This is a genomic window from Phenylobacterium sp. SCN 70-31, from assembly GCF_001724605.1.
GTDB lineage: Bacteria > Pseudomonadota > Alphaproteobacteria > Caulobacterales > Caulobacteraceae > Phenylobacterium.
The window spans coordinates 1-56661 of record NZ_MEEX01000030.1; the positions used below are offsets into that span (position 1 = coordinate 1).

Genomic DNA, 56661 nt, shown 5'->3' on the forward strand with positions numbered 1-56661 from the left:
GCGAGGTTTGGCCGGGTGAGTTGGGACGGGCGGTTTCGGCGTTAGGGGCGGCATGGGCAGGCGCTGAATTGACACCCCCACCCCAACCCCTCCCCGCAAGGGGGAGGGGCTTCAGCTCGAGTTGAAGGGGTGGTCTGGGGTGATGCGCCTGGGCCAGTTCGCGAAGGGGTCGGGGCTGGGCGGTGAGACCGGGGCCGGCGGGTCGTGGGTGGGGATGTCCCAGCGGTGGCCGGATGGGGGTTCGGGCGACGGCTCTGGAGGCGGCGCCGGTTCGGAGACGGCTTCCGGCGCCGCGGCGAACCCGTCCGGGACCTGAGCGTCTGGGGCCTGCGCCTCTGGGTCGCCGGGACAGGCCCGGCGATGACGAGGTGATTGTTCGGGCACAGGGCGGAAGACCTCTCGGGCTTTGCCCTCGATGAGGTCGCCGTCCTCGGGATCGTTCCCCTCGTCCTCGTCGTCGAGGTCCATGAGGGTGCGGGCGCGGTGGATGAGGGCGTCCAGGTCCTCGGTGAGGAAGTCGGGTCGTTCGGTCCAGTCCCAGGCTTCGGCGTGAAAGCGTTCGGCGAGGTCTTCGCGCTCGGCGGGATCGCAGCCGGCGTCCTCGGCGGCCTCGCGGACGGCCTCGGCCAGGATGTCGAAGCGGCCGGCTCTGGCCAGGCGGTCGGGATCGGGACGGGATGAGGCCCGCTCGGCGCGCTGGCGTCTCAGGCGGTCCTTCAGCGCCAGGGTCTGGCGGAGGGAGCGGGCGAGGCCGCGGTAGGCCCTGGAGAGTTCGGGGATGTCCTTGGGATCCTCGGCGGCCATCAGCGCGCCGTGGGCCTTCTCCGCGGCGGAGAGGTCCAGCGCGGCCAGCCGGTCCAGCGTGGCTAGCGAAACCGTGTCGATGTCGGGTCCCTCGGACATGAGGGACATCCAACCACCCCGCTACGTCAGAAGCGGACGTAGGCGGGCGGCGTCACCGCGACTTCCCGCTTCGCTTGTCCTGGAGATGGCGTCGGTTCGCGGTTGTCTCGTTTGACAGTTGAATTGCGCTCGCGTCCGGCGCGAGCCGGGTTGTCCTCCAAGGAAGGCTTTTGTTAAGGATGCTCTCGACACGCATATACTCGAGGGGGCTTTTCTACGATGGGTAGAATGAAGCAGCTCGTGGCGGCGTGCGCCGTCATGGTTCTGGTTTCGACGGCGGGATCCGCGGCTCAGGCGGCTTGCGTCGGCGTGACGATCGATGCGGCCTTCGCCGCCGACTACACCTGCAACGATCTGGGCGCGGCGCCCGGCGTCCCCGCGAACTATGGCGGGGTCACTTTCCTCAACAACAACACCCTGCTGCTGGGCGGCGCGGCGAACGGCGCAGCCGGCGCCATCTATTCGATGGACGTGACGCGCGACGTCGACGGCCACATCACCGGCCTGGGGGCCGCGACGCTGTTCGCGAGCGCGCCCTACATCGACGGCGGCCTGGCGTTCGGCCCGGACGGCGTGCTGTTCTCGACCGGCTACCCCACCAACACCCTCGTCCAGATCGCGCCCGGCGCGGATTCGCCCGGCAAGGTCATCGCGCTGTCGTCGCTGGGGATCGCCTCGTCGGTCGGGACGCTGCAATTCGTGCCCGACGGGTTCGACGGCGCCGGCGGGCTGAAGCTGGCCAGCTACAACGCCGGCATCTTCTACGACGTCTCCCTGACGCCGGACGGGAGCGGCTTCTTCGACCTCGCCGTGAACAGCTCGGTGTTCATCGGCGGCGGCCCGGAGGGCCTGGTCTATGTCTCGGGTTCCAACCTGGGCTTCGGCGCCGACAGCCTGATGGTCTCGGAATACAGCACCGGCCAGGTGGGCGTCTGGGACATCGACGCCAACGGCAATCCCGTCCTGGGCACGCGCCGGACGTTCCTGTCGGGCCTGAGCGGCGCCGAGGGGGCGGTGATCGATCCGGTCACCGGCGATTTCATCTTCTCCACCTTCGGCGGCGGCAATCGCCTGCTGGTGGTGAGCGGGTTCGAGGCGCCGACCCAGCCGCCGACGGGCGCGATCCCCGAGCCGTCCACCTGGGCCATGCTGATCCTGGGCTTCGGCGCGGCGGGAACGGTGCTTCGCTCGCGCCGGCGGGCGATGGCGGCCTGATTTGCGGCCCGGCGGCGAGAGCCGCCGGGTTTCCCTCGAGAGTGAAGATGGGGCGCCGGGTCGCGGTCGGGGGCCTGCGCCGCTTCAGACGTCCAGGTCGGCGGCGGCGAACTCGGCGTTTTCCTGGATGAACTGGAAGCGCGCCTCGGGCTTGCGGCCCATCAGGCGCTCGACCAGGTCCTCGACCTGCTCTTCGGCCCGGGGCAGGGTGACCCGCGCGAGCGTGCGGGTCTTCGGGTCCATCGTGGTTTCCTTGAGCTGGCCGGGCATCATCTCGCCCAGGCCCTTGAAGCGGCTGATCTCGGGCTTCTTGCCCTTGAAGTCGGACGCCAGGAGCTGGTCGCGGTGCTCGTTGTCGCGGGCGTAGACCGCCTTGCCGCCGTGACTCAGCCGGTAGAGCGGCGGCAGCGCCAGGTAGAGCCGCCCCGAGCGGATCAGGTCGGGCATGGTGCGCCAGAAGAAGGTGATCAGCAGGCTGGCGATGTGCGCCCCGTCCACGTCGGCGTCGGTCATGATGACGATGCGGTCGTAGCGGAGGTCTTCCTCGCGGAACTTCGAACCCGCCTGGGCGCCCAGGGCGAGCAGCAGGTCGGACAGTTCCTTGTTGCCGCCGAACTTGTCGGTCGAGGCCGAGGCGACGTTCAGGATCTTGCCGCGCAGGGGCAGGATCGCCTGGGTCCTGCGGTCGCGCGCCTGCTTGGCCGAGCCGCCGGCCGAGTCGCCCTCGACCAGGAAAAGCTCGGTGCCCTCGGTGGACGATCCCGCGCAGTCGGCGAGCTTGCCGGGCAGGCGCAGCTTGCGGGTGGCCGAGGCGCGGGCCACCTCCTTGTCCTTGCGGCGCTTCAGGCGCTCCTCGGCGCGCTCGACCACGAACTGGAGCAGGGCGCTGGCGGCCTTGGGCTGGGCGGTCAGCCAGTGGTCGAAAGGATCGGCCAACGCCTTCTCGACCAGCCGCTGAGCCTCGGTCGAGGACAGCTTCTCCTTGGTCTGGCCCTGGAACTCGGGGTCGCGGATGAAGACGCTGACCAGGGCTCCCGCCTGGGCCACGACGTCGTCGGCGGTGATGATGCCGCCGCGCTTTTCGCCCACCAGTTCGGCGTACTGCTTCAGGCCGCGGGTCAGGGCCGCCCGCAGGCCGCTCTCGTGCGTGCCGCCCTCGGGGGTCGGCACGGTGTTGCAGTACGACTGCATGAAGCTGTCGGCTTCGCCGAAGCCGGCGGGGGTCCAGGCGACCGCCCATTCCACCTTGCCCGCCTCGCCGGGACGTTCGTAGCGGCCGCTGAAGGCCTCGGGGGTGACGGTCTCCAGCCCCTGGATGCGTTCGCCCAGGAAGTCGGCCAGGCCGTTGGGAAAGCGGAAGACCGCCTCGGCCGGGGTCTGGTCCTGGATGCGGGACGGGTCGCATTTCCAGCGGATCTCGACGCCGCCGAACAGGTAGGCCTTGGACCGCGCCATCCGGTACAGGCGGGCAGGGCGGAAGGACGCCCCCTCGCCGAAGATGACCGGATCGGGCGTAAAGCTGATCTGGGTGCCCTTCTTGCGCGTGGGGCCCAGCTTCTCGATGCCGCCGAGCGGCTTGCCGCGCGTGAAGGCCTGCCGCCACTCGAAGCCGTCCTTCCAGACGGTGACCTCGACCCGTTCGGAGAGGGCGTTCACCACTGACACGCCCACGCCGTGCAGGCCGCCCGAGGTCTCGTAGGCCTTGCCCGAGAACTTACCGCCCGAGTGCAGGACGGTCATGATGACCTCCAGCGCGGACTTGCCGGGATGCTTGGGGTGCGGATCGACCGGGATGCCGCGGCCGTCGTCGGTGACGGTGAGCGCCCCGTCCGCGCCCAGCGAGACGGTGATGGCCTTGGCGTGGCCGGCGACCGCCTCGTCCATCGCGTTGTCCAGCACCTCGGCGAAGAGATGGTGCAGGGCGCGCTCGTCGGTGCCGCCGATGTACATGCCCGGCCGCTTGCGGACCGGCTCCAGCCCTTCCAGGACCTCGATGTCCTTGGCCGAATAGCCGCCCTTCGCCGGAGGGATGTCCGCGCGCGGCTCATGGCTCTCGGCCAGCGGCGCGGCGGGCGCGGGATTCAGCGCGTCGTCGAAGAGGTCTTGGACGGGACGTGGGGAAGCGTTGGACATCACGAGAACATTGCGGCGATTCGACCAGTCCCTCCCTATGGGCGCAGGGCGTGCGCGGCGCAATGTGCGGCGAAGCCGCGGGCGCGTGGTGTGCAGACCCTGATTCTGCCGCACCATGTTCGCCGGGCTGCAGGGAGGGTGGCGTGGCGAACTGGAAAGATCCCGAGATTGCGGGGGTTCGGGCGATCCTGGCGGCGCGCCAGCCCGAGCCCGGCGCGCCGACGCCCGGGTTCCCCGAGCGCCGGGCGGCGATGGACGCCCTGGGCGAGAAGGGCGCGCTGCCCGTCGGCTGCTATCATGAGCCCGTGACGCTGGGGGGCGTCCGCGGCGAGCGGGTGGTCCCGCAGGGCGCGGCGCCGGGGCGCACGATGCTCTACCTCCACGGCGGGGCCTATACGATGGGCAGTCCGCGCAGCCACCGGCCGCTCGTGGCGCGGCTGGCCGAGGCGGCGCGGACCGTGGCGGTGGCGGTGGACTATCGCCTCGGACCCGAGCACCGGTTTCCGGCGGCGGTCGACGACGCGCTGGCGGCCTATCGGGCCCTGCTGGACGGCGGCGCCGAGCCGGAGCGGCTGGTGGTGGCGGGGGACTCCGCCGGCGGCGGCCTGGCGATGGCCCTGGCCCTGGCGCTGAAGCGGGACGGGCTGCCCCAGCCCGCGGGCTGGTTCGTCATGAGCCCCTGGGCCGACCTGACCCAGTCGGGCGCCAGTTACGCCAGCAAGACGGCCACCGATCCCACCATCAACAAGCCGCGCCTGGACGAGAACGCCCGCGCGTACCTGGGCGGGCTGGACCCCCGCGATCCGCTGGCCTCGCCGGTGTTCGGCGACTTCGAGGGGGTGTCTCCCGTCCTGATCCAGGTGGGGTCGGAGGAGGCGCTGCTGAGCGACAGCGTCACCCTGGCCGACGTGCTGGCCCACGCGCGGGTGGCCGTGCGCCTGGAGGTGTGGCCCGAGATGATCCACGTCTTCCACGCCTGGGGACCGGTGCTCCAGGCGGCCCGGCGGGCGGTCGCCGACGCCGGGGCCTGGATGGACGCGCGGCTCGGCTGAGGCGGTGAGGCGTCGTGGCGTCGTCGGCGTGCTCGCCAGCCTCGGGCTCGCGCTGACTGTCGGGTGCGCGCCGCGGGCCGCGTCGACGAGGGCGTCGACGCTGGTGGTCTGGGCGTGGGAGCGGCCCGAGGACCTGCGGTTCCTGCCCCCGGGGGTCGAGATCGCGGCGCTGACCGGGTTCATCGAGATCTCGGGGCCGCGCACGGTCATACGGGGTCGGCTTCACCCGTTGCGGGCGCAGGCGGGCCAGGTGACGACCGCCGTCGTCCACGTGGAGATCGACCCCCGCCGGCCGTTCGAATGGTCGGAGGCCCGCGAGGCCGAGGTGGCCGCCGCCATCCTGGACCTGGGGGGCGCGGCGTGGGCGCGTCGGCTCCAGGTCGATTTCGAGGTGAGGGCCTCGCAGCGTCCGATCCTCCTGGGCGTCCTGCGCCGGGTCCGGGATGGCCTGAAGCCGGGCGTCGTGCTCTCGATGACCGCCCTGGCCTCGTGGTGCGAGACCGAGGGATGGCTGGCCGAGGCCCCGGTGGACGAGATCGCGCCGATGCTGTTCAGGATGGGGCGCGGCGGCGTCCCGATCCGCGAGAAGCTGGGCGCCGGGGGCGACTTCCGGAACGCGCGATGCCGCGACGCCCTGGCGATCTCGACCGACGCCCCGCTGCCGGGTGCGCCGGCGGGGCGGCGGGTCTATCTGTTCAATCCGCGAAGCTGGTCGGCGGCCGATTTCGCGGCGATCGAGGAGAGGGTTCGGGCATGGCGGGCCGTGCGGTGAGGTTTGGGCTCGGGCTAGCGGTCGCGGGCCTGCTGGCCGCCGTCGGGGGCGCCGCGGGCGCCTCGGGCGTGGCCGGCGGCGTGCCCTGGTACGTCGACCGCTTCGGGGGCGAGCCTGCGGACCTCGACGCCCTGTATCGCGGGCGTGTCGGGGTGGTGATGGCGCGTGCGCCGCGTCCCCAGCTCTACATGGCCTGGCGGCTGCTGCATGGTCAGGCCGTGGGGCCGGCGGCGGGGGCGGCGCTCTCGGTCCCCTGCTGCGACGGCCCGCTGAAGAACGTCTACGACGACCCCGGGGGCGAGACCGGCTCCAGCCAGTGGCTCGCCGCGCGCCGGCTGGTCAAGGACGCGCCGCGCAAGGCCTATACGCCGACGGGGCGGGAGCAGCCCTACTACATGTGGTCGGCCCAGTGCTTCGACGACGCCTTCCGCAACGCCGCCCAGACCTTGAAGGCGCGGGTGGCCGCGCATGGGGGCGCCTCGCCCTGGTGATCGCGTGGCTGGACGCCCAGGACGCGGTGTTCGCCACCTGCCAGGAAGAGGTCGCCCTGCCGCCGCTTCCCGCGGGCGCGCCGGCCTGGCTGAAGGCCGACCGCGCCTATCAGGCGGCCGCCCACGCCCTCTACGCCGGGCGGACGACCGAGGCGGCGGCGGGCTTCGGCGCGATCTCGCTGGACGACGGGTCGCCCTGGCGCGGGATGGGGCCCTACCTGAAGGCGCGCGCGCTGCGCCGCGCGGCGCTGGCCGAGCCGTCGCCCGAGCGTTTCACCCTGGCGCGGGTGGCCATCGCCGACCTGTCGCGCCGGCCGGCCGGGACCTTCGGCCGCGACGAGGTGCGGCCGATGCTGCGCAGCCTGGACTTCCGCGACCGCCCGCGCGACCTCATGGCCGAGCTTTCCGGCGAACTCGCCGCGCCGGCCGCGCCGGCCGATCTGGCGGTGGTGTTCCGCGACGCCGTCAGCCTCGCGCGGCTAGGCCAGCCGCCGCCCGAGCCGCTGGACTGGATCGCGACCCTGCGGCCCGAGGCGGACGCGGCGGCGGGCCAGGCGGCGAACTGGGAGCCCCAGGCGATGGCCCGGCTTCGGCGCGAGGCGCGGCTGGCGTCGCAGGCGCATGCGGTGCGGCGCTGGCGGGCCGGCGGCTCGTCCGCGTGGCTGGTCGCGGCCCTGGCCCTGGGCGAGCCCGGCGACGGGACCGCCGCCGCCCTGGTCGTCGCGGCGCGTGCGGTGGATGGCGGGGACCCGGCCTGGCTCACCGTCCAGTATCACCTGGGCCGGCTGACCCTCGCGACCGATCCGCCGGCGACGAGCCGTGCGCGCCTGGACGCCATCCTGGCCCGCCGCGACCTGTCGACCAGCGATCGCAACCTGTTCGCCGCCCAGCGGGCGCAGGTGGCCGCCGACCTGGGCGACTTCGCCCGCTTCGCGCTGCGGCGCCGGATCTGCCCGGTGGCGGCCTATGTGGACGGCGTGGCCTCGCCGGACAACGGCTGCAAGCGCGAGGTGTGGCTGCCGGCCCACGTGGCGGACAGCGGGGTGTACGACGGCGTGGGCGAGACGGGGACCGTGGGCTTCGGCGAGGACGCCCGGGCGATCATCGACCGCATGCCGCTGGCCCAGCGCATCGCCCTCTCGCGGCATCCCGCCGTCCCCGGCCAGCTCAGGCTGGACCTGGCGATCACCAGCTATGCGCGCGCCGTGCTGCTCCAGGACCATGCCGCGGTCGACGGGCTGGCGGCCGATCTTGCGAAGCTGCTGCCGCAACTGGCGCCGGAATGGCGGCGCATCCGCGAGACGCCCGTGGGGCCGGCGAAGCGGTTCGCCGAGTTCTTCGTCCTGGCCAAGGTTCCGGGCGTCCGCACCGACCTAGTGGACTACACGCGGCCGGAAGGGACGGTGGCGCAGTTCCAGTACTACTGGATCCCGTGGGTGCTGGTGAGCCGGCCGGTGATGCCCGCGCCGCCGCCGCTGGCCCTCTATCAGGCGGACGGCAGCGGGGTGGAGGCCGACGACCCCGATTCGGTCACCGACCTGACGTGCCTCGGGGAGTGCGGGGTCGCCGCCACGCCGCTCCGGCTGCCGGACTTCGTCGTGGACGGGCAGCGGCAGGCGCTGGACGAGCGGAGCCGCTTCGTCCGCCGGGAGGCCGCGGGCTGGGCCGAGCCGCCGCCGCCGATGCCGGCGGGCGGCGTGTCGGTGTGGGACGAGATGCTGGCCTTCGCCCGGGCCAACCCCACGCATCCCCAGGTTCCCGAGGCGCTCTACTGGATCAACCGGGCCGGCCGGTGGGGCGGCAGCCATGCGCAGTCGGGCAAGCGGGCGTTCCAGCTCCTCCATGCCCGCTACCCGAAGTCGACCTGGGCGAAGCGCTCGCCCTACTACTACGACTGAAGGCGGGCGGGCGGCCTACTTGGGGCTGTAGATCGCCGTCAGCAGGTCGGGGGTTCCGGGGGTGCGCTCGAGCCGCGGGTAGCGGAGGCCGCCGCGGTAGTCGATCGACACCTCGCCGAAGTGTTCGCCGTTGCGCACGGTGAGCCGGATCGGCGCGCCGGCCTTGCCGGCCGTGACCGCGGCCTTCAGCCGGTCGGGGGTGTAGGCGAACCCGTCGACCGCGAGGATTCGGGTCGAGACCGTGAGGCCGGCGTCGAAGGCGGGGCTGTCCCAGAGCACGCCGGTCACCTCGCCCTCGCGGCCGACCACGAGGCCGAGCGAGTACGACAGGTCGGTCCGCTTGTAGAAGGTTTCCACGCTGCGGAAGTAGTCGGTGGGCGCCTCGGCGTAGACCAGTTTCCAGCCGCCGCGGGTCAGGCCGTCCAGCGGAGGACGGGGGGCCACGTCCTGGAGCCGGGCCTTGAGGAACCCGGCCCAGTCGTAGGGCTCGACCGCGTTCAGGGCGGCGACCACGTCGTCGAAGGTGAAGGCCCGGGGCGTGCGGTCGCCGTCCTTGCCGCCGAAGAAGGCGCGGGCGAAGTCGTCCAGCGAGCGACGGCCGCGCGAGCGCTCGCGGATCAGGGTGTCGGCGTCGAGCCAGACGAGCTGGCCCTCGGAGTAGTAGTCCTCGCTGCGCTGCCAGCTCAGCCAGGGCTGGGGGCGGCGATCGTTGATCACGGGGTCCTGGGTGGTGTCCTCCACCGCCCGCCAGCGACGGCCCGCGCGGGTCTCGTAGACGGCCGCGGTCGAGGCCAGCGCCTCAAGGCTCTGGGCGACCGAGAGGAAGCCCGAGCGGCCGCCCAGGACATAGCCCCAGTACTGGTCCTGCCCCTCGTAGACCCACAGGAGCTGACCGCGCATGGGCACGTTGAAGTCGGGCGTCCAGAGGTCGGCCGGGCGACGATACTTGCCGACCCAGGCGTGCGCGTACTCGTGCGGCAGCAGGTTGCGGTCGGCCTGGGCGCTGTTCCAGTCGATGAAGTAGCCCGGCTCCACCTGGTTCTCGCTGGACCGGTGGTGCTCCAGGCCGATGGAGCCCAGGCGGTCGGTGATCGCCAGCAGGAACTCGTAGCGGTCGAACGGCCGCGAGCCGAACAGCCGGTCGGCCTGGCGCACGAGATTGCGGTGGATCTCGACGATGGCGGGGGTGGCGGCCAGCTCCTCGGGCCGGTCTGCGACAACGTGCAGGCGCACGGGGATCTTCCCACCCGGGTCGAGATCGTAGAGGCGGGCGTAGCGGCCGGCGAAGAGCGGCGAATCCACCAGCGTCTCGAAGTCGACGGGCTGGAAGCGGATCAGGTTTTCCTGAGCCTGCGCGGCGTCGAGCGCCGCCGCGTAGCTCCAGCCCGGCGGCAGCTTCAGGGTGGTCTCGAACGCGATGCGCCGCGTGAACCAGCCGGCCGGATAGAGGGCGAGGGCGTTCCACTGGAGATTCATCATCTCGGGCGTCACCACCACCCGGCCCTGGTTCGGGGCGGTGGGCGACAGGAACTGGAACTCCACCTCCAGCTGGCGCGCGCCGGCCGGCGGATCGACGTGGAAAGCGTAGACATCGACGGTGTCGCGCCTCCAGGCGACGGGGCGTCCGTCCGCCTTGACGCTGAGCCCGGCCACCTTCTCGATCGGGCCGCGCGGCGCATGGTTCCCCGGCAGCCAGGCGGGGTAGAGCAGGGTGACGCGGCCGGGCTCGGCGATGGGGATCACCTGCTTCACCCGCACGATGCGGCGGACCGTGTCCGTGGCGTCCACCTCCAGCTTGATCACGCCCGGATAGGGGATGTCGCGCGGCGCCGGGATCGGCGCGGGCAGGGGCGTGGGCTGAGGTCCGGGGGAAGGCTGGGCGAAAGCTGGCGCGCCGAGGACGAGCGCCGCGGCGGCGGCGAGCAGGGAGAACTTCAAGTCAGGCGAACCCGATGCTGTGGCATGATCGGGCGACACTAGGCCGTCCCACGCCGACGTCACAACCCCGGGGCGTCGCGGAGCGGTAACGCTTGTTATGGAACCACGAAAGACACGAAAGGACACGAAGGGGGCGTGCTGATCGGCCGCGAAGCGGCGCCTTCCAAATTCAAGGAACCGCGGAAGACGCGGATAAGCGCGGAAGGCGAAGCTGCGATTTCTGCGTCCTTCCGCGTTTTCCGCGGTTCCCATGTCGGAGCCTCGGCTCGCGCCGAGGCTCGGGAGTCGGCCGCGCTTTTCGTGTCTTTCGTGGTTCCAAAGACGCCGGCGCGAAAAGGGCCGCGGATGGCTCCGCGGCCCTTCGGATCGCTTCAGGAAAGCGCGACTAGCACTTGAAGTACATGTCGAATTCCACCGGATGGGGGTGGAGTTGGAGGCGCATGACCTCTTCCATCTTCAGCTCGATGTAGCTGTCGATGAAGTCGTCGTCCATGACGCCGCCCTTCTTGAGGAAGGCGCGGTCCTTGTCGAGGCTCTCGAGGGCCTCGCGCAGCGAGCCGCAGACTTCCGGGATCTTCTTCTGCTCGCGCGGCGGCAGGTCGTAGAGATTCTTGTCCGCCGGGGCGCCGGGATCGATCTTGTTCTCGATGCCGTCGAGGCCCGCCATGAGCAGCGCCGTGAAGGTCAGGTAGGGGTTGCCCATCGGGTCGGGGAAGCGGGCTTCGATCCGCTTGCCCTTGGGGCTGTCCACGTGCGGGATGCGGATCGAGGCCGAGCGGTTGCGGGCCGAGTAGGCCAGCTTCACCGGGGCTTCGTAGCCGGGCACCAGGCGCTTGTACGAGTTCGTCGTGGAGTTCGAGAACGCGTTGATCGCCTTGGCGTGCTTGATGATGCCGCCGATGTACCACAGGCAGAGGTCGGACAGGCCGGCGTACTTGTCGCCCGCGAACAGCGGCTTGCCGTTGGCCCAGATCGACTGGTGGACGTGCATGCCCGAGCCGTTGTCGGCGAACATCGGCTTGGCCATGAAGGTCGCCGTCTTGCCGTAGGCGTGGGCCACGTTGTGGATCACGTACTTATAGAGCTGAAGGCGGTCGGCCATGGTGATCATGGTGTCGAACTTCAGGCCCAGCTCGTGCTGCGCCGGCGCCACCTCGTGGTGGTGCTTCTCGGGCTTCATGCCCAGCTCGCCCATGACCGCCAGCATCTCGCCGCGCAGGTCCTGGCCGGAGTCGACCGGGTTCACGGGGAAGTAGCCGCCCTTGGGGCCCGGACGATGGCCCATGTTGCCTTCCGGGTACGCCTTGCCCGAGCTGACCGGCAGTTCGGTGGAGTCGTAGGCGTAGAAGGTGTTGTGCGGGGCGGTGTCCCAACGCACGTCGTCGAACACGAAGAACTCGGCCTCGGGACCGAAGAACACCGTGTCGCCGATGCCCGCCGACTTGACATAGGTCAGCGCCGACTTGGCGATCGAGCGCGGGTCGCGATTGTAGGGCGTGTTGGTGTCGGGGTTCACGATGTCGCAGAACAGCGCCAGCGTGGTCTGCTGGTAGAACGGGTCGATGATCGCCGAGTCCAGGTCGGGACGCAGCTTCATGTCGGACTCGTTGATCGCCTTCCAGCCGGCGATGGACGAGCCGTCGAACATGGTGCCGTCGGTGAGGAATTCCTCGTCGACCAGATCGATGTCGAAGGTCACGTGCTGCATCTTGCCGCGCACGTCGGTGAAACGGACGTCGACGTATTTGACGTCCTTTTCCTTGATCTGGTCCAGGATGTCTTTGGCGGAAGCCATGGCGGTTATCCCCTTCTTGAAATCGACAGTTCGGTGATCAGACGGCGACCGAGCCGGTCTCGCCGGTGCGGATGCGCACGACGTCCAGGACGTCGGAAACGAAGATCTTGCCGTCGCCGATGCGGCCCGTGCGGGCGGCTGTGGCGATGGCTTCGAGCGCCCGATCGACCTGATCGTCGGCGACGACGACCTCGATCTTGATCTTGGGCAGGAAGTCCACGACGTACTCGGCGCCGCGGTAGAGTTCGGTCTGGCCCTTCTGGCGACCGTAGCCCTTGGCCTCGATCACCGTCATGCCCTGGACGCCCAGGTCCTGCAGGGCCTCCTTCACCTCGTCGAGCTTGAACGGCTTGATGATGGCTTCGATCTTTTTCATGCGCCCGTCTTCACACTCGCGTCTTCGTACTTGGGTCTTCGTACTTGGGTCTTCGTCCTCGGGGCCGGCCTTCGTCCAACGGGGACGCGCCCGGCGGTCGGCGGCGAACCAGCACGCGCCGGGCCGCGGCCACAAGCGGGGTTTGGTTGCCTGCCGCTGCGGCCGGCTGGGAAACTGAACAGGCGCCTGAAAATTAGGCGTCGATAGATCAAAAATCGATCATGTCGGAAAACGACCCGCCGCGGCGGGTTCACCGGCCCTGATCGCGGCCAAAGGCGTTTGGGAGGCGACTGGACGATGGATGAACGGACCCCTGTGCTCATCGGGGCGGGCCAATTCACGTATCGCGGCGATCCGGCCGTTTCGCCGTCGCCGACCACGCTGCTGAAGATTGCGGCGGAACGGGCGGCGATTGACGCCGGTCTGGGCGCCGAGGCCCTGTCGCGCGCCGACGCCGTGGCGGTGGCGGGCTACAGCATCGACGCCGCCGGCTCGAAGCAGGGGACGATCCCCCATTCCAGCAACCCGCCGGCGCAGCTCTCGGCCATGCTGGGCGCGGCGCCCCGCTGGGCGGTCTATTCCGAGATGGGCGGCAACACGCCCCAGTACATGATCAACGTCCTGGCCGAACGCATCGCGCGCGGCGAGACCGAGGTGGCCCTGGCCGTGGGCTGCGAGTTCCTGGGCTCGACCATGAAGCGCCTGGGCAAGGGCCTGCCGTTCGACGACTGGGCCGCGGTGGAGGACGAGAGCCCGGACCCGCCGGCCCGGATCGGGGACCCGCGGCCCGGCAATTCGCCCTACGAGGCGCGCTACGGCCTCAACCGGCCGATCAACGTCTATCCCCTGTTCGAGAACGCGCTGCGGGCCCGGGACGGCCGCTCGATCGCCGACCATCAGGCGCGGCTCGGACGGTTGTTCTCGCGGTTCACCGAGGTGGCGGCCGGGAACCCGGAGGCGTGGTTCCCGATCCGCCGCACGCCCGAGGACCTGGTCACGGTCACCGAGAAGAACCGCATGATCGGCTTCCCGTATCCCAAGCTGCTGAACGCGATCATGGAGGTGGACCAGTCGGCGGCGGTGATCCTGGCCAGCGTGAAGGCCGCGCGCGAACTGGGCGTGCCCGAGGACCGCTGGGTCCATCTCCACGGCTGCGCCGACGCGAACGACCTGTGGCACGTGCTGGAGCGCCGGGACTTCCATTCGAGCCCCGCCATGCGCCTGACGGGCCGGCGCGCGCTGGAGATGGCCGGCGTGGGCCTCGACCGCATCGACCACATCGATCTCTACTCCTGCTTCCCGGTGGCGGTGGAGGTGGGGGCCGAGGAGCTGGGCCTGTCGCTGGACGATCCGCGGGGGTTCACCGTGACCGGCGGCCTGCCCTACATGGGCGGCCCGGGAAACAACTATCCCATGCATTCGGTGGCCACGATGATGGGGCTGCTGCGGGCGAAGCCGGGGACCTACGGCCTGGTCACCGCCAACGGCTGGTATCTGACCAAGCAGTCGACGGGGATCTATTCCACCACGCCGCCCAGCCGCCCCTTCGAGCGCCAGGACCCGGCCGTGATCCAGCGCGAGATCGACGCCATGCCGCATCCCGAGGTGATCGAGGCGCCCGAGGGCCGGGCCGTGGTCGAGACCTATACGGTGGTCCACAAGCGCGAGGGGCCGTTCCTGGGCATCGTAGTGGGGCGCGACGCAAGCGGCCGCCGCTTCGCCGCGCACACCCCCTCCGATCCGGCGACGCTGATGGGGATGGAGGCGCAGGAACAGGTTGGCCGGACGGGAACTGTGGGCCAGAAGGAGGGCCGCAACCTCTTCATTCCGGACTGATCCTCATGGCGCGCCTCTACCTGATCCGGCACGGCCGGCCCTCTTCCACCTGGGGTGGCCACGACGACGACCCGGGCCTGGACGATGTGGGCCGCGGCCAGGCCGAGGCGGCGCGGGACTGGCTGCTGTCGCGGCCGACGGACGCGCGGCCCCGGCTGGTGGTCAGCTCGCCCCTGCGCCGCTGCCGCGAGACGGCGGTTCCCACCGCCGAGGCGCTGGGCGTGGCCGTGGAGGTGGATCCGGTGGTCGGCGAGATCCCGACGCCGGCGGCGCTGTCGGCCGAGGCGCGCCCCGGGTGGCTGCGCAGCGCCTTCCAGGGGACCTGGCAGGCGATCGAGGGCGACATGGACTACGACGCCTGGCGCGGCGACATCGTGACCTCGCTGGCGGCGCGGGGGAACACGGCCGTCTTCTCGCACTATGTGGCGATCAACGCCGCCGTCTCCCGGCTGATGGGGGTGGACCAGGTGCTGGCCTTCCGGCCCGACCACTGCTCGATCACCGTCCTGGAGACCGACGGGACCACGGTCCGGCTGGTGGAGACGGGCGCCGAAGCGGCGACCAACGTGCTTTGACGGGTCGCCTTCCCGAAGGCCGGCCGATCCTGACCGTCGCCGAGATGGCGGCGGCCGACCGCGCGGCCATCGCCGCGGGGACGCCCGGGGTCGAGTTGATGGAGCGGGCCGGCGCGGCGGTGGCGGACGCCATCGCGCAGCGGTTCGAGGTTCAGCCGGTCGTCGTCCTGTGCGGGCCGGGTAACAACGGCGGTGACGGCTACGTCGTGGCCCGGCTGCTGAAGCGCCAGGGGTGGCCGGTGGAGGTCCGGGCGCTGGGCGAGCCGGCGACCGCCGACGCGGCGGCGATGGCCGGACGCTGGGACGGGCCGGTCGCGCCGCTGGACGGACGCCTCGCCGAGAACGTGGGCGAGGGCCTCGTGGTCGACGCGCTGTTCGGCGCGGGCCTGGCGCGGCCGCTGGACGGCGTCGCGGCCCAGGCGGCGGCGGCCGTGGCGGGGGCCCCCGAGCGCGTCGTGGCCATCGATACGCCCAGCGGCGTGCCGGGCGATACGGGCCAGCCGGCCGGGCCGGCGTTCTGCGCGGGGCTGACCGTGACGTTCCATGCGCGCAAGCCGGCCCATGTGCTGGAGCCCGGCCGCGACCTCTGCGGCGAGGTGGTTGTGGCCGACATCGGACTCGGGCCGACCCCGTCGTCCACGGTGGAGAACGGCCCCGAGCTGTGGCTGCCGCGCTTTCCCTGGCCGCGCTCGGCCTCGCACAAGCATTCGCGGGGCCGCCTGATCGTCGTGAGCGGCGACGCCTGGAGCACGGGCGCCGCGCGGCTGTCGGCCCGGGCGGGCCTGAGGATCGGGGCGGGCGTGGTCACCCTGTACGCCAATCCCGAGGCGCTGGCGCCCAACGCGGCGCACCTGGAGGCGGTGATGCTGCGGCCGTTCGAGACCGACCTGGAGCTGGAGCAGGCGGCCGACCAGGCGGACGCGGCGATCATCGGGCCGGCGGCGGGGGTCGGCGAGACCACCCTGCTGAACGTGCTGGCCCTGGCGCGGACGGGGGCGGCGCTGGTGATCGACGCCGACGCCATCACCGTCTTCCGCGACGATCCCGAGGAGCTGTTCTCGGTGCTGGACCGCGACGACGTGCTGACGCCGCACCCGGGCGAGTTCGACCGCCTGTTTCCCGGCGTGCTCAAGGCCGCGCCCGAGCGGCTGACGGCGGCCCGGCGGGCGGCCGAGAAGGCTGGGGCGGTGGTGCTGCTCAAGGGGGCCGACACGGTGGTGGCCGCGCCCGACGGCCGCGCGGCGGTGAACGTCAACGGCTCGCCGTGGCTGGCGACCGCCGGTTCGGGCGACGTGCTGGCCGGCTTCATCGGCGGGCTGGTGAGCCAGGGCATGGAGAGCTTCGAGGCCGCCTGCGCGGCCGCCTGGATCCACGCCGAAGCCGCCGAGTCGCACGGGCCCGGGCTGATCTCGGAGGACCTGCCGGGCCTGGCCCCCGGGGTGCTGCGCCGACTGTACGACGAGCGGTGAGGCCTGCCGTTCAACCCTGAACGCGCGTCAGCGCAAGAAAGATTCAACCACGGAAAAACGCGGAAGGACGCGGACTTGCAGCAGGCGCGGCCCCTTCCGCGTTTTCTGTGGTTTTCATCGCGCCTGCGGCGCGCACCAGGTCCCTACGGGAACAGCTCGCCGCTGACGCCCCGGGCCATTTCCTCGAGGATCTCCACGGCCAGCCGGTCGAGCGCCGCGCCCTCGCGGTAGTCGCCGGGGGCGGCCAGGCGCGCGCGGCCGTCGCGCAGCAGCTTGGCGGCGGCGGCCTCGGTGATCGGGCGGGCGGGGTCGTAGACGGCCACCGGATGCCCGCCGTGGTCGGTCATCACCCGCATCACGGGGATGTCGGTGAGCCCGTCGCCGAAGAAGGCGATGCGGCCGAAGGGGACGGGTCGGCGCTGCTCGGCCTGGACTTCGTTGACGCCGTCGGTGTCCCACTCGTCCAGCGTCCACTTGTTGATGCGGAACAGGTACTGGGTCTTGCCGGTGTAGTTGATCGCCAGCGCGATCCCGATGGCGTCGCCGTCGCCGTCGAACATGAACCCCGAGGCGTAGATCCGGTCGAACCACCCGGCGATGGGCGAGCCCTCGATCAGCTCCCGGTTGCCGGACGAGATGATGAAATGGCGCAGGTCGAGGCCCAGGGCGTCGGCGCGCGCGTTCTGGCGGGCGAACCAGTCCTCGACGCCGGGGAACAGGCGCAGGCCGGCGCCGCGGCGCCGCCAGCTCTCCAGGCTCAGCTCCAGGCCCTTCTCGCGGGCCTTGGTCAGCATCAGGTGCATGTAGGCCAGGATGCCGTCGCCGCGCTGCTCGCGGGCGAGGCGCGTGGTCTCGCGCCAGAACTCGGCGTGATCCATCCCCAGCTCGTCGGGGATGAAGGCGTGTTCCTGCATGTTGCCGGGCGCCAGGGTGCCGTCGAAGTCGTAGGCGAAGACGGCGAGGGGACGGCTCATGCCTAGCAGTAGCGCTTGCGGGAGAGGGCGGAAAGGGTCGCCCCGGCCCCGCGACGGGAGGCGGGGGCCGGGGCTGACGGCGACGGATGTCGGGGAACAGGACCGTCGCCGCGTAACTGTCCGTTGGTGTTGGAGATGCTCGGACATGAGAGATACGGGCCGGGCGGGACGGCGGATGCAGGCGTGCGCGCGTGTCAGCCCACCTTTTTGCGGGTCCGCTCCCGCACCGTATCGGCGGCCAGCGCGAGGCCCGCGATCAGCAGCGGGATCAGGAAGAAGAACAGGCGGTAGCCCAGGAAGGCCGCGGCCAGGCCGGCCGGACTTATGCCCCGCAGAAGGGTGGACAGCGTGCCCTCGAAGACGCCCACGCCGCCCGGCACGTGCGAGATCAGGCCGATGGCGACCGAGGGCGCATAGGCGCCGACGAAGGTGAAGTAGCTGACCGCGCCGTCCGGCAGCAGCACCCAGATGATCGCCGCGGCCATGGCGTTGTCCACCGTCCCGATCCCGAGCTGGGTGAACGCCATCTTCAGCGACGGCAGCCGCACGGTGTGGCCGAAGGCGCGGATCGGCCGGTGCAGCACGCCGCAGAGCACGAGGTAGGACGCCACCCCCAGCAGGAGCAGCGCGCCCAGGGAGTCGGCGACCGGCGTGGCGATCCGCGACACGGTGGCGATGTCGTTGCGGCCGGCGAGGATCAGGCTGAAGCCTGCAAGGAACGACAGCCCGACGGTGAAGGTGAAGCTGTTGAACAGCGTGATCGCCGCCACCTGGCGCAGCGGCACGTTGTGCTTGGCGTAGAAGCGCGCCCGCACGGCGCCCGAGACCAGCAGGTTGGCCCCCAGGCTGTGCGACAGCGCACACGCGATAAAGCCGCCGGCGAAGGCCTGGCCGGCCGGGACCTTGGAGCCCACCCAGCGCATGCCCATCCATTCCACCAGGCCCATGAGGGCGAAGCTCAGGGCCGAGAAGAGGATGGCCAGGATCGTGGAGTCCCAGCCCCAGGCGCGGATGGCGGCGGTTACGTCCGACGGCCGGATCTCGTGGAACTCCCGCCACAGGATGTAGGCGGCCGCCGCCAGCAGCAGGAAGGCCAGCAGGTGCCAGGCCAGCCGGCGCAGCATGGGGAAGAAGCGGGAGCCCTGGGTCTCGGGCAGGGCGGCGGCCAGTTCTTCCGCGAGATCGTCGGGCGCTTCGCCCGGCCGGATTTGGGGGTCTTGGGTCAACAAGGTCCTGCCGGGTCCGGGGAATCGCGCCTGTGCGTGGCGCCCGTCATTGGTTCCCGGGTGGAACCGATGCGCAAGGCGCCGGTTTGTTTCGCGTCCCCATTGCGGGGCGGGCGAACATAGGAAGGAGACGGCCATGCGGGAAGACGTGTGGGAATACCGGCCCGATCCGGAGGCCGAAGGGCTGCGCCGGCTGCGGGACCGGGACGATCCCCGGTACGGTCGCGCATCGCGCCGCGACGACTATGGCCAGGCCGACTATTCCGAGCGGTACGGGTACGATCCCCGCACGCGTTCGGGCTACCGCGTCCATGACGACGCGCCGTACGCGGGTCGACCCCCGGAGCGGCGTTATTTGGAGCCGCGCTATGGGGAGCCGCGCCATCCCGGGCCTCGCGACGTCCGGGAGGCCGACGTCGAGCGCCGCCGCAGCCGGCGTGACGGCCCTTCGGACCGGGTGCTTTGGGCCGTGGTCACCGAACGGCTGGACGCCGAGCGCCGACTGGACCTGCGCGACGTGGAGGTCGAGGTGATCGACGGCGAGGTGATCCTCGACGGGACGGTCCGCCACAAGGCCGACAAACGCCGGATCGAGGATGTGGCCGACATCGACGGCGTGCGGAACGTGCAGAACAACCTGCGGGTCCGCGAGCGCGGCCGGTGGACGTTCTTCTGAGCCCGCGGCATCGTCGCGGCGACGCCTTCCGGGGTCCGAACGCATGAGCAAACCCGTCGTGGTCAACATCCCGCACCAGCTCGGCCGCGCCGAGGCGCGCCGGCGCATCGAGGAGGGGCTGGGCGGTCTCACCCGCCAGGTCGGCGCCATCGGGCGGCTGGAGAGCGCCTGGGCGGGCGACGTCCTGAATTTCCAGGCGACGGCGGTGGGGCAGGAGGTTTCCGGCGCCGTGACGGTGGCCGACGACGAGGTGCGGCTGGAGATCCGGCTGCCCGGTCTGCTCGGCCTCCTGGCGGACAAGATCCGCGGCAAGGTCCAGGCCGAGGGACGTGTCCTGCTGGAGGGACCCAAGCGCTCCTGACGCACTACGGCCAAGGCAACCCGGAACCGCTCCGGGCGTTCTTCTCCGGCGACAGACAGGAGGAGCCGACCATGCCCCGCAAACAGACCGAAGAGCAGGCCAAGCGCGCGTTCACCCACGGTTCCAGCGGCGCGACCGCCGACATGGCCAGCGACCCCGACAAGGCGATCGGCGAACACCGCCACATCGAGACCCCGGCGTCCCGGCCCGCCAGGAAGCTGGGCGAAGGCGAGAAGGTGGATCACATGGCCGAGCGCGAAGCGTCGGCCGAGGATCGTCAGGAAGCGCTGCTGGACGAGGCGATCGAGGAGACTTTCCCCGGTTCGGACCCGATCAGCCCCAAGCACATCACCTGAGGAGCGCCTCATAGGCTTCCTGCGCCTCGACCCACTCGAGTTCGGCCGCCTCCAGGGCCTTCTGGGCCGCCTCGCGACGGCGGCCGAGTTCGGTGGCCCTGGCGGGGTCGCTCGTGAAGGTGGCGGGGTCGCTCAGCGCCCGGTCGATGATGGCCACCATCTCGGTCGCCTTGCCCAGCGCGGCCTCGGCCGCTTCGGCGCGGCGCCGGGCGGTTCCGGTCGGGACCCGGGCCTTGGGCGGCGGTGGCGGCGGCGCGACCGGCGCCACAGGTTCGGCCTTGACCTGTGTCGGCGCCCGCGCCGCGGCGCGGGCGCGGTCCAGCACGTAGGCGGCATAGTCCTCCATGTCGCCGTCGAAGGGCTGGATGCCCCCGTCGGCGGCGAGCCACAGGCGGTCGGCCACCAGTTCCATCAGCGAACGGTCGTGGGTGATCAGGATCACCGCGCCCTCGTAGTCGTTCAGCGCGCCCAGCAGGGCGCGGCGCGAGTCGATGTCGAGGTGGTTGGTCGGCTCGTCGAGGATCAGGAGGTGAGGGGCCTCCATCGCCACCAGGTTCAGGAGCAGCCGCGCCCGCTCGCCGCCGGAGAGGTTGGCGACGGTGGTGTCGCACTTCTCGAAGCCGATGCCGTACTGGGCCAGGCGCGAGCGGCGGGACGCCTCGCTGGCCTCGGGCATGACCCGGCGGATGATCTCCAGCGGCGTGTCGTCGGGATCCATCGCCTCGATCTGGTGCTGGTGGAACCAGCCTACCTTGAGGCGCGCGCTGCGGTGGAGCTTACCGGCCTCGGTGGTCAGCGCGCCGGCCACCAGCTTGGCGAACGTCGACTTGCCCGCGCCGTTGACGCCCAGGAGACCGATGCGGTCGTCGATGTCGAGCCGCAGGTTCAGCTTCTTCAGGATCGGGGCGCCGCCGTATCCCACCGCGGCGTCCTCCAGCCGCAGCAGCGGCGGGGCCAGCGGCCGGTCGGGCGAGGGCAGCACGAAGGGGACGACCCGGTCCTCGATCACCGCGGCCACGGGCGGCAGCCGGGCGATCATCTTCAGGCGCGACTGGGCCTGGGTCGCCTTGGACGCCTTGGCGCGGAAGCGGTCCACGAACGACTGGAGATGCGCCCGCTGGGCCTCGATCTTCACCCGCGTCGCCTCCTGGAGACGGAGCTTCTCGGTGAGCTGGAGCTCGAAGCTGTCGTAGCCGCCGGCGTACAGGTTCAGCTTGCCGTCCTTGAGGTGGAGGATGTGGTCCACCGAATTGTTCAGCAGCTCGCGGTCGTGGCTGATGACGATGGCGTTGTGCGGGTACTTCTTGAGCCGCGCCTCCAGCCAGAGGGCGCCTTCCAGGTCGAGATAGTTGGTGGGCTCGTCGAGGAGCAGCAGGTCGGGCTCGGCGAACAGGCTGGCGGCCAGGGCCACGCGCATCCGCCATCCGCCCGAGAATTCCGCCATCGGCCGGGCGAGGTCGGCCTGGCTGAAGCCCAGCCCGGCCAGGATCTCGGCGGCGCGCGAGGGGGCGCGGTCGGCGTCGATCTCGATCAGGCGGGCGTAGATGTCGCCCATCTCCTCGGGCGGCGCGGTCTCCAGGCGCTCCAGGAGGGTGTGACGCTCGACGTCGGCCTCCAGCACGGTGTCGAGCAGGCTGACCGGCGTGGCGGGATGTTCCTGGTCAACCGAGCCGATGCGCGCCTGCCGCGGCACGCCGACCTCGCCCGAGCCCGGCGTGAGCTGGCCCAGGATGACCTTGAACAGGGTGGACTTGCCCACGCCGTTGCGGCCCACGAGGCCGACCTTGGCGTCCTTGGGCAGCGTGACCGTGGCCTGGTCGAAGAAGCGGCGTCCCCAGGCGTCGAGGACAAGATCTTTGATCTGAAGCATGTGAAACCGTCGGCGCGCGTCTAGCAGACGTTGTGCGGTGCGTCATCGCTGCGGGTTGCGTTGGCGCGCGCGATGACGATATAGACCGCGCCGACGCGTGACGGGCCGTGCCCTTCGCGCCACTCCCCATATCCATAAGAGCCCCAGCGGAGCCCATGACCGAACGCACCTTCTCGATCATCAAGCCGGACGCCACGCGGCGCAACCTGACCGGCAAGGTCAATGCGGTGATCGAGGACGCCGGCCTGCGCATCGTGGCCCAGCGCCGCATCCAGATGACCGAGGCCCAGGCGAAGAAGTTCTACGAAGTCCACGCCGAGCGCCCCTTCTATGGCGAACTGGTGGAGTTCATGACCTCGGCCCCCGTCGTGGTGCAGGTCCTGGAAGGCGACAACGCCGTCGCCCGCTACCGCGAAGTGATGGGCGCCACCAACCCGGCCCAGGCGGCCGACGGCACCATCCGCAAGCTGTACGCCGAGAGCGTGGGCGAGAATTCCGTCCACGGTTCGGACAGCCTCGAGAACGCCAAGATCGAGATCGCCCAGTTCTTCACCGACGCGGACATCGTCGGCTGAACCGAGCGGCTTGAGCCGGGCCGCCGGCGCCTGTCGAGCGGCCCACAGTTTTTCCAGCAGCAAACGAGAACATGAGAGAATCCAAGGTCCTGCCTGGCTTCTCCGACCGCCTCGCCGCCCAGGCCGAGGCTCGGAAAGCCCTCCTCGCCAAGTTCAAGCCCAAGCCCGCCGTCCCGGCCGCCGAAGGCGCCTTCGAGACCACCGCCCAGAAGAAGGCCCGGGAGCTCGAAGAAGTGCGCGCCCGGCGCGTCGCCGAGAAGGAAGCCGCCCGCCTCGCCAAGGAGAAGGCCGAGGAAGAGCGCCGCCTGGCTATCGAGAACGACGAAGAGTTGATGCTTCAGCTCAAGCGCGAAGAGCGCAAGGCCCGCAAGGCCGCCGAGAAGGAAGCCGCCCGCGCCAAGCGCGAACTCAAGGCCCAGATGCGCCGCACCGGTTGACGCCGGCGTCCACGGTGTTCGTCGGACAAGTCCGGGCGTGACCGATCCGCCCGGGCCTGCGATGCTGGCCGCTCGTCGGGAGGCCGCCATGACGGAACCGCATCTCATCTACTTTTCGGACCCGATGTGCTCGTGGTGCTACGGGTTTTCGCCGGTCGTCGACCGGATCCGACAGGATTATGGCCGCGCGCTGCCCATCCGGGTCGTCATGGGCGGCCTGCGCCCCGGAACCGAAACCCCGATGACGGACGAGGCCCGGCAGAGCATCGTCGGCCACTGGGTCCATGTGCACGAGGCCACGGGCCTGCCCTTCACCCCTGCGGCGCTGGAGCGTCCCGGCTTCGTCTACGACACCGACCCCGCCGCCCGCGCCGTGGTGGTGGCGCGCCGCCAGGGCGACGAGATCGCCCTCCGCTACCTGGGGGCCGTCCAGCGGGCCTTCTACGCCGAGGGGCGCGACGTCACGGCGGGCGACACCCTGGCCGACCTGGCGGTCGAGTTCGGCCTGGACCGGGACGCCTTCCTGGCCGACTGGGGGGCGGAGGCGAGCCGACAGGAGACCTGGCGCGACTACGCCATCTCGCAGCGCGCCGGGGTGAAGGGCTTTCCGACCCTGGTGGGCGGGCCGAACGACCAGGGCGTCTTCGGCGTCGTCACCCGCGGCTATTCGCCCCCCGAGCAGGTGCTGGCGGTGCTGCGCGACTGGATCGCGGGCATGGCCGCCTGACCGGCCTGCCGGTCCCCGGAAGGGGGGCGGGGGCGGGGCCGCAGCGCCGAGCCGCCTTGCGCATCCCCGCAGGGCACGCGATATCGAAGACGAGCGCGGGCGCAGATCGGCCCGCCCCGAGATCTCAAGAAGGACTTCCGATGCGCGATCCCGTGACCACCGCCCTTGGCCTCGTGCCGATGGTCGTCGAGCAGACGAGCCGGGGCGAGCGCGCCTACGACATCTTCTCCCGCCTCCTGAAGGACCGGATCATCTTCCTGGCCGGCCCGGTCGAGGACGGCATGGCCAGCCTGATCTGCGCCCAGCTCCTTCACCTGGAGGCCGAGAACCCCAAGAAGGAGATCCAGATGTACATCAACTCCCCCGGGGGAGTGGTGACGTCCGGCCTCGCGATCTACGACACCATGCAGTACATCAAGAGCCCGGTGATCACGCTCTGCCTCGGCATGGCGGCCTCGATGGGTTCGTTCCTTCTGATGGCGGGCGAGAAGGGCCAGCGGATCGCGCTGCCCAACAGCCGGATCATGGTGCACCAGCCGTCGGGCGGCTACTCGGGCAAGGCCACCGACATCCAGCGCCACGCCGAGGACATCCTGAAGACCAAGCGCCGGCTGAACGAGATCTACGCCAAGCACACCGGCCAGCCGGTGGAGGTGGTCGAAGAGACCCTGGACCGCGACCACTTCATGACCGCCCACGAGGCCAAGGACTGGGGGCTCGTCGACCACGTGTGGGAAAAGCGCGACGGCGAGGACTGAACCTTCGAGCCTCCGCGCAAGCGGAGGCTCCGTCATTGCAAACCACGGAAAACACAGAAGAACACAGAATCTCAGCTTCGCCTTCTGTGTTCTTCTGTGTTTTCCGTGGTTCCTTGAAATTGGAAATTGCCGCTGCGCGGTGTCGGAAGCTTACGGCCTTCCCTTGAACACCCGGAAGTAGGGCTCCTCGGCGGCGGCCAGCATCTCGGTGTCGCCCGACGTGTCGCCGTAGGCGGCGCGGATGCGCGTCGCCCCGTAGGCCGCCCGGAGGCGGACCACCTTCTCGGCGCCGCGGCAGTTGGGTCCGGCGAAGGCGCCCGTGACCCGCCCGCGGTCGTCGTAGGCGAGGGGGGTGCCCAGGAGGTCGTCGGCGCCCAGGCCCCGGGCGAAGGGCGCCACCACCAGATCGGGCGAGGCGGTGACGATGACCAGCCGCACCCGTTCCTTGCGCCAGCGCTTCCAGGCGCCCACCGCGTCCGGGCGCAGGAGGCTGCGCGAATGCAGTTCGGCGAAGCGGCGGGCGTCCGCCTCCAGCCGATCGCGCGACACGCCGCCGAGGTAGACCCGGGTGGCCGCCGCCTTGATCCGGCCGCGGTCGCGATGGACCAGATAGGCCAGCCCGGCGGGAATCAGCCGCACGCCGCCCATCCACCAGGCCGCCGGCGGCGTGCGCCATTTCAGGAACGCGGTGTAGCTGTCGCGGACCGTCAGCGTGCCGTCGAAGTCGAAGGCGACGATGGGCGGGCCCGAGCTTGCCCCCGAGCCGGCCGTCGCCTCACCATCTTGCGCCATTTCGGGCCGTTTCCCATTTGGTAAGCGGTGACGCACAAGGTCCGCACGCCGCGCCGCACATTGTCGCTCCCGCGAGCGAAGGCTTGTGATCCCGGCGCGGATCGGGGAATGTCAAGACTTGGACAACCCGCGGCGCGTATCCTGCAACGTCAGGGCGCATAGGCCCCGGGGCGAGACCGGCCAGACGACCGGACGATTTCGCCGACAGAGTGAGATGAGACCATGACCAAGGCCGCCAGCGGAGATTCCAAGAGCACCCTGTATTGCTCTTTCTGCGGCAAGAGCCAGCACGAAGTCCGCAAGCTGATCGCGGGCCCGACCGTGTTCATCTGTGATGAATGCGTCGAACTGTGCATGGACATCATCCGCGAAGAGCACAAGATCTCGTTCGTGAAGTCCAAGGACGGCGTTCCGACTCCGAAGGAGATCCGGGAAGTCCTGGACGATTACGTGATCGGACAGGACCACGCCAAGAAGGTCCTCTCGGTCGCGGTCCACAACCACTACAAGCGCCTGAACCACGCGACGAAGAACAACGACGTCGAACTGGGCAAGGCCAACATCCTGCTGATCGGCCCCACCGGCACCGGCAAGACCCTGCTGGCGCAGACGCTGGCCCGAATCATCGACGTGCCGTTCACCGTGGCCGACGCCACGACGCTCACCGAAGCCGGCTACGTCGGCGAGGACGTCGAGAACATCATCCTGAAGCTGCTCCAGGCCGCCGACTACAATGTCGAGCGGGCGCAGCGCGGCATCGTCTACATCGACGAGGTCGACAAGATCAGCCGCAAGTCGGACAACCCCTCCATCACCCGCGACGTGTCGGGCGAGGGCGTCCAGCAGGCGCTGCTCAAGATCATGGAAGGCACCGTCGCCTCGGTGCCGCCCCAGGGCGGGCGCAAGCATCCGCAGCAGGAGTTCCTGCAGGTCGACACCACCAACATCCTGTTCATCTGCGGCGGCGCCTTCGCGGGCCTCGAGAAGATCATCTCGGCGCGCGGCCAGGGCACCAGCGTGGGCTTCGGCGCCAAGGTTTCGGATCCCGACGAGCGCCGTACGGGCGAGATCTTCCGCCAGGTCGAGCCCGACGACCTGCTGCGCTTCGGCCTGATCCCCGAGTTCATCGGCCGCCTGCCGGTGATCGCGACGCTGGACGACCTCGACGACAAGGCCCTGGTGAAGATCCTCACCGAGCCCAAGAACGCGTTCGTGAAGCAGTACGCCCGCCTCTTCGAGATGGAGAACGTGGGCCTCACCTTCACCGATGACGCGCTGATGGCGGTGGCCCGCAAGGCCATCCAGCGCAAGACCGGCGCGCGCGGCCTGCGATCGATCCTGGAAGGCGTGCTGCTCGAGACCATGTACGAGCTACCCACCTACGACGGCGTCGAGGAGGTGGTGGTGAACGCCGAGGTCATCGAGGGCCGGGCGCAGCCGCTGATCATCTACGCCGAGCGTCGGGACAAGGGCGGCGCGGCCTGAGCCAGCTCTGAGCGCGCCCTGGGGCGCGCTCAGGGGCGCCGCCCGGTCGGCTGAGACTCTCGTCTAGCGCGCGTCCTCCGGACCGGACGAGGCGAACAGGGCGTACGCCGCGTCCGACGGGTCGCGGCGGCCGAACGTCCGGCCGATGTCGACCAGCAGCGCCGGAGAGGCCGGGTGGGCTTCGGTCCAGTCGAACACCAGCCGGCGGTGCGCAAACCGCCATTCGCCCTCGCGCCGCTCGACCCGATCGAGGTACCGACCGCCCGCGTGATATTCGAAGGGCGCGTCCCGCGCCGGCTTCGGGAACGCGCCGAGGATCGTTTCGGCGGCGGCCGCGCCGACGAACACCTCCAGACTCCGCGCCGACCCGAGATAGTGGCGAGCCACGACATAGGTCTCGGCGAACGCCCGGTTCCCCTGGAGGGTGACGCGCGAATTGGCCACCAGGTGCATGGTGGAAATGCAGTGTTCGCGCAGGATGGGCAGCACACGATCGCAGAAGGCCATCGCCGGCCGGTCCCCCGCGCCGTGGTCGTCGACGGCGTCGGGCCAGTAGGTGGCGCGCAGGAGCGCGTCGTCGCAGCGATCGACGCCGCGACAGTAGTCGAGGATCAGATCGGCGATCTTCCGGCGATCCTCGAATTCGCCCAGTCGGGCCACAACATCGTCGATCATGGGTTTCACCTGCGGCGGGGGATGGGGCCGGGCCCTGCGGGAACAGCGGTGGCGCCAGGGTTGGGGACGAACACTAGCCGACGTCGTCCAGGCGGCGAGCGGGAAATGGCCGACGGAGAGCTTGCGCCCGAGGGCCCCGAAGGACCCCGGAGGGGCGGGGAGGGGCCATATGAGGGACCCAATGTCGCGCAAGGGTCCTGCCAAGCTTGAAAGCCCAGGGAAACCGTCCACATAAAGCGTCGAGCAAACCGCCGAGGTCCGGCGGACGGGTCGTCCGACTCAGGCGCATCGTCTGGGTGACTGCGATCCGACAGGCGGCGTCGCCAGGCAAGGGGCCCGCCAGGAGTTTAGAGCATCATGTCAGAGAACAAGATTCTGCCGATCCTGCCCTTGCGGGACATCGTGGTCTTTCCTCACCAGCCGGTGCCGCTGTTCGTGGGCCGGGAGAAGTCCGTTCGCGCTCTGGAAGAGGCGATGCGGGCCGAGGGCAAGCAGATCCTTCTGGCCACCCAGAAGGACAAGGACGACGACGATCCGTCGCCGAACGCCATCTATGACGTCGGCGTCGTGGCCACCATCCTCCAGCTCCTGAAGCTGCCCGACGGCACCGTGAAGGTGCTGGTCGAGGGCAAGGCGCGGGCGGGCATCGCCCGCTTCACCGGCCGCGAGGAGTTCTACGAGGCCGAGATCACCATGGTCCAGGAGGACGGCGTCGGCTCGCCCGAGGCCGAGGCCCTGTCGCGCGCGGTGATCGAGCAGTTCGAAAACTATGTGAAGCTGAACAAGAAGGTCCCGCCCGAGGCCCTGGCCGCGATCCCGCAGATCGACAACCCCAGCGAGCTGGCCGACCGCATCGCGGGCCATCTCTCGGTCAAGATCGCCGAGAAGCAGCAGCTCCTCGAGGTCTTCAACGTCGTGAAGCGCCTGGAGAAGGTCTACGCCCTGATGGAGGGTGAGATCTCGGTCATGCAGACCGAGAAGAAGATCCGGAACCGCGTGAAGCGGCAGATGGAGAAGACCCAGCGGGAATACTACCTCAACGAGCAGATGAAGGCGATCCAGCGCGAGCTGGGCGAGCAGGACGACCATCGCGACGAGCTGATCGAGCTGGAGAAGCGGATCAAGAAGACCCGGCTCTCCAAGGAAGCCCGCGCGAAGGCCGAGGCCGAGCTGAAGAAGCTGCGCAACATGAGCCCGATGTCGGCCGAGAGCACGGTCGTGCGGAACTACCTCGACTGGCTGCTCTCGATCCCGTGGGGCAAGTCCAAGCAGAAGCCCATCGATCTGCAGAAGGCCGAGGACATCCTCAACGCGGACCACTATGGCCTGGAGAAGGTCAAGGAGCGGATCCTGGAGTACCTGGCGGTGCAGAGCCGCGTGGGGACCCTGAAGGGCCCGATCCTGTGCCTGGTGGGCCCGCCCGGCGTCGGCAAGACCTCGCTCGGCAAGTCGATCGCCAAGGCCACCAGCCGCGAGTTCGTCCGGGTCTCCCTAGGCGGCGTGCGCGACGAGGCCGAGATCCGCGGTCACCGGCGCACCTACATCGGCTCGATGCCCGGCAAGGTCATCCAGTCGATGAAGAAGGCCAAGACCACCAACGCCTTCTTCCTGCTGGACGAGATCGACAAGATGGGCGCCGACTGGCGCGGCGATCCGTCGTCGGCGCTGCTCGAGGTGCTGGACCCGGCGCAGAACTCGACGTTCGGGGACCACTACCTCGAAGTCGACTACGACCTGTCGCCGGTGATGTTCGTCACCACGGCGAACTCGCTCAACATGCCCCAGCCGCTGCTGGACCGCATGGAGATCATCCGCATCCCCGGCTACACCGAGGACGAGAAGGTCGAGATCGCCAAGCGGCACATCCTGCCCAAGCTCACCAAGGACCACGGGCTGAAGCCCGAGGAGTTCGTGGTGCCCGAGGACAGCATCCGCGGCCTGATCCGCTACTACACGCGGGAGGCCGGGGTCCGGAACCTGGAGCGTGAACTGGGCAATCTGGCGCGCAAGACGGTCCGCGACCTGATGCGTGAGAAGCTGATCTCGATCACCGTCGACGAGGCGCGGCTGGAGAAGTACGCGGGCGTCAAGAAGTACCGCTACGGCGAGACCGACAAGGAGGATGCGGTCGGCATCATCACCGGCCTGGCCTACACCGACTTCGGCGGCGACATCCTGACGATCGAGGCCGTCAAGATGCCGGGCAAGGGTCGCATGACCGTGACCGGCAACCTGAAGGACGTGATGAAGGAGTCCATCTCGGCCGCGAACAGCTATGTCCGCGCCCGGGCGACGAAGTTCGGCATCGAGCCGCCGATCTTCGAGCGTACGGACGTCCACATTCACGTGCCGGACGGCGCCACGCCCAAGGACGGTCCGTCCGCCGGCGCGGCCATGGCCACGGCCATCGTCTCGGTGCTGACGGGCATCCCGATCCGGGCCGACATCGCCATGACCGGCGAAGTCACGCTGAGGGGCCGGGTGACGGCCATCGGCGGTCTGAAGGAGAAGCTGCTCGCAGCGCTGCGTTCGGGCGTGAAGACGGTGCTGATCCCGGAGGAGAACGAGAAGGATCTGGCCGACATCCCGGACAACGTGAAGTCGGAACTGGAGATCATCCCGGTCAACACGATGGACGAGGTGCTGGCGCGGGCGCTCACCCGCGCGCCGGTCGCGATCGAGTGGAAGGAAGTCGAGCCGGTGGCCGTGGCCGCCGACAGCGAAGACCCCGCCGACGCGATGGGCCTGCACTAGTTCGAAGGCCGGGTATCCCCGGGCGGCTTTCGCCCCGGGTGATCACATTCCTGAGTGAAGGGCGGCGCGGGAGGAACTCCCGCGCCGCCGCCGTTTGACGGCCCGGCGTTGTCATGCGTCAATTCGCGTAAGGCGCAGGTGGGCGGTGGCCCAAGACTCACCGCGTCAGACAACGAGAATTGGGCTGGGAGAAAACGCAGATGACCAAGGCCGAACTGGTCTCGGCGATCGCTGACAAGGCGGGTCTCAACAAGGCGCAGGCCAAGGACGCGCTCGACGCGTTCATCGCTTCCGTCTCGACCACCTTGAAGGCCGGCGACGAGGTCCGCCTCGTGGGTTTCGGAAGCTTCGTGCCCGTCCAGCGGGCCGCCGGCACGGCGCGCAATCCGCGCACCGGCGAGAAGGTGACGCGCCCCGCGACTCAGACCTGCCGCTTTCGCGTGGGCGATGCGCTCAAGACCACCCTGAACAGCTGACGCGACGGATACGAGGAGAGAGGGCGGCCGCCGAACGCGGCCGCTCTTTTCGTTCGGGCGCGTCCGTCGGCCCCACGGGCGAGGCGGCGGCGAAACGACGGGCGCGATAGAACCGGCTTCCGCTTTCGTCCGGACTGGGCTAAGGACCACGCTTCTTCGGGGAGTAGCCGTCCGCAGGACAGCGGAGCCCGCGTCAACAGACTTGCCGACGTCCTTCGGGGCCGAAGCATGGCGCGAGCGGCGGGCCTTCAGGGGCCTGGATTGGCGAGACCGGCGATGCGGCCTCACTAGCCCACGGGCGCGGCGGAGGTCTCGTGTCGTCGTGTCGAAACGCCGCGTCCCCGTGAGTGTGCACCTTGGAAGCCTTCCTCGTCTCCACCGGCCTCGTGGCCGTCGCCGAAATCGGCGACAAGACCCAACTCCTGGCCCTGATGCTGGCCGCCCGGTTCCGGCGACCGGTCCCCATCATCCTGGGGATTCTCGTCGCAACCATTCTGAACCACGCCGCGGCCGCCTCGCTCGGCTACTTCATCGCCCGGTGGCTCTCGGGCCCGGCCTTCCAGATCGCCATCGGCGTGGGCTTCATCCTCATGGCCGCCTGGGCGCTGATCCCCGACAAGGACGACGAGGCGGCGGCCAACCGGTCGGCGGGCGGCGTCTTCCTGACCACGCTGGTCGCCTTCTTCCTGGTCGAGATCGGCGACAAGACCCAGATCGCGACCACGCTGCTGGCGGCCCGGTTCAACGAGATCTTCCTGGTCACCCTGGGCACCACCTTCGGGATGATGCTGGCCAACATCCCGGCCGTTCTGGTGGGTGAGGCGGCCACCAAGGTCGTGCCGCTGAAGTTCGTCCGCATCGCGGCGGCCGTCGTCTTCGCGCTCATCGGCGTGGGCGTCCTCGTCGCCGCCTTCCTCAAGTCGGGGTTTTCCTTCTAAGGTCCGCCGCGAACAGGGATTCCCATGACCTCAGCGACCGTCGACCGGAACGATACGGCCTTTCTCGGCCACCCGAAGGGGCTGGGCTACCTCGCCTTCACCGAGGCCTGGGAGCGCTTCTCCTACTACGGGATGCAGTCGCTGCTGGTCCTCTACATGTCGAAGACCCTGCTCTTCGCGCCGCATGTGGAGCAGATCGTCGGCTACGAGGCCTTCCACGGCTTCATCCAGGCGGTGTACCGGCCGGGACCGTCGCCCCAGGCGGTCGCCTCGGCGATCTTCGGCCTCTACACCAGCCTGGTCTATCTGACCCCGATCCTGGGCGGCCTGCTGGCCGACCGGGTGCTGGGGCGGACGCGGACGATCACGCTCGGCGCGCTGCTGATGGCGTCGGGTCACTTCCTGATGGCCTTCGACGCCACCTTCCTCCTGGCGCTGCTCTGCCTCGTGCTGGGGACGGGCTGCTTCAAGGGCAACATCGCGGGGCAGGTGGGGGCGCTCTACGGCGAGAAGGACCTCCGCCGGGCCGACGCCTTTCAGATATTCTACCTGGGCATCAACGCCGGGGTGATCGCCGCGCCGCTGGTGGCGGGCACCCTGGGCGAGAAGGTGGGCTGGCACTGGGGCTTCGGCGCCGCCGGCGTCGGCATGCTGATCTCGCTGGCGATCTACCTGCTCGCGCGCCGCCACCTGCCGCCCGATCCCCCCCTGAGGCGGACGGCGGGCGCGCCGCGCCCGCGGTTGGGGCCGTCGGAATGGCGGACGGTCGCCGTCCTGGTGCTGCTGCTGCCGGTGCTGACCTCGGCGGTGCTGATCAACCAGCAGATCTTCAACGCCTACCTCGTCTGGGCCGACCGTGGCGTCGACCTGAGCCTGGGCGGCGAGCGGCTGCCCACCACCTGGCTCATCACCCTGGACAGCTCGGTCTCGGTGACCTTCCTGTTCGCGATGGTGGTGTTCTGGCGCCTGTGGGCCAAGCGGTTCCCCGAACCGGACGAGATGGGCAAGCTGACCATCGGCGCCTTCGTCGCCGTCTCGGGCGCCGCCTGCCTGGCCGTGGGCGCGATCACCGCCGAGGCGGCGGGAACCCAGGTCAGCCTGTGGTGGTGCGTCGCCTTCCACGTGCTCAACAGCATCGCCTTCGCCAACATGATGCCGGTGTCGCTGGCGCTCTACGCCCGCGCCGCGCCGGCGGCGATCGGGGGCACGATCATCGGGGTCTACTACCTGCACCTCGTGGCCGGGAATCAGATCGTGGGCATCCTGGGGACCTGGCTCGAACGCATGCCGGCCAGCCAGTTCTGGCTGATCCACACGGGCATCGCCGCAGGCGCGGCCGTGCTTCTGCTGCTGGTGGGCCGGGTCTTCGCCGCCTGGCTCAGCCCCGAGGCGGTCGGCGCGCGGACGAACGGAGCGGGGGCCTGATCGGAAGGTGTTGGTGGGCGGCGAGGGATTCGAACCCCCGACCCCCTCGGTGTAAACGAGGTGCTCTAACCAGCTGAGCTAGCCGCCCGGGCGGTCCTTACTAGTGAATGACGCCCCGGAGTTCCAGGGTGTGGCGGGAGGTTCTGTCGATGCGTCGCCGCGCGCTGGGGAAGACCGGCCTCGAAGTCTCCGAGCTGGGCTTCGGCTGTGCGAGCTGGTGGGGCAAGCCGCGGTTTCCCGAGCGCGAGGCCCTGGAACTGGTCCACGAGGCCATCGACCGGGGCGTGACCCTGTTCGACACCGGCGCCAGCTATTCGGCCGGCGAGGCCGAACCCCGGCTGGGCCGGGCGTTGAAGGGGCGCGACACGTCCGGCCTGGTGATCGCCACCAAGGCCGGCACCTTCCACGCGGGCGGCGGCCGCATCGGGCGCGACATGCGGCCGGCCGCCATCGCCGCCAGCGCCGAGCGCAGCCTGAAGCGCCTCGGCCTGGAGAGCCTGGGCCTTCTGCAGCTGCACGGCCCCTCGGTGGGGGAACTGGACGCGGAGATGCTGCGCACGCTGGAGGACCTGAAGGCCCGCGGGGTGGCCCGCGCGGTGGGGCTGAACAGCTTCGATCCCGACGTGATCGCCCACGCTGCCGGTCTGCCGCAGATCGACGTGGTGATGGTGGACTACAACGTCCTGCGGCCCGAGCGCCGGCCGCTGATCGCCCGGGCGGCGGCGGCGGGGAAGGGGGTCCTGGCGGGGATGCCTCTGGCGATGGGCCACACCCGGCCGCTGCTGTCGCGCCTCAAGGGGCCGCAGGACCTCTGGTACGCCGCCCGCGGCCTGGCCCGCCATCGCGGCGAACTGGCGCGCGGTCGCGCTTTCCGCTTCCTCCACGACCTGCCGGACATGACCGGCAGCCAGGCGGCCCTGGCCTATGTGCTGGACGATCCCGGCGTCAGCGCGGCCGTGTTCGGCGCCACGCGGCCGGCGCATCTGCGCGAGAACCTGGCGGCGTCGGGGATGACGCTGTCCCAAACCCTGCGCGACCGCATCCGCGCGGCCCAGGGGTGATCGGGCCGGGGGCCGACGGCTGACGCGACGTGAGTCTTCCGCCCGCCGCCGCGCGGGGGCATTCTGGCGAGACGGAACAACGAGAACCAGAAACACGACAGACTAGGGCAGGATCGACATGGCCGACGCTTCGCTCGACATCGAGGAGATCCTGAAGGACGCGCACCTTCCGGCCCTGCTCACCGCGCTGGTCCACATGACCGGCGACGCCGGCTGGCTGCGCAGCGAATGGACGCCCGTCTACAATCCGCTCTCGCGCGGCGACACGGGCATCCCCGACGAGGAACAGGCCAGGATCCGCAAGCTGGCCGCCGAGGCGATCCGCGCGCACCTGGACGGCAAGCCGCTGGCCATGCCCGGCCCCGACGTCGCCACCCTGCGCCGCCAGATGGACTTCGTGGCCGGCGCGCCGATCCCCGAACAGTACGTGGACTTCCTGCTCGACGAACTGACCCTGAACGGCCGGTCCAGCAAGGACCCGCAGTTCGAGCAGCCCGCGCTCAAGGCGGCGGCGCGCAAGCTCAAGGTGCTGGTGGTGGGCGCCGGCATGTCGGGCCTCCTGACCGGGATCCGCCTCACCCAGGCCGGCGTCCCGTTCGAGATCGTGGACAAGAACGCCGACGTGGGCGGCACCTGGTTCGAGAACACCTATCCCGGCTGCCGGGTCGACAACTCGAACCACATGTACAGCTACTCGTTCGAGCCCAACCACTTCTGGCCCCAGCACTTCTCGCCCCAGCCGGTGCTGCTGGAGTATTTCCGCGGCATCGCCGCCAAGTACGACCTCAAGAAACACATCCGCTTCGAGACGCTGGTCGAGACCCTGGCCTGGGACGAGGGCCGCAGCGTCTGGCGCGCCACGCTGAAGGGCAAGGACGGCAAGACCGAGGTGGTCGAGGCGACGGCGGTGGTCACTGCGGTCGGCCAGCTCAACCGGCCCCGCTATCCCGAGATCGACGGTCTGGGCAGCTTCGAGGGACCCGCCTTCCATTCGGCCGAGTGGCGCCACGACGTGGACCTGAAGGGCAAGCGGGTGGGCGTGATCGGGACGGGCGCCTCGGCCTACCAGTTCGTCCCCGAGATCGCGCCGGACGTGGCCAGCCTGACGGTCTTCCAGCGCTCGCCGCCCTGGGGCCTGCCGGTGCCGCACTACCACGAGGACGTGCCCGAGGGGATGAAGTGGACGCTGGAGCACGTGCCCTACTTCGACAAGTGGTACCGCTTCTGGCTGTTCTGGATGACCACCGAGGGCTTCCTGCCGATGGTGAAGTCCGACCCGAACTGGAACGGCGGCCCCGACGCGGTCGGCCCCGAGAACGCCATGCTGCGCGAGATGGCCACCCAGTCGCTTCAGGCGCAGATCGCCGACCGTCCCGACCTGGCCGGCAAGGTGATCCCCCAGTACCCGATCGGCGGAAAGCGCTCGGTGCTGGACAACGGGGTCTGGCTGGCGGCCCTCAAGCGGCCGAACGTGTCGCTGGTGACCGACAAGACCGTGCGCATCACCCCAAAGGGCGTCGTCACCGCCGACGGGACCGAGCACGAATTCGACGTGCTGATCTACGGCACAGGCTTCCAGGCCTCGAACTTCCTGTCGTTCCTCAAGATCAAGGGCCGTGGGGGGCAGGACCTGCACGAGAGCTGGGGCGGCGACGCGCGCGCCTACCTGGGCATGACGCACCCGGGCTTCCCGAACCTGTTCACGATCTACGGGCCCAACACCAACATCGTGGTCAACGGCTCGATCATCTTCTTCTCGGAGTGCTCGGTCCGCTACATCGTGGGCTGCCTGAAGCTGCTGGCCGAGACGGGGGCTGTGGCGCTGGAGCCGAAGCAGGCCGTCTACGACGACTTCAACCGCCGGGTGGACGAGGCCAACGCCGGCTGGGCCTGGGGCGCGCCCAACGTCTCCTCCTGGTACAAGAACAGCTTCGGCCGGGTCAGCCAGAACTGGCCCTTCGGCCTGATCGACTACTGGAAGGCCACGCTGGCGCCGAACCCCGACGACTTCGTGCTGGCGCGGGCGCCCGAACCCGTAAGCCAGGCCAGCAGCTAAGCTAGGCCAGCAGGGCCAGCAGGGCGAACGAGGCCAGCCAGTGCTCGCCCATGTAGTCGCCCGCCACGTGGGGCAGGGCGGCGGCGAGATGGCGCTCGGCCGTCGCCGCCATGACGTCCTGTGCGGGATGGTCGGCCGGCAGGGCCGCGGCGATGGTGCGCCAGCACCAGGCGCGGGACAGGTTCAGGCCGTCCAGGTGAGCGATCTTGCCGTCGGTGCGGTCGGTCGGCGCGACGGGCGCAAACAGGCTGGCCGGGCGGCGTTCGCCGACCTCGGGCAGGAAGGCGTCGAACCACGGCCGGAAGTCGTCCGCCGCGCCGAGCCGGGCCATGCAGGCGGCCTCCATCAGCGTCGGCGACAGGAAGTCGTCCAGCGACGGCTCCCAGGCCTGGGCGGCGCGGTCCTGGCCGTACCAGGCGCGGGCGCGGGCCTCGAACAGCGGCAGCAATCCGGCGTCGCCCACGGCGTCGGCGTAGTCGGCCGCCAGGGTCAGGGCGAAGGCGGTCGAACTGTGGACGCCCGTGCGTATCGGGAAGATCGCCAGCGGCAGGAAATCCCGGAACCTCTGCGCGAAGGCGTCGGCGAGGGGCTGGTGGGTGGCCGCCCAGGGCGCATCGTGGGCCAGTAGCTCGGCCTGGAGCTTCAGCAGCCAGCCCCAGCCGTAGGGCCGCTCGAACCCCCGCGACGAGGGCCGCGCCAGATAAGCGGCCTCGGCGGCGACCTTGTCCGGGGTGAAGGCGTCGCCGAACAGGGCGCGGATGGCCGCCGCCTCGGGGATGTCGGGATGCCGACGCAGCACCGTCGCCAGCGTCCAGTAGCCGTGGACGCACGAGTGCCAGTCGAAGCTGCCGAAATAGACGGGGTGCAGGTCGCGCGGCCCCCGCACATCGGCCCGGCCGTCGAGCACGTGATCCATCTTGTTGGGATATTCGCGCGCCACATGGCCCAGGGCGATGCGGGCGAAGCGCGAGGCGACGTCCGCCGTCAGTCCGGGGTGCGAGGGCATGCGACAGGATCCTACCGCCGTCCGCCGGGGGCAAGGCCGCGCGGCCTTAGCGCCCCGCCAGCCACGCGTCGGCGAGGGTCAGGAAGCCGTCCACCGGGATCACCTCGGCCCGCGCCTGCGGATCGAGGCCCGCCGCTCGGACGAGGTCCTCGCCCGCCAGGCCGTCGCCGGGCAGGGACTTCAGGCTGGCGCGGAGCATCTTGCGGCGCTGGCCGAAGGCGGCGGCGGTGACGCGTTGCAGCGCGTCCAGGCGTTCCGGCGAGGGCCGGTCGGGCCGGGGCTCCAGCCGCACGACCGCCGAATCGACCTTGGGCGGCGGGGTGAAGGCGCGGGCCGGGGCGTCCAGCACGCGCTCGGCGCGGCAGGTGGCCTGGGCCAGCACGCCGAGGCGGCCATACGCGCGCTCGCCGGGGCCCTCGGTGATGCGGTCGGCCACCTCGCGCTGGAACATCAGCGTCAGCGAGGCCGGGGTCCAGGGGCCGGTGAGCCACTTGATGAGCAGCGGCGTGCCCACGTTGTAGGGCAGGTTCGAGACCACGTGCGCCGGCGCGCCCGCCGCGATTGCGGCCTCGTCGGCGGCCAGGGCGTCGCCGAAGACCAGCGCCAGCCGGTCGCACGCCTGGGCTACCTCGCCGAGAAGGGGCTGGAACCGCTGGTCCTTCTCGATGGAGGTGACGCGCGCGCCGGTCTCCAGCAGGGCGCGGGTGAGGCCGCCGGGACCGGGGCCGACCTCGATCACGTGGTCGCCGTCGCCCACCTGGGCCAGCCGGGCGATCTTGCGGGTGACGTTGAGGTCGAGGAGGAAGTGCTGGCCGAAGGACTTCTTCGCCCAGAGCCCGTGCGCTTCCAGCGCCGCGCGCAGGGTCGGCAGGCCGTCCAGGCTCACCGCCGGCGCCCGGCGATCTCGGCGGCCAGGCGGATGGCGGCGATCAGGCTGTCGGGCCGGGCGATCCCGCGGCCGGCGATGTCGAAGGCGGTGCCGTGATCGGGCGACGTCCGCACGATGGGCAGGCCCAGGGTCACGTTCACGCCCCCCCAGAAGTCCAGCATCTTCACAGGGATCAGCGCCTGGTCGTGATAGAGGCAGACGGCCGCGTCGTAGGTGGCGCGCACCTCGGCGGGAAACAGGCTGTCGGCGGGGTAGGGACCCCGGGCGTCGACGCCCAGGTCCCGGAGCGCCCGGACGGCGGGCGTCACGACGCGGGTCTCCTCCTGGCCGATGGTCCCGCTCTCGCCGGCGTGGGGGTTGAGGCCCGCCACCGCGATCCGCGGCGCGGCGATGCCGAAGTCCCGCCGCATGGCCTGGGCCGTGACGAGGCCGGTGTTGACGATCCCCTCGATGGTCAGCGCGGCCGGAACCTTCGCCAGCGGCTCGTGGACGGTGACCAGCGTGGTCCTCAGGTCTCCGGCGGTCAGCATCATCACCGGCCCCCGCGCCCCGTCGTGCCGGGTGGCGGCCGTCAGCTCGCCGAGGAATTCGGTGTGGCCGGGAAACCGGAAGCCCGCCGCATAGAGCGGGGCCTTGGCGATGGGCGCGGTGACCACGCCGCCTGCGGTCCCCGAGAGGGCCAGGCCGACGGCGGTTTCGATCCAGCGGATCACCGCGTCGGCGGCGCCGGGGTCGGGCTTGCCCGCCACCACCGGCGCCCGCAGGGGAATGTCCAGGACCGGCAGGGCCTCGGGAAAGGCCGCGGCGGCTTCGTCGGGCCCCGAGATGGCCTGCACAGGCGCGCCGCCGCCCGGCGCCGAGGCGAGAGCCTGGGCGTCGCCGACGACGAAGAACGGGACCGCCTCGTTGCGCAGCGCCCGCCAGGCCTTGACGACGATCTCGGGGCCGATCCCGGCGGGGTCGCCGAGGCTCAGGGCCAGTGTGTGGGCCAGGGGCTGGACGGGCGGACGGGGCGTCACCGCGTCTCGATGGTGGCCGAGTTGCGCAGGTCTCGCATGTATCGGCGGGCGATCATGCCGAGCTGCTGGCTGAACAGCCGCTGTTCGACCTGTTCCTTGTCGATCGCCCCGGCGCCGGCCGCGCGCTTTCCGCAGACGGCGATGAGGTGCATGCCCGCGGCGGTGCGGATCGGGTCCGACACCTGGCCGATGTCGAGCTTTTCGGCCGCTTCGCGGAACTGCGGCGCCAGGTCGTCCAGTTCGGCTTCGCCCAGGTCGCCGGCCACCACGCCCTGGGCCTGGGCGGCGGTGGCCTCCAGGGTGGCGCAATCCCGGATCTGGGGCTTGAGCGCGGCCAGCTTGCTGCGGGCCGCGGCCTCGTCGTCGGCGCTGGCGCCCTGGGGCAGGGCCACGGCCGCCTGCTTGAGGTTGACCAGGGTGGCGCTGCCGCCGGCGCGCTTGTCGCGGAGATAGAGGATGTAGACGCCGTCCCGCACCGCGATCGGCTGCGAGAGCTGTCCGGGGCGCATCTGCTCCAGCACGGCCTCGACCTCGGGCGGCATCTCGCCCGCGCTGACCCAGCCCGCGTCGCCGCCCGTCGCGGCCGTGGGCAGGGCCGAGAACTGCCGGGCGACGGCCGGGAAGGGGGCGCCCTGTTGCATCTGCGTGACGAGCTGTTGGGCCCCGGCCATGGCCTGCTGCATGCCGCCTACGCGGCTGGCGTCGATCAGGACCTCGCCGATCTGGTACTGAGGCTTGGCGGCCTCGGCGGCGAACCGCGCCTGGGTGGCCGCGATCTGGTCGTCGCCGATGCGCAGGCGGCTGCCGTACCGGCCCCGGATCCACCGCTGCCAGCTCATGCTGGCGCGGATCTGCTGGCGCAGCGTGTCCACGCCGATGCCGCGCGACGCCAGGAAGCCGAGGAACTGTTCCCGGCTCATGTTGTTCTGCTGGGCCATGTCGGCGATCTCTTCGTCGACCTCGGCGTTGTCGGCGAGAATCTCGATCTTCTGCTCGCGCTCGACCCGGCGCAGTTCCTGGAACTGGAGCTGCTCGTCCACCAGCGAGACCAGCGCTTCGCGTTGGAACTGCGGCAGGTTCTCCTGGGTCGGCTGGACGCCCGACGTCGCGATCAGCAGGCGCATGCGCTGAGCGAGATCGTAGGTCGAGATGATGGCGTCGTTGACGACGGCCGCGACCGATTCAGACAGGCCGGTGGGCGCCGCCGGCGCCGCCGGCGCCGCCGGCGCCTCGCCCGCCGCCGCCTGGCCCGGGGTCTGGCCCGCAGGCTGGGCCGAGGCCTGGTGAGGCGCGGCGAGGAGCGCGCAGGCGATCAGTACGCCGAACGCCGGCGATCCCGACAAACTCCGCTTCATGGGCGAATGGTTTCCTTCACGGGCGCGCATATCGGCCGCCATCTTACCTGCTGTTGAATGAGCCGCCCAATGTGGCGAGCGTTAGGCGGACCGACACCGACTCGCTGGGCAGCAGGCGGCCGATGATCGTGTCTTCGCGGCGATAGATGACGTCCACCCGCAGGCAGTCGTCGCGATAGAAGACGCCCACGTCCCGGATCACCCACGCGTCGCGGGCGAGGTCGCGGTTGCCGTACAGGCTGACGCCGTAGTTCTTGCCGAGATAGACCTCGCCGCCGAGGTCCAGGTTCTCGCGCTTCACGCCGTTGATGTCGAAATCGTCGGTCAGGTAGCGCACGAAGCCCGAGCCGTACTTGTTCGCCACGTTGGCGCCAGCTTCGAGGCGGCGGACGTCGAGGGTGTCGTTGTCCAGCCGCGCGCGGGCGAACACCGACAGGCCCCGGATCGGCTGGGCGTCGGCGGCCACCACCCAGTCGGACGCCTTGGTCCGCAGGCCGGTGCGGGCGGTGAACACCTCGTTGCGGTCGGCGCGGAAGCTGCGGCCGATCAGCAGGTTGGCCCGGCGGCCGTCGTCCCATAGCACCGCGGCGCGGCCGGCCACGTTCATCCGCAGGCCGTCCTCGTAGAGGTCGTAGCCGGGGAACTTGTTCGAGCGGAAGAGGGTGGTCTCGTCGAACTCGAACGCGACGCTGTCCTCGTTGAGATAGATCGGGTCGCCGGCGGCGGTGCGGCCGATGACCACCTGCTTGGCGTCGGGCGAGGCCACGACCTGGACCACCGGCTCGATCACCACGGTGGTGTCGCTGAAGCGGCGGAAGAAGGGATAGGTCACGTCCACGCCGGCCGTCGCGAGGGCGCGGGTCATGCTGTCCTTGCGCGTGGCCGAGCCGACGCCGGTCAGGATGTCGTGGATGCGGTAGCCGTCGACCCGCGCCGACAGGAAGGGTTCGACGCGCAGGCCCCCCGGCGTGGTGAGGGCGCGCCGCCAGTCCAGCTCGCCCGTGGCGCGGGCGCTGTCCAGGCCGGGCAGGCGCTGGGTCAGGTCGGTGGGCGATTGCTCGCGGCTCAGCACCACGGCGTTGGTGTGGATCCTGAGCCGCCCCCCCGCCACGCGCGAGGCCGGCTCGTAGTGGCCTTCGATCAGCGGGCCGATGACGGGGAAGACGCGGTCGTTCTCGCCCGAGTTCAGGCCGGTGATCGGGTTGAAGGCGCCCGGCCGCAAGCCCTGGATCGTCATGGCGGCGGCCGAGAAGTAGGATCGCTGGTCCTGCCGGACGGTGTAGAGCTGCGAGATCAGCCGCCGGTCGTCGGCCACGTAGGGGCCCCGGCTGACGTAGACCTTGCCCACCTCGTACTTGTCGAAGATCAGGTCGTCCGACGTGCGCTCGGCGGTGAAGCCCCACAGCCACTTCTCGTCCACCTGGAAGGCGCCGCGCGCCAGGATGTAGCTGCGGTCGGTCTCGGGGCCGAACTCGTTGCCCTTGCCGTCGAAGTCCTTGGCGTGGGTGTAGCCGAACCGCATGGACACTTCGCCGGAATAGAAGCGCTTGCGCAGCTCGCCGTTCAGGAACGGGGCGATCTTGGTGTTGATCTGCGGGCTGACCGTCAGGTCCATCGAGGGCGAGATCGCCCAGTAGTACGGCTGTTCGTACGAGAAGCCGCGGCGGTCCGACGCCGAGGCCTTGGGAACCAGGAACCCCGACGAGCGCTGCGCCTGGGGGTCGGCGTGCCAGAACAGCGGCAGGTAGGCCACCGAGAGGCCGAACAGTTTGAACCGCGCGTTGCGGTAGTAGACGATCCGCCGCTCCTTGTCGCGGATCACCCGGTCGGCGGCGATCGACCAGGTGGGCGTGCGGGGCGAGCCGTCGGCGGCGCAGGTCTCGCAGGGCGTGTAGATCGCCTTGGTCAGCTCTTCGATGGTCTCGTTGCGGCGCGCGGCGGTGGCGGCCGCGATCTTCACGTTCTCCTGGAGGCGGGCCGAGAACCCCAGCGCCACGCCCGCGCGCATGTCGTCGTCCAGCACGATCTCGCTGGCGTATTCCGAGGTGCCGTCCTCGTTGACGACGGCGATGTTGCCCGTGGCGCGGATGACCCCGGTGGCGTCGTCGTAGACCATCCGGTCGGCGCGCAGCGTGCGGCCGTTGTAGCGCACCTCGATATTGCCGTTGGCCGTGGTGACGCCGGCGTCGTCGTCACGGACGACTTCGTCGGCCTCCATGTACATTTCGCCCGGCTGCAGCCCGTCGGGGCTGGGCGCGGCGGCCTTTGCCGGCGTCGCCTGGGCCGGTTTCGCCTGGGCGGGCGTCGTGGGGGCCGGCGTCGTGGGGGCCGGCGTCTGGGCGACGGCGGGCAGGGTCGCGATCAGCGAGATCGCCGCCCCGGCCATGAGGGCGTGCCGCGTCATGAGGGCGCGCCGCATGGGGAGCGCGCCGCCGGCCGGGGCTGAGTCGGCCAGTGCGCGGGGGGGTCGCGGCGTGCGCCGGCGCGGACTCATCAACCTTCTCGATCCCCTATGCGCGTCTGTCGGCGGCGTGCCGGCGCATCGTTTTTGACAGGCCCGCGATGCATAGCGCCGCGCACCGCCGATTCAACCGTCTTCCGTGTAGCAAAGCAGGGTCACCCCGGCGAGCGCCGACACGAGGGCGGGCGCCCAGGCCGCGGCGAACAGCGGAATGATGTCGGCCTTGGCCAGCGCGCCGGCGAACTGGTTGAAGAAGAACAGGATGAAGCCCAGCGCCACGCCGGCGCCCGCCAGCCCCGCCAGGCCGCCCAGGCGGGTGAGCCGCAGCGAGAACGCCGCCGCCAGCACCGCCATCGCCGCGAACAGCAGCGGCGTGGCCAGGAGTTGCTGGAACCGCAGCCGGTAGCCCGAGGCCGAGAAGCCCGCCTGTTCGGTGAGCTGGATGGCCTTGGGCAGGCGCCAGAACGGAATCGCCTCGGGCGAGGCCAGGCTCTCCATCGCCGCCTCCGGGTCCAGGGACGAGCGGATGGTGAGCGTGTCGGACCGGATCGAGCTGTCGCCGGCCATGGCCTCGCGGACGTTCTTCAGCCGCCAGAAGCCGGGCATCAGCGTGGCCTCGGTCGCCTCCAGCCGGCGGCGGAAGACCGGCGTGCCGCGCGGATCGTTCTCGTAGATGAACAGCGAGACCCCGCGCAGGGTGACGGTGCCGTCGTGGGCCTCGCGCGCCTTGGCGTGGATCACCACCTGGCCCGAGCCGTCGCCCTGCCGCAGCCAGACCTCGCGGGGCGTGTCGCCCAGATAGTTGGCCATGATCCGGGCGCGCTCGTATTCGAAGCGCGCGTTCAGCGCCGCCGCCGCCGGGTTCAGCACCGCCACCGCCAGGACGCCGAGCATGAAGGCCGCGCCCGCCGACGGGAGGATGAACCGCCAGGCCGAGACGCCGGCCGCGCGCATGGCCACCAGTTCGCTGCGCCGGTTCAGGCCGACGAAGGCCGCGATGCCCCCGAACAGGAAGCAGAACGGAAGCAGGATCTGGATCAGCGACGGCACCCGCAGCAGGGTGAGCTGGAAGAGGCTGTCGGCGCCCACGTCCACCCGCGTGCCGATCTGGCCGGCCAATTCCACGAACTGGATCAGCACGATCACCGCCGAGATGATCGCCAGCGCGCCCAGCACGCCCAGCAGCAGGTAGCCCACCACATAGCGCTCGATGCGGCCGAACACGATCATGCGCGCGCCCCCACGTAGGGCGCGAGGTTCGCGGGCCGGCGGGTGATGTCGATGTGCCGGTTGATCTTCCCGCGGAAGATCTGGGCCAGCGCGATCCAGGTGGCGGCCAGCGGCGTGAGGTACTGACCGAGGTTGAGCCAGACCTCGTCCTCGGCGCCGGACTGGAACAGGAAGCCCAGCAGCCGCACGCCGGCCGCCGTGGCGCCCACGATGGCGATCCGCCGCCCATAGCCCAACCTGGAGAAGCCGCCCCCGATGATGGCGTTCAGCGCCAGGGCCATGAAGGCGATGTTGTAGAGCGGCGAGGCGATCCGCGCGTGGCCCTCGGCCAGCAGCTCCAGCCGGTTCCGCCGCTCCCAGTCCTGCTGGAGGTCGGGGAAGAACAGCTCGTGCAGGTAGCGGTCCGAGGGCTTGTAGTGGATCAGCTCGTCCGTGCTGGCCAGCGGCTCCAGGTCGAAGATGTACTCGTCGAAGGTCAGGTAGTTCAGCACGCCGCGGCTGGAGAACTCCTGGTTGGTGCCCTTGCGCATGAACAGCACGGGGCGGCCCTGGGCGCGGCCCACCCGGCCGGATTCGGCGGTGTAGGTGGTGGTGCCGCCGTCGGCCTTGATCTGGTGGATGAAGAGGTTCTGGAGGTCGCCCTGGCTGTTCACGCTCTGGGCGTAGACCGTCAGCCCCGGCGCGGGTTCGGTGAACTCGCCCTCGCGCACCAGCGTCGCGGCCAGGTCGGTGCGCACCTGGAACAGCTCCTGCCGCAGGGTGCGGAAGCTGGCCGGCTGCACGAACAGGTTCATCACCAGCGCCAGGAACGCGATGGTGCAGGCCAGCCGCATGGCCGGCGAGATCACCCGCCACCGGCTCATCCCGCCCGCGAAGCAGACGACGATCTCCTGCTCGGTATGCAGCCGGTTCAGCGCCACCAGCGCGGCCACGAACACGGCGATGGGCAGGATCAGGTTGATGAGCTGCGGCATGTAGAGCAGCGTCACTTTCAGGAACACCAGCGCGCTCTGGCGCTGGTTCACGATCAGGTCCAGGCCGGCCAGACTCTGGCTCAGCAGCGCGACCGCCGTCAGCGCCAGCGTGGCCAGGACGACGGGGCCGAGGAGTTGCCGCAGGAGGTATCGGTCGATCAGGCGCATCGTCTAAAAAGCGGCCTTGGCTGAGATTGAGCGCGCCCCGTCCGCGGACCTGTTCTAAATCATGCGTCGCCGCCCCGCACAACCTGACCGTGGGCCGCAGTCGCACCTGCTAGAGAGACGTCGAAATGGATATCGAGTTCGTCGCGGCCGGCGCCGCGATTCCCGCCAGGACCGCCGTGGCCCGCATCGTCTTCGAAGGCGAGGCCCAGGAAGGGCCGGTGGCCCAGGCCGTGGCGGCCAGCCGCTTCACCGGCGCCAAGGGCCAGACGCTCGACATCCTCGCGCCGCAGGGGACCGACGCGGCGCGTCTCGTCCTGGTGGGCGCGGGCAAGAAGGACGCGTTCAACGCCCTCGGCGCCGAGCACGCGGCGGCCAGCGCCTATGCGGGGGTGAAGGCGTCGGGCCTGGAGACCCTGCGCATCGAGGGGATCGCCGACGCCGACCTCGCGGCGCACGCGGCCCTGGGCGTGCGGCTGGCCAGCTATCGCTTCGACAAGTACCGGACCAAGGAGCCGGCCGACAAGAAGCCGTCGATCGCCAAGACCCTGGTGGTCACCGACGCCGCCGACGCCGCGCTGGGCGCCTTCGCCGACATGGCGGCCCTGGCCAACGCCGTCAGCTTCACCCGCGACCTGGTGTCCGAGCCGCCGAACGTCCTCTTCCCGGTCGAGTTCGCCCGGCGCGTGAAGGCGCTCGAGAGCCTGGGCCTGGAGATCGAGGTCCTGGGCGAGGCCGAGATGAAGGCGCTGGGCATGGGCTCGCTGCTGGCGGTGGGGCAGGGCAGCATCCGCGAGAGCCAGCTCGTCGTCATCCGCTGGAACGGCGCGGCCGATAAATCGGCCCAGCCGGTGGCCTTCGTCGGCAAAGGGGTCTGCTTCGACACCGGCGGCATCTCGCTGAAGCCCGCCGACGGCATGGAGGACATGAAGTGGGACATGGGCGGCGCCGGAACCGTGGCGGGCCTTATGCACGTCCTGGCCGGGCGCAAGGCCAAGGTGAACGCCGTGGGCGTCCTGGGCCTGGTCGAGAACATGCCCGACGGGAACAGCTACCGCCCCGGCGACGTCCTGACCTCCATGTCGGGCCAGACCATCGAGGTGGTGAACACCGACGCCGAGGGCCGCCTCGTGCTGGCCGACGCGCTCTGGTACTGCAACGACCGCTTCAAGCCGAAGTTCATGGTCGACCTGGCCACGCTGACGGGCGCCATCATCATCTCGCTGGGCAACGACCTGGCGGGCTGCTTCTCCAACGACGACGCGCTGGCCGAAGACCTGCTGGCGGCCGCCAGGGCCGAGGACGAGGGCCTGTGGCGCATGCCGATGCCCGACGCCTACAACAAGCAGATCGACTCGATGATCGCCGACATGAAGAACACCGGCGGCCGTCCGGGCGGCTCGATCACCGCGGCCCTGTTCCTCAAGCGGTTCGTCAAGGACACGCCCTGGGCCCACCTCGACATCGCCTCCACCGCCTGGAAGAAGCCCTCGACCGTCCCCACCAGCCCCGACGGCGCCACGGGCTACGGCATCCGGCTCCTGAACCGCCTGGTCCGGGACAAATACGAGGGCTGACGTGGCCGAGCCTGCGTCCGCCTGCGAGGTCTGGTTCTACCACCTGGAGCGCACCGGGCTGGACCAGGCCCTGCCCGAACTGCTGGAGAAGACGCTTCAGCGGGGCTGGCGGGCCATCGTCCGCTCGTCGGCGGCCGAGCGGGTGGAGCATCTGGACGGCTGGCTGTGGAGCTATCGCGACGACAGCTTCCTGCCGCACGGCCCGGCGGGCGAGCCCGTGGCGCCGCGCCAGCCGATCCTGCTGACCACGGACGACGCCAATCCGAACGGCGCCGACGCCCTGTTCCTCATCGACGGCGCCGAACCGGGAGATCTGGACGGCTACAGCCGCTGCGTGGTCCTCTTCGACGGCGGCGACGAGGTCCAGCTCGGGCACGCCCGCGGACTCTGGAGCCTGGTGAAGGGGCGGGGACATCCGGTGTCGTACTGGCGCCAGCAGGGCGGCCGATGGGAGAAGCAGGCATGAGATCCCGGATCGTGGCGATGGCCGTGGCCGCGCTGATCGGAACCGTGGCGGGATGCTCCACGCCGCCCCAACCGCCGGCCCCGGCGCCCGCGCCGGCTCCCGAGCCTGCGCCACCGCCTGCTCCGCCGCCTGCGCCCGACACCTGTGGGGCGGCCGAGCACCAGAACCTTGTCGGGCGCCCCCGCAGCGAGATCCCGACGCCGGTGCGGCCCGAGCGTCAGCGCGTGGCCTGCACGACCTGTCCCGTGACGATGGATTACCGCGCCGACCGCCTGAACTTCTACTTCGACGCCGCGACGGGGATTATCAAGGAGGTCCGCTGCGGCTGACGCATCCGCCGCGCGGCCCTCAGCGGATGGCGACGCCCAGGTCGCGCAGCAGGCCCAGCCAGGCTTCGCGCCCCTTTGCGCGGTCGAAGCGGGCGACCGCCGTCTCGCGGGCGGCCTGCCGCTGGGCCGCGTAGGCCCCGGGGTCGCGGCACGCCTCGACCAGCGCGCCGGCCAGCGCGTCGTGGTCGAAGAACGGCAGCAGCCGGCCGTTGACCCCGTCCTCGATCGCGTCGTGCAGCGGCGGGGTGTCCGAGCCGATCACGTAGGCGCCGCAGGCCATCGCCTCGCACAGCGACCACGAGAGCACGAAGGGGTAGGTGTAATAGACGTGCGCGCAGCCCAGGCGTAGCGCGTCCAGCATGACCGCGTGCGACGTCCGGCCCAGGAAGTGCGTCCGCGCGGGGTCGATCTCGACGCCGTCGAAACAGACCTCCCGCCAGGTTCGCCCGTCGGCGGCGTTTCCCCCATAGGGCCGCCGCGCCGCCTCGCCCAGGATCAGCACATGGGCGTCGGGCGCCTCGCGCAGCAGGCGGGGCAGGGCGCGCGCGAAGACGTGCAGCCCGCGCAGGGGCTCCATGTTGTTGTTGATGTAGGTCACGACCGGCGTCCCCGGCGACAGCACCCGCCCGTCGGGCAGGGGAAAGGGCGCGGCCGGCCCGGGTCGGGCCAGGTCGATGTCGATCCCCTCGTGGATGATCCGCGCCTGCGCGCGGAACGCCCGGGGCAGGGCGCCCGCCTGGAACGGGGTGGGGCAGACGATGGCGTCCGCCTCCGCGCAGGCCAGCGACATCACCGCGTTCTTGGCGTCGGCGCGCAGCACCGAATCCAGGTCGTGCGGGAAGAATTCGGTGTCGAAGCCCACGTCCAGCCCGCGGCCGCGATACCAGAACTCGGCGAACACCACCTGGCGCGCGTTCGGGAACAGCTCGCGCAGGAAGGTCATCTCGCCCCAGCCGGGATGGCCCACGATCACCGCGGGGTCCCAGCCTTCGTGCTTCAGCGACCGCGCGGCCTCGAAGGCGGACCGGCCTCGGATCAGGTCCGCCTCGGCCCGCACGGCGAGCGGGAAGATGTTCGGGGTCGTCCCTCTTGGAAGCGCGTAGCGGGCCACCCGGACGCCGTCGACGGCGCCGGCGTGGTCCTGTCCGACGGCGCAGCAGGGGACGCCGCGCGCCACCAGGGCCTCGGCCAGATCCCGGAATTGGCCGGGGAAGTTGTTGTGCACGAAGAGGACGCCGCGGGACATGGCGGCTATCTGCCCGCCCGCCGGCCGCCTGTCACTCACGCGCGGCTTACGCCGGCGCCTTCGAGGCCCTGGTGCGGATGAGAGGAGTCGAACCTCCACGCCTCGCGGCGCTGGAACCTAAATCCAGTGCGTCTACCAATTCCGCCACATCCGCATGGGGCCGGGGCCTGCCATCGCGGGCGCGGGGCGGCGCGTCAAGGGGCGACTTGGCCGGCGATCGGGCGGACGCCGGCGTCTTCCGTTCGGGATCGAAGGCGGTTCGCCCTGCGCTTTCGGGCGCTTTCGGCCGCCGTTCGGGGGGCTTTCACGGCCGCCGCCGCCGTGACATAAGGCGCGTTCGCGCCGCCGGGCCCTGTCCGGCGGCCTTCCCCGTTTGGCTTGAGAGGGTGCTCGGGCGCACGCCGCGTCCCGCATCCAGGAAACTAAGAATGTCGATGCAGATCGTTGAGAAGTCTGGCGAAGGCCTGAGCCGCGTCTATGGCGTGACCGTCCCGGTCGCCGAGCTTTCCGAGCGTCTGGAGGCCCGGATCAAGGAGATCGCGCCGACTCTCAACGTGAAGGGCTTCCGGCCCGGCAAGGTGCCGACCGCCCATGTGCGCCGCCTGTACGGCAAGGCCATCATGACCGAAGTCGTCCAGCAGAGCCTGACCGAAAGCACCCAGAAGGTGCTCGACGACAACAAGCTGCGCCCCGCCGGCGAGCCCGAGCTGAAGCCCGAGGGCGACATCGAGGCCGTGATCGACGGCAAGGCCGACCTGGCCTACGAGCTGACCGTCGACCTGATGCCCGAGTTCGAGCCGGTGGACGCGGCCACGCTGTCGCTGACCCGCCCGGTCTATGCGCCCACCGAGGCCGAGGTGGACGAGGCGGTCGCCGAGCTGGCGAAGCAGAACCGCACCTATGAGCCGCGCACGGGCAAGACCGTGAAGGCCAAGGACGGCGATCAGCTCGTGATCGATTTCATCGGCCGCGTCGACGGCGAGGCCTTCGAGGGCGGCACGGCCACCGACGTCGAGCTGGTGCTGGGTTCGGGCCAGTTCATCCCGGGCTTCGAGGAGCAGCTCGTCGGCGCCAAGCCCGACAGCGACGTGACCGTGAAGGTCACCTTCCCGGAAGGCTATCAGGCCGCGCACCTGGCGGGTAAGGCCGCCGAGTTCGAGACCAAGGTCAAGGAAGTCCGCGCGCCCGTGGACGCGCCGGCCGACGACGAGTTCGCCACGCGCCTGGGCCTGGAGAGCCTGGAGAAGCTCAAGGAGCTGGTGAAGGGCAACCTGGAAGAACAGTACGCCGGCGCCTCGCGCTTCAAGCTGAAGCGCGCCCTGCTGGACGAGCTGGATTCCAAGCACGACTTCCCGCTGCCGCCCAAGATGGTCGAGGCCGAGTTCTCGTCGATCTGGCAGCAGGTGGAGCAGGACAAGGCCTCGGGCCAGCTTCCGCCGGAAGACGCCGACAAGACCGACGACCAGCTCCAGAAGGAATACCGCAAGATCGCCGAGCGGCGCGTGCGCCTGGGTCTGGTGCTGGCCGAGATCGGCCGCAACAACAACGTCCAGGTCACCGAGGCCGAGCTGAACGAGGCGATCCGCCGCGAGGCCATCAAGTACGGCGCCCAGGCTCAGGAGATCTTCAACCTGCTGCGCCAGAACGCCAACGCCCAGGCCCAGCTCCGCGCCCCGATCTTCGAGGACAAGGTGGTCGACCTCATCGTCTCCCAGGCCAAGGTCGAGGATCAGGCGGTGTCCAAGGACGACCTCCTCAAGGAAGACGACCTGCCCGCAGGCTACGCGGAGTAGGACGCAGGCGCGTCCACGGTTCGAACTTGTACGGCTCCGGCCGGTGGTGCGCCGCCGGCCGGGCCGAAGCCGTTCTCGCCAAAGCTGTCCAGGCGCAGGTCTCGCGCCAGCGTGGTCGGGAGGCGGTCTTCGGTCGTTAGATTTTCATGGGTGATCACTCTAGAGTTGATGTCCCATGCAACAGTTGAAACGCAGCATAGAGAAGAAGAAGGCGGAGCTGGACCGGCTCCGGCCGCTGCGTCCGGACGCGCTCAGGAACCTCGTCCACTATTACGATGTCGAACTGACCTACACGTCGAACGCGATCGAGGGGAACACGCTGACCCATCGCGAGACGGCGGAACTCATCGAGCATGGCATTACGGTGGGCGGCAAGCCGCTGCGCGACCATCTCGAGGCCGAGGACCACTATCAGGCTGTGCGCTGGATGCGCGAACTCGCCAGCCGTGACACGCCGTTCGGCGAGACCACCGTGACCGAGTTGCACCGGCGCATCGTGGCGCGCAGCAAGCCGGAGATCGCCGGGTTCTACAGCGACCATACCCGCCGGATCGCGGGCTCGGCCGTGGTGTTCCCGAATCCGCGGAAGATCCCCGAACTGATGGACGCGTTCGGCCGTGGCCTCGAAACCGCACCGCTCTCGCCGGCGTCGGCGTTCGAGACGCATTTCCGGCTGACCGCCATCCATCCGTTCAGCGACGGCAACGGCCGCACCGCACGCCTGCTCATGAACCTCATGCTTCTGCGTGGCGGCTATGCGCCCGTGGCCGTCCGGCCCGAGGATCGCGCGCGCTATCTCGATGCCTTGGAGCAGGCGTCGCTCGTCGACGACCTCGTTCCGTTCCAGACCCTCATGCACGAGCGCCTGGACGCCACCCTGGAGGCGTACCTGAACGCCTTTCGCGACGCGTTGCCAGGTCCGTCTGAACGGGATCGGCCACCAGCGTCCTGATGGAGGCCTCGCGGGGCGTGGTGCAGACGGCGTCCGGCTACGCGTCCATACGGACAGTTATCGGCGCGAGCGTCCAGTTGGTGGCGTCACGTTCGCTATGGCCCCGGGTTTCCCTTGCGGGAAGGGGTGAGCGCTAAAGCGACCGCAGATGCCTCAGCAGGGCGGCGTTCTCCACCTGGGCGCGGCGCTCGTTGATGGCGCGGTGCAGGTTGAAGGCGTCGGTCGGGTCCAGCGGTGCGAGCTGCTCGAAGGCCTCGAAGCCGGTAGTATCGGAAACAACGGCGTCAGAAGCGCGCGCGTCTTCGGGCACGGCGTGCGTGTGCGGGTCCATGCGTGTCTCCCGTACCTCGCGGGCGCGAGGCCTCTCCCAAAGTTAAGTTATCATTCACACATTGCGGTCGCCAACGCCGGAAACGACCTGACCGGCCCGGCCCCGATCACAGTGCAGTGTACGCACGGGACCGGCGTACGTGAGGGCCGGCGTACGTGGGGGCCGATGTGCGCGCAGGGGCCGGCCTTCGGGCGTCCGGGCGATCACGAATTCGTTGGCTTCCGTAGCGTGCGGCACGTACGCTTCAGACTCAACGCCGCGCCGGGGCGTGAAGCCACCCCTGACCATCAGGGGCGACATCTCGCTCCGGGAGTAGAGCGTCCCGGAAGGAAGCGAGTTTTGCAGCGCACGCGTGAGGCCGACCCCGACTACTTTCACAAGGTCGTCGATTGCCAGTGGGCCTGTCCGGCCCACACCCCCGTCCCCGAATACATCCGGCTGATCGCCGAGGGCCGGTATTCGGACGCCTACATGATCAACTGGACGTCCAACGTCTTCCCGGGCGTGCTCGGGCGCACCTGCGACCGGCCCTGCGAGCCGGCGTGCCGCCGCGGCCGGGTGGAGGACGAGCCGGTGGCCATCTGCCGGCTGAAGCGGGTGGCCGCCGACAACAAGGGCGACGTCCTGGCCCGCATGCCCGAGCCGGCCGGCGAGCGGAACGGCAAGCGGGTGGCGCTGGTGGGCGCGGGCCCGGCCTCGCTGACCGTGGCGCGCGACCTGGCGACCCTGGGCTACGAGCTGGTGCTCTACGACGCCGAGGCCAAGGCCGGCGGCTTCATCCGCAGCCAGATCCCCCGGTTCCGGCTCCCCGAGGAGGTGATCGACGAGGAGGTTGGCTTCGTCACCCGCCTGGGCGGGGTGGAACTGCGTCTGGGCCAACGGGTCGACAGCCTCAAGGGGTTGCTGGACGAGGGGTACGACGCCGTGTTCGTGGGCTCGGGCGCGCCGCGCGGCCGCGACCTCGACCTGCCCGGCCGCCAGGAGGCCGCGGCCAACATCCACATCGGCATCGACTGGCTGGCCAGCGTCTCGTTCGGCCACATCGAGAAGATCGGCCGCCGCGTGATCGTGCTGGGCGGCGGCAACACCGCCATGGACTGCTGCCGCACCTCGCGCCGCCTGGGCGGCGAGGACGTGAAGGTGATCGTCCGGTCCGGCTTCGACGAGATGAAGGCGTCCCCCTGGGAGAAGGAAGACGCGATCCACGAGGACATCCCGATCCTCAACATGCGGGTCCCCAAGGCGTTCACCCACGAGGGCGGGCGGCTGACCGGCGTGCTCTTCGAGGTGGTGAAGGCCGAGTTCGACGAACGCGGCCGCCGCCGGCTGGTCCCCTCGGGCGAGCCCGACGAGCACCACGAATGCGACGATGTCCTGGTGGCCGTCGGCCAGGAGAACGCCTTCCCCTGGATCGAGAGCGACATCGGCCTCGAGTTCGACGAATGGCATATGCCGAAGGTGGGCGAGACCACCTTCCAGTCGACGCTGCCCAACGTCTTCTTCGGCGGCGACGCGGCGTTCGGGCCGAAGAACATCATCTGGGCCGTAGCCCACGGGCACGAGGCCGCCGTCTCGATCCACAAGTTCTGCCAGGGCCAGGACGTGGCCGATCGCCCGCCGCCCACCGCCACGCTCGTGAGCCAGAAGATGGGCATCCACGAGTGGAGCTACGACAACGACGTCTCGAACGACCCGCGCTTCAAGGTCCCGATGCGCGACAAGGCCGAGGCGTTGCGCGACATCCGGCTGGAGGTCGAGCTGGGCTTCGACCGCGACCTGGCGCTGATGGAGGCCCAGCGGTGCCTCAACTGCGACGCCCAGACCGTGTTCGCCGACAAGCTGTGCATCGAGTGCGACGCCTGCGTCGACATCTGCCCGATGGACTGCATCACCTTCACGGACGACGGGGAGGAAGCCGACCTGCGCGGCCGTCTCAAGGCGCCGGCCGTCAACCTGACCCAGGACCTCTACGTCTCGGGCAAGCTGGCCACCGGGCGGGTGATGGCCAAGGACGAGGACGTCTGCCTGCACTGCGGCCTCTGCGCCGAGCGGTGCCCGACGGGCGCATGGGACATGCAGAAGCTGTATCTGGAGACGACGCATGCGGGGGGCTGTCATGCCTGACGCCGGCGCTCTTGAACCCCGCACCCCCGAAACCCGCGTCAACGACTTCGTCGTCAAGTTCGCCAACGTCAACGGCTCGGGCTCGGCCAGCGCCAACGGCCTGTTCGCCCGCGCGGTGATGCGGATGGGCGTGCCGGTGGCGGCGCGCAACATCTTCCCGTCCAACATCCAGGGCCTGCCCACCTGGTACGAGGTGCGCATCACCGAGGCCGGCCACCTGGGCCGCCGGGGCGGGGTCGACCTGATGGTCGCCATGAACCCCCAGACCTGGGACCGCGACGTGGCCGAGATCGAGAGCGGGGGCTTCCTGTTCTACGATTCCACCAAGCCCATGCCCGCCTCGCGCTTCCGCGACGACGTCACGGTCATCGGCGTGCCGCTGACGGCCATGTGCAACGAGGCCTACGAGCTGCCGCGCGAGCGCCAGCTGTTCAAGAACACCATCTACGTCGGCGCGCTCGCCGCCCTGCTGGGCATGGACGTCGACGCCATCGAGGCGCTGCTGGCCGAGGACTTCGCCGGCAAGGACCGCCTGATCAAGGCCAACGTCGAGGCCCTGCGCATGGGCGTGGGCTACGTGCGGAAGTACCTCGCCGCCCTGCCGCTCCAGGTGCGCCAGGCCGACGCGGTGGGCGACCGCATCTATGTCGAGGGCAACCAGGCCGCCGCCCTGGGCGCCGTCTACGGCGGGGCCACCGTCTGCGCCTGGTATCCGATCACGCCCTCCACCTCGCTGGCCGAGGCGTTCACCGCCTACTGCCAGGACCTGCGCGTCGATCCCGAGACCGGCAAGGCCCGCTACGCCATCATCCAGGGCGAGGACGAGATCGCCTCGATCGGCATGGTCGTGGGCGCCGGCTGGAACGGCTGCCGCGCCTTCACCGCCACCTCGGGGCCGGGCGTCAGCCTGATGACCGAGTTCATCGGCCTCAGCTACTTCGCCGAGATCCCCGCGGTGATCTTCGACGTCCAGCGGGGCGGGCCGTCCACCGGCATGCCCACCCGCACCCAGCAGGCCGACCTGATCGCCGCCGCCTACGCCGGCCACGGCGACACCAAGCATCCGATGCTGCTGCCGGCCGATCCGGGCGAGTGCTTCGAGATGGGCGCCCAGGCCTTCGACCTGGCCGACCGGCTCCAGACCACGGTCTTCGTCATGCTCGACCTCGACATCGGCATGAACGAGTGGCTGACCACGCCCTTCCAGTGGGACGACAGCCGCCGGCTCGACCGCGGCAAGGTGATGACCGCCGAGATGCTCGAGGCCGGCGCCGACTTCGGCCGCTACAAGGAGGTGGACGGCGATGGGATCGCCTACCGCACCTATCCGGGCGCGCACCCGACCAAGGGCGGCTATTTCACCCGCGGCACCTCGCGCAATCCCTACGCCCGCTATTCCGAGGAGGGCGCGGTCTACGTCGACAACATGGAGCGCCTGCTCCGCAAGTTCGAGACCGCCAAGGCCCTGGTTCCCCAGCCGGTCCTGCGCGCCGCGAAGGGGCAGGGCGCCCCGGCCCGCGACGGCGTCATCTATTACGGCTCCACCAGCCCGGCGATGGACGAGGCGCTCGAGATGCTGGAGGCCCAGGGTCACCGGGTGGACGCCCTGCGCGTCCGCGCCTTCCCGTTCCCGGACCAGGTGCTCGACTTCATCGCCGCCCACGAGCGCGTCTTCGTGGTCGAGCAGAACCGCGACGCCCAGCTCCGCACGCTGCTGATGAACGAGGGCCAGGTGGATCCGGCCCGGCTCCCGGCGATCCTGCACTACGACGGCACGCCGATCACCGCGCGCTTCATCGCCGGCGCCATCGCCGCGCGCCTGACCCAGGGCCAGTACGAGGCGGCCGAATGACCTACATCCTCAAGCCCCAGCTCCATCACCCCAGCCTGCCCACCAACAGCCTGGGCTACACGCGCCGCGACTACGAGGGCTCGGTCTCCACCCTCTGCGCCGGCTGCGGCCACGACAGCATCTCGGCGGCGATCATCCAGGCCTGCTTCGAGCTGGAGCTGCCGCCTCACCGGGTGGCCAAGCTCTCGGGCATCGGCTGCTCGTCCAAGACGCCCGACTACTTCCTGGGCGCCAGCCACGGCTTCAACACCGTCCACGGCCGCATGCCCTCGGTGCTCACCGGCGCCAACCTGGCCAACCGCGACCTGATCTACCTGGGCGTCTCGGGCGACGGCGACAGCGCCTCCATCGGCCTGGGCCAGTTCGCCCACGCCATCCGCCGCGGCGTCAACATGCTCTACATCGTCGAGAACAACGGCGTGTACGGCCTCACCAAGGGCCAGTTCTCGGCCACCTCCGACAAGGGCAGCAAGTCCAAGCGCGGCGTGGTCAACACCGACGCCGGCATCGACATGGTCAGCCTGGCGCTCCAGATGGGCGCCACCTACGTCGCCCGCAGCTTCTCGGGCGACAAGGAACAGCTCGTCCCCCTCATCAAGGCGGGGCTGGCCCACAAGGGCGCGGCCTTCATCGACTGCATCAGCCCCTGCGTGCAGTTCAACAACCACAACGGCTCGACCAAGAGCTTCGACTATGTGCGCGAGCACAACGAGGCCGTGAACCGCCTCGACGTCATCACCCCGCGCGACGAGATCAAGGTCGACTACGCCCCCGGCGAGACCGTCCGCGTCCAGCAGCACGACGGCTCGATCCTCTC

49 protein-coding genes and 2 tRNA genes (1 of these 51 only partly in view) are annotated in these 56661 nt (G+C 70.3%); 30 read left to right on the forward strand and 21 right to left on the reverse strand.

Annotation, left to right across the window (positions count from 1 at the left end; translation table 11 throughout):
- Window positions 1-111: 111 nt before the first annotated feature.
- Window positions 112-903: a hypothetical protein gene (locus ABS78_RS18995; protein WP_293383078.1), complete on the reverse strand. Its 792-nt coding sequence runs from the start codon at window positions 901-903 to the stop codon at window positions 112-114.
- A gap of 228 nt (window positions 904-1131) precedes the next feature.
- Here ABS78_RS18995 and ABS78_RS19000 point away from each other — a divergent pair, with 228 nt between their 5' ends.
- Window positions 1132-2118 carry a PEPxxWA-CTERM sorting domain-containing protein gene (locus ABS78_RS19000; RefSeq protein ID WP_293383080.1) on the forward strand — a complete coding sequence of 329 codons (987 nt, stop codon included), beginning with the start codon at window positions 1132-1134 and terminating at the stop codon, window positions 2116-2118.
- An 84-nt stretch (window positions 2119-2202) separates the two neighbouring features.
- Here the strand turns inward: ABS78_RS19000 and parE are convergent, their stop codons facing one another.
- Window positions 2203-4251 (reverse strand): DNA topoisomerase IV subunit B, encoded by a 2049-nt coding sequence (gene parE, locus ABS78_RS19005; RefSeq protein ID WP_293383082.1) that lies wholly within the window; start codon window positions 4249-4251, stop codon window positions 2203-2205.
- Between the two features lie 143 nt (window positions 4252-4394).
- Here parE and ABS78_RS19010 point away from each other — a divergent pair, with 143 nt between their 5' ends.
- Genes ABS78_RS19010 through ABS78_RS19025 form a run of 4 tightly spaced genes read left to right on the forward strand, consistent with a single transcriptional unit; the run spans window position 4395 to window position 8464 of the window.
- The gene (locus ABS78_RS19010; RefSeq protein WP_293383085.1) at window positions 4395-5303 is read left to right on the forward strand and encodes an alpha/beta hydrolase; all 909 of its coding nucleotides are present in this window, start codon (window positions 4395-4397) and stop codon (window positions 5301-5303) included.
- 4 nt (window positions 5304-5307) lie between these two features.
- On the forward strand, window positions 5308-6075 hold the full coding sequence (locus ABS78_RS19015; RefSeq protein WP_293383088.1) for a hypothetical protein: 768 nt from the start codon (window positions 5308-5310) through the stop codon (window positions 6073-6075).
- A complete protein-coding gene (locus ABS78_RS19020; protein WP_293383091.1) occupies window positions 6057-6566 on the forward strand; it encodes a hypothetical protein in 510 nt (169 codons plus the stop codon). Before ABS78_RS19015 ends, ABS78_RS19020 begins: the two co-directional genes overlap by 19 nt.
- Window positions 6563-8464, forward strand: coding sequence for a hypothetical protein (locus ABS78_RS19025; protein WP_293383094.1), 1902 nt, complete (start codon window positions 6563-6565; stop codon window positions 8462-8464). The genes ABS78_RS19020 and ABS78_RS19025 overlap by 4 nt, the downstream gene beginning before the upstream one ends.
- Before the next feature lie 15 nt (window positions 8465-8479).
- On the opposite strand, the gene ABS78_RS19030 is transcribed toward ABS78_RS19025, so the two are convergent.
- From ABS78_RS19030 to ABS78_RS19040, 3 genes are all read right to left on the reverse strand, one after another.
- On the reverse strand, window positions 8480-10402 hold the full coding sequence (locus ABS78_RS19030; protein ID WP_293383097.1) for a peptidase M61: 1923 nt from the start codon (window positions 10400-10402) through the stop codon (window positions 8480-8482).
- Window positions 10403-10787: 385 nt separating this feature from the next.
- Entirely contained in the window at window positions 10788-12197 is a 1410-nt protein-coding gene (glnA, locus tag ABS78_RS19035; protein ID WP_293383100.1) for a type I glutamate--ammonia ligase, read from the reverse strand.
- 37 nt (window positions 12198-12234) lie between these two features.
- Window positions 12235-12573 carry a P-II family nitrogen regulator gene (locus ABS78_RS19040; RefSeq protein WP_293383103.1) on the reverse strand — a complete coding sequence of 113 codons (339 nt, stop codon included), beginning with the start codon at window positions 12571-12573 and terminating at the stop codon, window positions 12235-12237.
- A gap of 297 nt (window positions 12574-12870) precedes the next feature.
- On the opposite strand from ABS78_RS19040, the gene ABS78_RS19045 reads away from it, so the two are divergent.
- The 3 genes from ABS78_RS19045 to ABS78_RS19055 are packed head-to-tail and all read left to right on the forward strand — an operon-like array spanning window position 12871 to window position 16453.
- A complete protein-coding gene (locus tag ABS78_RS19045; protein ID WP_293383106.1) occupies window positions 12871-14409 on the forward strand; it encodes an acetyl-CoA acetyltransferase in 1539 nt (512 codons plus the stop codon).
- Window positions 14410-14414: 5 nt separating this feature from the next.
- Complete coding sequence (locus tag ABS78_RS19050; protein WP_293383109.1) at window positions 14415-14984, forward strand: histidine phosphatase family protein; 570 nt, start codon at window positions 14415-14417, stop codon at window positions 14982-14984.
- A gap of 44 nt (window positions 14985-15028) precedes the next feature.
- Window positions 15029-16453, forward strand: coding sequence for an NAD(P)H-hydrate dehydratase (locus tag ABS78_RS19055; RefSeq protein WP_293383226.1), 1425 nt, complete (start codon window positions 15029-15031; stop codon window positions 16451-16453).
- 143 nt (window positions 16454-16596) lie between these two features.
- Here ABS78_RS19055 and ABS78_RS19060 read toward each other — a convergent pair whose 3' ends face one another.
- Both ABS78_RS19060 and ABS78_RS19065 read right to left on the reverse strand, forming a co-directional pair.
- A complete protein-coding gene (locus tag ABS78_RS19060) occupies window positions 16597-17427 on the reverse strand; it encodes an HAD family hydrolase (protein ID WP_293383112.1) in 831 nt (276 codons plus the stop codon).
- Window positions 17428-17621: 194 nt separating this feature from the next.
- Entirely contained in the window at window positions 17622-18653 is a 1032-nt protein-coding gene (locus tag ABS78_RS19065; protein ID WP_293383114.1) for a lysylphosphatidylglycerol synthase domain-containing protein, read from the reverse strand.
- A 136-nt stretch (window positions 18654-18789) separates the two neighbouring features.
- Here ABS78_RS19065 and ABS78_RS19070 point away from each other — a divergent pair, with 136 nt between their 5' ends.
- The 3 genes from ABS78_RS19070 (at window position 18790) to ABS78_RS19080 (ending at window position 20046) form a co-directional block, all read left to right on the forward strand.
- Window positions 18790-19329, forward strand: a complete 540-nt coding sequence (locus tag ABS78_RS19070) for a BON domain-containing protein (RefSeq protein WP_293383117.1) — start codon at window positions 18790-18792, stop codon at window positions 19327-19329.
- 43 nt (window positions 19330-19372) lie between these two features.
- Window positions 19373-19690 (forward strand): polyhydroxyalkanoic acid system family protein, encoded by a 318-nt coding sequence (locus tag ABS78_RS19075; RefSeq protein WP_293383120.1) that lies wholly within the window; start codon window positions 19373-19375, stop codon window positions 19688-19690.
- Between the two features lie 71 nt (window positions 19691-19761).
- The gene (locus tag ABS78_RS19080) at window positions 19762-20046 is read left to right on the forward strand and encodes a hypothetical protein (protein WP_293383123.1); all 285 of its coding nucleotides are present in this window, start codon (window positions 19762-19764) and stop codon (window positions 20044-20046) included.
- On the opposite strand, the gene ABS78_RS19085 is transcribed toward ABS78_RS19080, so the two are convergent.
- Window positions 20039-21916: an ABC-F family ATP-binding cassette domain-containing protein gene (locus tag ABS78_RS19085; protein ID WP_293383126.1), complete on the reverse strand. Its 1878-nt coding sequence runs from the start codon at window positions 21914-21916 to the stop codon at window positions 20039-20041. The genes ABS78_RS19080 and ABS78_RS19085 overlap by 8 nt on opposite strands.
- 155 nt (window positions 21917-22071) lie before the next feature.
- Here ABS78_RS19085 and ndk point away from each other — a divergent pair, with 155 nt between their 5' ends.
- The 4 genes from ndk (at window position 22072) to ABS78_RS19105 (ending at window position 24413) form a co-directional block, all read left to right on the forward strand.
- Complete coding sequence (ndk, locus tag ABS78_RS19090; protein ID WP_293383129.1) at window positions 22072-22491, forward strand: nucleoside-diphosphate kinase; 420 nt, start codon at window positions 22072-22074, stop codon at window positions 22489-22491.
- A 71-nt stretch (window positions 22492-22562) separates the two neighbouring features.
- Entirely contained in the window at window positions 22563-22928 is a 366-nt protein-coding gene (locus ABS78_RS19095) for a DUF6481 family protein (RefSeq protein ID WP_293383132.1), read from the forward strand.
- Window positions 22929-23016: 88 nt separating this feature from the next.
- Window positions 23017-23655, forward strand: a complete 639-nt coding sequence (locus ABS78_RS19100; RefSeq protein ID WP_293383135.1) for a DsbA family protein — start codon at window positions 23017-23019, stop codon at window positions 23653-23655.
- A gap of 140 nt (window positions 23656-23795) precedes the next feature.
- Window positions 23796-24413 carry an ATP-dependent Clp protease proteolytic subunit gene (locus tag ABS78_RS19105; protein ID WP_293383138.1) on the forward strand — a complete coding sequence of 206 codons (618 nt, stop codon included), beginning with the start codon at window positions 23796-23798 and terminating at the stop codon, window positions 24411-24413.
- 150 nt (window positions 24414-24563) lie between these two features.
- Here ABS78_RS19105 and ABS78_RS19110 read toward each other — a convergent pair whose 3' ends face one another.
- Window positions 24564-25205, reverse strand: coding sequence for an HAD-IB family hydrolase (locus tag ABS78_RS19110; RefSeq protein WP_293383141.1), 642 nt, complete (start codon window positions 25203-25205; stop codon window positions 24564-24566).
- Window positions 25206-25427: 222 nt separating this feature from the next.
- On the opposite strand from ABS78_RS19110, the gene clpX reads away from it, so the two are divergent.
- On the forward strand, window positions 25428-26690 hold the full coding sequence (gene clpX / locus ABS78_RS19115; protein ID WP_293383144.1) for an ATP-dependent Clp protease ATP-binding subunit ClpX: 1263 nt from the start codon (window positions 25428-25430) through the stop codon (window positions 26688-26690).
- 63 nt (window positions 26691-26753) lie between these two features.
- Here the strand turns inward: clpX and ABS78_RS19120 are convergent, their stop codons facing one another.
- Window positions 26754-27365, reverse strand: a complete 612-nt coding sequence (locus ABS78_RS19120; protein ID WP_293383146.1) for a nuclear transport factor 2 family protein — start codon at window positions 27363-27365, stop codon at window positions 26754-26756.
- A gap of 357 nt (window positions 27366-27722) precedes the next feature.
- On the opposite strand from ABS78_RS19120, the gene lon reads away from it, so the two are divergent.
- The 4 genes from lon to ABS78_RS19140 all read left to right on the forward strand — a co-directional run bounded on the left by lon (window position 27723) and on the right by ABS78_RS19140 (window position 32958).
- Window positions 27723-30119, forward strand: a complete 2397-nt coding sequence (lon, locus tag ABS78_RS19125; RefSeq protein ID WP_293383149.1) for an endopeptidase La — start codon at window positions 27723-27725, stop codon at window positions 30117-30119.
- A 200-nt stretch (window positions 30120-30319) separates the two neighbouring features.
- Window positions 30320-30595, forward strand: coding sequence for an HU family DNA-binding protein (locus tag ABS78_RS19130; protein WP_293383152.1), 276 nt, complete (start codon window positions 30320-30322; stop codon window positions 30593-30595).
- 356 nt (window positions 30596-30951) lie between these two features.
- Entirely contained in the window at window positions 30952-31533 is a 582-nt protein-coding gene (locus ABS78_RS19135) for a TMEM165/GDT1 family protein (protein WP_293383155.1), read from the forward strand.
- A 24-nt stretch (window positions 31534-31557) separates the two neighbouring features.
- A complete protein-coding gene (locus tag ABS78_RS19140) occupies window positions 31558-32958 on the forward strand; it encodes a peptide MFS transporter (RefSeq protein WP_293383158.1) in 1401 nt (466 codons plus the stop codon).
- An 11-nt stretch (window positions 32959-32969) separates the two neighbouring features.
- On the opposite strand, the gene ABS78_RS19145 is transcribed toward ABS78_RS19140, so the two are convergent.
- Window positions 32970-33046: transfer RNA gene (locus ABS78_RS19145), tRNA-Val, on the reverse strand.
- 61 nt (window positions 33047-33107) lie between these two features.
- On the opposite strand from ABS78_RS19145, the gene ABS78_RS19150 reads away from it, so the two are divergent.
- Together ABS78_RS19150 and ABS78_RS19155 are read left to right on the forward strand one after the other, a co-directional pair.
- Window positions 33108-34019 carry an aldo/keto reductase gene (locus ABS78_RS19150; RefSeq protein ID WP_293383161.1) on the forward strand — a complete coding sequence of 304 codons (912 nt, stop codon included), beginning with the start codon at window positions 33108-33110 and terminating at the stop codon, window positions 34017-34019.
- A 118-nt stretch (window positions 34020-34137) separates the two neighbouring features.
- Window positions 34138-36075, forward strand: coding sequence for an NAD(P)/FAD-dependent oxidoreductase (locus tag ABS78_RS19155; protein ID WP_293383164.1), 1938 nt, complete (start codon window positions 34138-34140; stop codon window positions 36073-36075).
- Between the two features lies 1 nt (window position 36076).
- Here the strand turns inward: ABS78_RS19155 and ABS78_RS19160 are convergent, their stop codons facing one another.
- The 7 genes from ABS78_RS19160 to lptF form a co-directional block, all read right to left on the reverse strand.
- On the reverse strand, window positions 36077-37081 hold the full coding sequence (locus ABS78_RS19160; RefSeq protein ID WP_293383166.1) for a DUF2891 domain-containing protein: 1005 nt from the start codon (window positions 37079-37081) through the stop codon (window positions 36077-36079).
- A 46-nt stretch (window positions 37082-37127) separates the two neighbouring features.
- Window positions 37128-37967: a 16S rRNA (adenine(1518)-N(6)/adenine(1519)-N(6))-dimethyltransferase RsmA gene (gene rsmA / locus ABS78_RS19165; RefSeq protein WP_293383169.1), complete on the reverse strand. Its 840-nt coding sequence runs from the start codon at window positions 37965-37967 to the stop codon at window positions 37128-37130.
- Window positions 37964-38962, reverse strand: a complete 999-nt coding sequence (gene pdxA, locus ABS78_RS19170) for a 4-hydroxythreonine-4-phosphate dehydrogenase PdxA (protein WP_293383229.1) — start codon at window positions 38960-38962, stop codon at window positions 37964-37966. The genes rsmA and pdxA overlap by 4 nt, the downstream gene beginning before the upstream one ends.
- Before the next feature lie 23 nt (window positions 38963-38985).
- The gene (locus ABS78_RS19175) at window positions 38986-40344 is read right to left on the reverse strand and encodes a peptidylprolyl isomerase (RefSeq protein WP_293383172.1); all 1359 of its coding nucleotides are present in this window, start codon (window positions 40342-40344) and stop codon (window positions 38986-38988) included.
- 43 nt (window positions 40345-40387) lie between these two features.
- Window positions 40388-42763, reverse strand: coding sequence for an LPS assembly protein LptD (lptD, locus tag ABS78_RS19180; protein ID WP_293383175.1), 2376 nt, complete (start codon window positions 42761-42763; stop codon window positions 40388-40390).
- A gap of 168 nt (window positions 42764-42931) precedes the next feature.
- Window positions 42932-44035, reverse strand: a complete 1104-nt coding sequence (gene lptG / locus ABS78_RS19185) for an LPS export ABC transporter permease LptG (protein WP_293383178.1) — start codon at window positions 44033-44035, stop codon at window positions 42932-42934.
- On the reverse strand, window positions 44032-45177 hold the full coding sequence (lptF, locus tag ABS78_RS19190; protein ID WP_293383181.1) for an LPS export ABC transporter permease LptF: 1146 nt from the start codon (window positions 45175-45177) through the stop codon (window positions 44032-44034). The genes lptG and lptF overlap by 4 nt, the downstream gene beginning before the upstream one ends.
- A 125-nt stretch (window positions 45178-45302) precedes the next feature.
- Here lptF and ABS78_RS19195 point away from each other — a divergent pair, with 125 nt between their 5' ends.
- Genes ABS78_RS19195 through ABS78_RS19205 form a run of 3 tightly spaced genes read left to right on the forward strand, consistent with a single transcriptional unit; the run spans window position 45303 to window position 47546 of the window.
- Window positions 45303-46751 carry a leucyl aminopeptidase gene (locus tag ABS78_RS19195; protein WP_293383184.1) on the forward strand — a complete coding sequence of 483 codons (1449 nt, stop codon included), beginning with the start codon at window positions 45303-45305 and terminating at the stop codon, window positions 46749-46751.
- A 1-nt stretch (window position 46752) separates the two neighbouring features.
- On the forward strand, window positions 46753-47217 hold the full coding sequence (locus ABS78_RS19200; RefSeq protein WP_293383187.1) for a DNA polymerase III subunit chi: 465 nt from the start codon (window positions 46753-46755) through the stop codon (window positions 47215-47217).
- A complete protein-coding gene (locus ABS78_RS19205; RefSeq protein WP_293383190.1) occupies window positions 47214-47546 on the forward strand; it encodes a peptidase inhibitor I78 in 333 nt (110 codons plus the stop codon). The genes ABS78_RS19200 and ABS78_RS19205 overlap by 4 nt, the downstream gene beginning before the upstream one ends.
- Before the next feature lie 19 nt (window positions 47547-47565).
- Here the strand turns inward: ABS78_RS19205 and ABS78_RS19210 are convergent, their stop codons facing one another.
- Both ABS78_RS19210 and ABS78_RS19215 read right to left on the reverse strand, forming a co-directional pair.
- On the reverse strand, window positions 47566-48792 hold the full coding sequence (locus ABS78_RS19210) for a glycosyltransferase (RefSeq protein ID WP_293383193.1): 1227 nt from the start codon (window positions 48790-48792) through the stop codon (window positions 47566-47568).
- A gap of 69 nt (window positions 48793-48861) precedes the next feature.
- Window positions 48862-48946: transfer RNA gene (locus ABS78_RS19215), tRNA-Leu, on the reverse strand.
- Window positions 48947-49226: 280 nt separating this feature from the next.
- On the opposite strand from ABS78_RS19215, the gene tig reads away from it, so the two are divergent.
- Together tig and ABS78_RS19225 are read left to right on the forward strand one after the other, a co-directional pair.
- On the forward strand, window positions 49227-50585 hold the full coding sequence (gene tig, locus ABS78_RS19220; protein WP_293383232.1) for a trigger factor: 1359 nt from the start codon (window positions 49227-49229) through the stop codon (window positions 50583-50585).
- Between the two features lie 175 nt (window positions 50586-50760).
- Window positions 50761-51537 (forward strand): Fic family protein, encoded by a 777-nt coding sequence (locus tag ABS78_RS19225; RefSeq protein ID WP_293383196.1) that lies wholly within the window; start codon window positions 50761-50763, stop codon window positions 51535-51537.
- Between the two features lie 133 nt (window positions 51538-51670).
- On the opposite strand, the gene ABS78_RS19230 is transcribed toward ABS78_RS19225, so the two are convergent.
- Window positions 51671-51868, reverse strand: a complete 198-nt coding sequence (locus ABS78_RS19230) for a hypothetical protein (protein WP_293383199.1) — start codon at window positions 51866-51868, stop codon at window positions 51671-51673.
- A 339-nt stretch (window positions 51869-52207) separates the two neighbouring features.
- Here ABS78_RS19230 and ABS78_RS19235 point away from each other — a divergent pair, with 339 nt between their 5' ends.
- The 3 genes in view from ABS78_RS19235 to ABS78_RS19245 are tightly spaced (each overlapping or abutting the next) and all read left to right on the forward strand, a layout consistent with a single transcriptional unit that may run on beyond the window.
- Window positions 52208-53992: an FAD-dependent oxidoreductase gene (locus tag ABS78_RS19235; protein WP_293383202.1), complete on the forward strand. Its 1785-nt coding sequence runs from the start codon at window positions 52208-52210 to the stop codon at window positions 53990-53992.
- Entirely contained in the window at window positions 53985-55844 is a 1860-nt protein-coding gene (locus ABS78_RS19240) for a 2-oxoacid:acceptor oxidoreductase subunit alpha (RefSeq protein WP_293383205.1), read from the forward strand. The genes ABS78_RS19235 and ABS78_RS19240 overlap by 8 nt, the downstream gene beginning before the upstream one ends.
- Window positions 55841-56661, forward strand: partial view of a 2-oxoacid:ferredoxin oxidoreductase subunit beta gene (locus tag ABS78_RS19245; RefSeq protein WP_293383208.1) — the 5' portion only. 235 nt of this gene lie beyond the right edge of the window; only the first 821 of its 1056 coding nucleotides appear in the window; its start codon is at window positions 55841-55843; the stop codon falls past the right edge of the window. Before ABS78_RS19240 ends, ABS78_RS19245 begins: the two co-directional genes overlap by 4 nt.

Bases quoted from the DNA above. Each gene is read 5' to 3' on its own strand.
- ABS78_RS18995 (WP_293383078.1), bottom strand. From the start codon at position 903: ATGTCCGAGGGACCCGACATCGACACGGTTTCGCTAGCCACGCTGGAC.
- ABS78_RS19000 (WP_293383080.1), top strand. From the start codon at position 1,132: ATGAAGCAGCTCGTGGCGGCGTGCGCCGTCATGGTTCTGGTTTCGACG.
- parE (WP_293383082.1), bottom strand. From the start codon at position 4,251: ATGTCCAACGCTTCCCCACGTCCCGTCCAAGACCTCTTCGACGACGCG.
- ABS78_RS19020 (WP_293383091.1), top strand. From the start codon at position 6,057: ATGGCGGGCCGTGCGGTGAGGTTTGGGCTCGGGCTAGCGGTCGCGGGC.
- glnA (WP_293383100.1), bottom strand. From the start codon at position 12,197: ATGGCTTCCGCCAAAGACATCCTGGACCAGATCAAGGAAAAGGACGTC.
- ABS78_RS19040 (WP_293383103.1), bottom strand. From the start codon at position 12,573: ATGAAAAAGATCGAAGCCATCATCAAGCCGTTCAAGCTCGACGAGGTG.
- ABS78_RS19045 (WP_293383106.1), top strand. From the start codon at position 12,871: ATGGATGAACGGACCCCTGTGCTCATCGGGGCGGGCCAATTCACGTAT.
- ABS78_RS19050 (WP_293383109.1), top strand. From the start codon at position 14,415: ATGGCGCGCCTCTACCTGATCCGGCACGGCCGGCCCTCTTCCACCTGG.
- ABS78_RS19055 (WP_293383226.1), top strand. From the start codon at position 15,029: ATGGCGGCGGCCGACCGCGCGGCCATCGCCGCGGGGACGCCCGGGGTC.
- ABS78_RS19060 (WP_293383112.1), bottom strand. From the start codon at position 17,427: ATGAGCCGTCCCCTCGCCGTCTTCGCCTACGACTTCGACGGCACCCTG.
- ABS78_RS19070 (WP_293383117.1), top strand. From the start codon at position 18,790: ATGCGGGAAGACGTGTGGGAATACCGGCCCGATCCGGAGGCCGAAGGG.
- ABS78_RS19075 (WP_293383120.1), top strand. From the start codon at position 19,373: ATGAGCAAACCCGTCGTGGTCAACATCCCGCACCAGCTCGGCCGCGCC.
- ABS78_RS19080 (WP_293383123.1), top strand. From the start codon at position 19,762: ATGCCCCGCAAACAGACCGAAGAGCAGGCCAAGCGCGCGTTCACCCAC.
- ABS78_RS19085 (WP_293383126.1), bottom strand. From the start codon at position 21,916: ATGCTTCAGATCAAAGATCTTGTCCTCGACGCCTGGGGACGCCGCTTC.
- ndk (WP_293383129.1), top strand. From the start codon at position 22,072: ATGACCGAACGCACCTTCTCGATCATCAAGCCGGACGCCACGCGGCGC.
- ABS78_RS19095 (WP_293383132.1), top strand. From the start codon at position 22,563: ATGAGAGAATCCAAGGTCCTGCCTGGCTTCTCCGACCGCCTCGCCGCC.
- ABS78_RS19100 (WP_293383135.1), top strand. From the start codon at position 23,017: ATGACGGAACCGCATCTCATCTACTTTTCGGACCCGATGTGCTCGTGG.
- ABS78_RS19105 (WP_293383138.1), top strand. From the start codon at position 23,796: ATGCGCGATCCCGTGACCACCGCCCTTGGCCTCGTGCCGATGGTCGTC.
- ABS78_RS19110 (WP_293383141.1), bottom strand. From the start codon at position 25,205: ATGGCGCAAGATGGTGAGGCGACGGCCGGCTCGGGGGCAAGCTCGGGC.
- clpX (WP_293383144.1), top strand. From the start codon at position 25,428: ATGACCAAGGCCGCCAGCGGAGATTCCAAGAGCACCCTGTATTGCTCT.
- ABS78_RS19120 (WP_293383146.1), bottom strand. From the start codon at position 27,365: ATGATCGACGATGTTGTGGCCCGACTGGGCGAATTCGAGGATCGCCGG.
- lon (WP_293383149.1), top strand. From the start codon at position 27,723: ATGTCAGAGAACAAGATTCTGCCGATCCTGCCCTTGCGGGACATCGTG.
- ABS78_RS19130 (WP_293383152.1), top strand. From the start codon at position 30,320: ATGACCAAGGCCGAACTGGTCTCGGCGATCGCTGACAAGGCGGGTCTC.
- ABS78_RS19140 (WP_293383158.1), top strand. From the start codon at position 31,558: ATGACCTCAGCGACCGTCGACCGGAACGATACGGCCTTTCTCGGCCAC.
- ABS78_RS19150 (WP_293383161.1), top strand. From the start codon at position 33,108: ATGCGTCGCCGCGCGCTGGGGAAGACCGGCCTCGAAGTCTCCGAGCTG.
- ABS78_RS19155 (WP_293383164.1), top strand. From the start codon at position 34,138: ATGGCCGACGCTTCGCTCGACATCGAGGAGATCCTGAAGGACGCGCAC.
- ABS78_RS19160 (WP_293383166.1), bottom strand. From the start codon at position 37,081: ATGCCCTCGCACCCCGGACTGACGGCGGACGTCGCCTCGCGCTTCGCC.
- ABS78_RS19175 (WP_293383172.1), bottom strand. From the start codon at position 40,344: ATGAAGCGGAGTTTGTCGGGATCGCCGGCGTTCGGCGTACTGATCGCC.
- lptD (WP_293383175.1), bottom strand. From the start codon at position 42,763: ATGCGGCGCGCCCTCATGACGCGGCACGCCCTCATGGCCGGGGCGGCG.
- lptG (WP_293383178.1), bottom strand. From the start codon at position 44,035: ATGATCGTGTTCGGCCGCATCGAGCGCTATGTGGTGGGCTACCTGCTG.
- lptF (WP_293383181.1), bottom strand. From the start codon at position 45,177: ATGCGCCTGATCGACCGATACCTCCTGCGGCAACTCCTCGGCCCCGTC.
- ABS78_RS19195 (WP_293383184.1), top strand. From the start codon at position 45,303: ATGGATATCGAGTTCGTCGCGGCCGGCGCCGCGATTCCCGCCAGGACC.
- ABS78_RS19205 (WP_293383190.1), top strand. From the start codon at position 47,214: ATGAGATCCCGGATCGTGGCGATGGCCGTGGCCGCGCTGATCGGAACC.
- ABS78_RS19210 (WP_293383193.1), bottom strand. From the start codon at position 48,792: ATGTCCCGCGGCGTCCTCTTCGTGCACAACAACTTCCCCGGCCAATTC.
- tig (WP_293383232.1), top strand. From the start codon at position 49,227: ATGCAGATCGTTGAGAAGTCTGGCGAAGGCCTGAGCCGCGTCTATGGC.
- ABS78_RS19225 (WP_293383196.1), top strand. From the start codon at position 50,761: ATGCAACAGTTGAAACGCAGCATAGAGAAGAAGAAGGCGGAGCTGGAC.
- ABS78_RS19230 (WP_293383199.1), bottom strand. From the start codon at position 51,868: ATGGACCCGCACACGCACGCCGTGCCCGAAGACGCGCGCGCTTCTGAC.
- ABS78_RS19240 (WP_293383205.1), top strand. From the start codon at position 53,985: ATGCCTGACGCCGGCGCTCTTGAACCCCGCACCCCCGAAACCCGCGTC.